Annotated in this window: 54 protein-coding genes (2 of these 54 cut by a window edge); 36 read left to right on the top strand and 18 right to left on the bottom strand. The window is 74.1% G+C overall.

All coding sequences use genetic code 11. From position 1 onward, the window contains the following. On the bottom strand, positions 1-490 hold the 5' portion of the coding sequence (locus LBW97_RS10090; protein ID WP_224499295.1) for an amidohydrolase family protein. 755 nt of this gene lie to the left of the window's left edge; 490 of the gene's 1,245 nt are visible here — the first part of the coding sequence; the start codon lies at positions 488-490; its stop codon lies off the left edge, out of view. Positions 491-598: 108 nt separating this feature from the next. Beyond that, positions 599-1,564, bottom strand: coding sequence for a PDR/VanB family oxidoreductase (locus tag LBW97_RS10085; RefSeq protein ID WP_224499294.1), 966 nt, complete (start codon positions 1,562-1,564; stop codon positions 599-601). A 111-nt stretch (positions 1,565-1,675) separates the two neighbouring features. Here LBW97_RS10085 and LBW97_RS10080 point away from each other — a divergent pair, with 111 nt between their 5' ends. Both LBW97_RS10080 and LBW97_RS10075 read left to right on the top strand, forming a co-directional pair. Next, complete coding sequence (locus tag LBW97_RS10080) at positions 1,676-3,019, top strand: FAD-binding oxidoreductase (RefSeq protein ID WP_224499293.1); 1,344 nt, start codon at positions 1,676-1,678, stop codon at positions 3,017-3,019. Beyond that, positions 3,016-3,615 carry a pyridoxamine 5'-phosphate oxidase family protein gene (locus LBW97_RS10075; RefSeq protein WP_224499292.1) on the top strand — a complete coding sequence of 200 codons (600 nt, stop codon included), beginning with the start codon at positions 3,016-3,018 and terminating at the stop codon, positions 3,613-3,615. Before LBW97_RS10080 ends, LBW97_RS10075 begins: the two co-directional genes overlap by 4 nt. 3 nt (positions 3,616-3,618) lie before the next feature. Here the strand turns inward: LBW97_RS10075 and LBW97_RS10070 are convergent, their stop codons facing one another. Continuing rightward, the gene (locus tag LBW97_RS10070; RefSeq protein WP_224499291.1) at positions 3,619-4,359 is read right to left on the bottom strand and encodes an IclR family transcriptional regulator; all 741 of its coding nucleotides are present in this window, start codon (positions 4,357-4,359) and stop codon (positions 3,619-3,621) included. Positions 4,360-4,434: 75 nt separating this feature from the next. Here LBW97_RS10070 and LBW97_RS10065 point away from each other — a divergent pair, with 75 nt between their 5' ends. From LBW97_RS10065 to LBW97_RS10045, 5 genes are all read left to right on the top strand, one after another. Continuing rightward, entirely contained in the window at positions 4,435-6,357 is a 1,923-nt protein-coding gene (locus LBW97_RS10065) for an FAD-binding monooxygenase (RefSeq protein ID WP_224499290.1), read from the top strand. Between the two features lie 323 nt (positions 6,358-6,680). After that, positions 6,681-6,941 (top strand): WhiB family transcriptional regulator, encoded by a 261-nt coding sequence (locus LBW97_RS10060; RefSeq protein ID WP_224499575.1) that lies wholly within the window; start codon positions 6,681-6,683, stop codon positions 6,939-6,941. A gap of 40 nt (positions 6,942-6,981) precedes the next feature. Next, positions 6,982-7,950 (top strand): YihY/virulence factor BrkB family protein, encoded by a 969-nt coding sequence (locus LBW97_RS10055; protein WP_224499289.1) that lies wholly within the window; start codon positions 6,982-6,984, stop codon positions 7,948-7,950. A 106-nt stretch (positions 7,951-8,056) separates the two neighbouring features. Further along, positions 8,057-9,889, top strand: coding sequence for a helicase-related protein (locus tag LBW97_RS10050; RefSeq protein WP_224499288.1), 1,833 nt, complete (start codon positions 8,057-8,059; stop codon positions 9,887-9,889). A gap of 86 nt (positions 9,890-9,975) precedes the next feature. Then, on the top strand, positions 9,976-11,013 hold the full coding sequence (locus LBW97_RS10045) for a uroporphyrinogen decarboxylase family protein (RefSeq protein ID WP_224499287.1): 1,038 nt from the start codon (positions 9,976-9,978) through the stop codon (positions 11,011-11,013). 1 nt (position 11,014) lies between these two features. Here LBW97_RS10045 and LBW97_RS10040 read toward each other — a convergent pair whose 3' ends face one another. Beyond that, positions 11,015-12,478, bottom strand: coding sequence for a YdiU family protein (locus tag LBW97_RS10040; protein WP_224499286.1), 1,464 nt, complete (start codon positions 12,476-12,478; stop codon positions 11,015-11,017). A gap of 185 nt (positions 12,479-12,663) precedes the next feature. Between LBW97_RS10040 and LBW97_RS20430 the strand changes: the two genes are divergently transcribed. Beyond that, positions 12,664-14,268 carry a methyl-accepting chemotaxis protein gene (locus LBW97_RS20430; protein WP_224499285.1) on the top strand — a complete coding sequence of 535 codons (1,605 nt, stop codon included), beginning with the start codon at positions 12,664-12,666 and terminating at the stop codon, positions 14,266-14,268. A gap of 40 nt (positions 14,269-14,308) precedes the next feature. On the opposite strand, the gene LBW97_RS10030 is transcribed toward LBW97_RS20430, so the two are convergent. Both LBW97_RS10030 and LBW97_RS10025 read right to left on the bottom strand, forming a co-directional pair. Further along, complete coding sequence (locus LBW97_RS10030) at positions 14,309-15,118, bottom strand: TSUP family transporter (protein ID WP_224499284.1); 810 nt, start codon at positions 15,116-15,118, stop codon at positions 14,309-14,311. 48 nt (positions 15,119-15,166) lie between these two features. Beyond that, on the bottom strand, positions 15,167-16,810 hold the full coding sequence (locus LBW97_RS10025; protein ID WP_224499283.1) for a bifunctional 3'-5' exonuclease/DNA polymerase: 1,644 nt from the start codon (positions 16,808-16,810) through the stop codon (positions 15,167-15,169). A gap of 69 nt (positions 16,811-16,879) precedes the next feature. Between LBW97_RS10025 and LBW97_RS10020 the strand changes: the two genes are divergently transcribed. From LBW97_RS10020 to LBW97_RS10000, 5 genes are all read left to right on the top strand, one after another. Beyond that, positions 16,880-17,167 carry a hypothetical protein gene (locus LBW97_RS10020; protein WP_224499282.1) on the top strand — a complete coding sequence of 96 codons (288 nt, stop codon included), beginning with the start codon at positions 16,880-16,882 and terminating at the stop codon, positions 17,165-17,167. A 9-nt stretch (positions 17,168-17,176) separates the two neighbouring features. Further along, complete coding sequence (locus LBW97_RS10015; RefSeq protein ID WP_224499281.1) at positions 17,177-18,109, top strand: MBL fold metallo-hydrolase; 933 nt, start codon at positions 17,177-17,179, stop codon at positions 18,107-18,109. 111 nt (positions 18,110-18,220) lie between these two features. Beyond that, on the top strand, positions 18,221-19,483 hold the full coding sequence (locus tag LBW97_RS10010) for a multidrug effflux MFS transporter (RefSeq protein ID WP_224499280.1): 1,263 nt from the start codon (positions 18,221-18,223) through the stop codon (positions 19,481-19,483). 35 nt (positions 19,484-19,518) lie between these two features. After that, positions 19,519-19,782 (top strand): hypothetical protein, encoded by a 264-nt coding sequence (locus tag LBW97_RS10005; protein ID WP_224499279.1) that lies wholly within the window; start codon positions 19,519-19,521, stop codon positions 19,780-19,782. A 130-nt stretch (positions 19,783-19,912) separates the two neighbouring features. Next, complete coding sequence (locus LBW97_RS10000; protein WP_224499278.1) at positions 19,913-20,068, top strand: hypothetical protein; 156 nt, start codon at positions 19,913-19,915, stop codon at positions 20,066-20,068. 57 nt (positions 20,069-20,125) lie between these two features. On the opposite strand, the gene LBW97_RS09995 is transcribed toward LBW97_RS10000, so the two are convergent. Beyond that, a complete protein-coding gene (locus tag LBW97_RS09995; protein WP_224499277.1) occupies positions 20,126-20,983 on the bottom strand; it encodes a hypothetical protein in 858 nt (285 codons plus the stop codon). Between the two features lie 630 nt (positions 20,984-21,613). Here LBW97_RS09995 and LBW97_RS09990 point away from each other — a divergent pair. Further along, positions 21,614-23,254 carry a GGDEF domain-containing protein gene (locus LBW97_RS09990; protein ID WP_224499276.1) on the top strand — a complete coding sequence of 547 codons (1,641 nt, stop codon included), beginning with the start codon at positions 21,614-21,616 and terminating at the stop codon, positions 23,252-23,254. Between the two features lie 12 nt (positions 23,255-23,266). Here the strand turns inward: LBW97_RS09990 and LBW97_RS09985 are convergent, their stop codons facing one another. Then, entirely contained in the window at positions 23,267-24,103 is an 837-nt protein-coding gene (locus LBW97_RS09985; protein WP_224499275.1) for a CoA ester lyase, read from the bottom strand. A gap of 283 nt (positions 24,104-24,386) precedes the next feature. On the opposite strand from LBW97_RS09985, the gene LBW97_RS09980 reads away from it, so the two are divergent. Together LBW97_RS09980 and LBW97_RS09975 are read left to right on the top strand one after the other, a co-directional pair. Next, positions 24,387-25,625 carry an HNH endonuclease signature motif containing protein gene (locus LBW97_RS09980; protein WP_224499274.1) on the top strand — a complete coding sequence of 413 codons (1,239 nt, stop codon included), beginning with the start codon at positions 24,387-24,389 and terminating at the stop codon, positions 25,623-25,625. A 47-nt stretch (positions 25,626-25,672) separates the two neighbouring features. Beyond that, complete coding sequence (locus tag LBW97_RS09975) at positions 25,673-27,217, top strand: ATP-dependent DNA ligase (RefSeq protein WP_224499273.1); 1,545 nt, start codon at positions 25,673-25,675, stop codon at positions 27,215-27,217. Here the strand turns inward: LBW97_RS09975 and LBW97_RS09970 are convergent. Next, entirely contained in the window at positions 27,214-28,248 is a 1,035-nt protein-coding gene (locus LBW97_RS09970) for an LLM class flavin-dependent oxidoreductase (RefSeq protein ID WP_224499272.1), read from the bottom strand. The two genes, LBW97_RS09975 and LBW97_RS09970, sit on opposite strands and share 4 nt — an antisense overlap. A gap of 236 nt (positions 28,249-28,484) precedes the next feature. Between LBW97_RS09970 and LBW97_RS09965 the strand changes: the two genes are divergently transcribed. The 3 genes from LBW97_RS09965 to LBW97_RS09955 are packed head-to-tail and all read left to right on the top strand — an operon-like array spanning position 28,485 to position 31,634. Further along, complete coding sequence (locus LBW97_RS09965) at positions 28,485-29,744, top strand: FAD-binding oxidoreductase (RefSeq protein ID WP_224499271.1); 1,260 nt, start codon at positions 28,485-28,487, stop codon at positions 29,742-29,744. Between the two features lie 28 nt (positions 29,745-29,772). Then, a complete protein-coding gene (locus LBW97_RS09960) occupies positions 29,773-30,912 on the top strand; it encodes a globin domain-containing protein (RefSeq protein ID WP_224499270.1) in 1,140 nt (379 codons plus the stop codon). Continuing rightward, positions 30,909-31,634: a DivIVA domain-containing protein gene (locus tag LBW97_RS09955; protein ID WP_224499269.1), complete on the top strand. Its 726-nt coding sequence runs from the start codon at positions 30,909-30,911 to the stop codon at positions 31,632-31,634. Before LBW97_RS09960 ends, LBW97_RS09955 begins: the two co-directional genes overlap by 4 nt. Here the strand turns inward: LBW97_RS09955 and LBW97_RS09950 are convergent. Next, the gene (locus LBW97_RS09950; RefSeq protein ID WP_224499268.1) at positions 31,613-32,845 is read right to left on the bottom strand and encodes a trans-acting enoyl reductase family protein; all 1,233 of its coding nucleotides are present in this window, start codon (positions 32,843-32,845) and stop codon (positions 31,613-31,615) included. The genes LBW97_RS09955 and LBW97_RS09950 overlap by 22 nt on opposite strands. A gap of 147 nt (positions 32,846-32,992) precedes the next feature. Between LBW97_RS09950 and LBW97_RS09945 the strand changes: the two genes are divergently transcribed. Continuing rightward, positions 32,993-34,627 carry a glycoside hydrolase family 13 protein gene (locus LBW97_RS09945; RefSeq protein ID WP_224499267.1) on the top strand — a complete coding sequence of 545 codons (1,635 nt, stop codon included), beginning with the start codon at positions 32,993-32,995 and terminating at the stop codon, positions 34,625-34,627. 6 nt (positions 34,628-34,633) lie between these two features. Here LBW97_RS09945 and LBW97_RS09940 read toward each other — a convergent pair whose 3' ends face one another. Together LBW97_RS09940 and LBW97_RS09935 are read right to left on the bottom strand one after the other, a co-directional pair. Continuing rightward, complete coding sequence (locus LBW97_RS09940; protein ID WP_224499266.1) at positions 34,634-34,921, bottom strand: DUF4287 domain-containing protein; 288 nt, start codon at positions 34,919-34,921, stop codon at positions 34,634-34,636. 76 nt (positions 34,922-34,997) lie between these two features. Then, positions 34,998-35,633, bottom strand: coding sequence for a hypothetical protein (locus LBW97_RS09935; protein ID WP_224499265.1), 636 nt, complete (start codon positions 35,631-35,633; stop codon positions 34,998-35,000). Positions 35,634-35,855: 222 nt separating this feature from the next. Here LBW97_RS09935 and egtA point away from each other — a divergent pair, with 222 nt between their 5' ends. From egtA to LBW97_RS09890, 9 genes are all read left to right on the top strand, one after another. Beyond that, entirely contained in the window at positions 35,856-37,112 is a 1,257-nt protein-coding gene (gene egtA, locus LBW97_RS09930) for an ergothioneine biosynthesis glutamate--cysteine ligase EgtA (protein ID WP_224499264.1), read from the top strand. Further along, positions 37,109-38,398, top strand: a complete 1,290-nt coding sequence (egtB, locus tag LBW97_RS09925) for an ergothioneine biosynthesis protein EgtB (protein WP_224499263.1) — start codon at positions 37,109-37,111, stop codon at positions 38,396-38,398. Before egtA ends, egtB begins: the two co-directional genes overlap by 4 nt. 2 nt (positions 38,399-38,400) lie before the next feature. Further along, positions 38,401-39,105 carry an ergothioneine biosynthesis protein EgtC gene (egtC, locus tag LBW97_RS09920; protein ID WP_224499262.1) on the top strand — a complete coding sequence of 235 codons (705 nt, stop codon included), beginning with the start codon at positions 38,401-38,403 and terminating at the stop codon, positions 39,103-39,105. Further along, complete coding sequence (gene egtD / locus LBW97_RS09915; protein ID WP_224499261.1) at positions 39,102-40,079, top strand: L-histidine N(alpha)-methyltransferase; 978 nt, start codon at positions 39,102-39,104, stop codon at positions 40,077-40,079. Before egtC ends, egtD begins: the two co-directional genes overlap by 4 nt. Before the next feature lie 34 nt (positions 40,080-40,113). Further along, complete coding sequence (locus LBW97_RS20425; protein ID WP_224499260.1) at positions 40,114-41,307, top strand: MFS transporter; 1,194 nt, start codon at positions 40,114-40,116, stop codon at positions 41,305-41,307. A gap of 58 nt (positions 41,308-41,365) precedes the next feature. Continuing rightward, complete coding sequence (locus LBW97_RS20420; protein WP_224499259.1) at positions 41,366-42,343, top strand: hypothetical protein; 978 nt, start codon at positions 41,366-41,368, stop codon at positions 42,341-42,343. Positions 42,344-42,444: 101 nt separating this feature from the next. Beyond that, on the top strand, positions 42,445-42,882 hold the full coding sequence (locus LBW97_RS20415; RefSeq protein ID WP_224499258.1) for a universal stress protein: 438 nt from the start codon (positions 42,445-42,447) through the stop codon (positions 42,880-42,882). Continuing rightward, complete coding sequence (locus tag LBW97_RS09895; RefSeq protein WP_224499257.1) at positions 42,882-44,393, top strand: sodium:alanine symporter family protein; 1,512 nt, start codon at positions 42,882-42,884, stop codon at positions 44,391-44,393. Before LBW97_RS20415 ends, LBW97_RS09895 begins: the two co-directional genes overlap by 1 nt. Before the next feature lie 357 nt (positions 44,394-44,750). Next, a complete protein-coding gene (locus LBW97_RS09890; protein WP_224499256.1) occupies positions 44,751-45,983 on the top strand; it encodes an MFS transporter in 1,233 nt (410 codons plus the stop codon). Between the two features lie 6 nt (positions 45,984-45,989). Here LBW97_RS09890 and LBW97_RS09885 read toward each other — a convergent pair whose 3' ends face one another. Together LBW97_RS09885 and LBW97_RS09880 are read right to left on the bottom strand one after the other, a co-directional pair. Then, a complete protein-coding gene (locus LBW97_RS09885) occupies positions 45,990-46,607 on the bottom strand; it encodes a flavodoxin family protein (RefSeq protein ID WP_224499255.1) in 618 nt (205 codons plus the stop codon). A gap of 71 nt (positions 46,608-46,678) precedes the next feature. Next, positions 46,679-47,173 carry an FBP domain-containing protein gene (locus tag LBW97_RS09880; protein WP_224499254.1) on the bottom strand — a complete coding sequence of 165 codons (495 nt, stop codon included), beginning with the start codon at positions 47,171-47,173 and terminating at the stop codon, positions 46,679-46,681. A gap of 150 nt (positions 47,174-47,323) precedes the next feature. On the opposite strand from LBW97_RS09880, the gene LBW97_RS09875 reads away from it, so the two are divergent. The 6 genes from LBW97_RS09875 to LBW97_RS09850 all read left to right on the top strand — a co-directional run bounded on the left by LBW97_RS09875 (position 47,324) and on the right by LBW97_RS09850 (position 52,610). After that, positions 47,324-47,938 (top strand): DUF4178 domain-containing protein, encoded by a 615-nt coding sequence (locus LBW97_RS09875; RefSeq protein WP_224499253.1) that lies wholly within the window; start codon positions 47,324-47,326, stop codon positions 47,936-47,938. Continuing rightward, entirely contained in the window at positions 47,935-48,444 is a 510-nt protein-coding gene (locus LBW97_RS09870) for a DUF2617 family protein (protein WP_224499252.1), read from the top strand. Before LBW97_RS09875 ends, LBW97_RS09870 begins: the two co-directional genes overlap by 4 nt. After that, positions 48,441-48,848, top strand: a complete 408-nt coding sequence (locus LBW97_RS09865; protein WP_224499251.1) for a DUF4247 domain-containing protein — start codon at positions 48,441-48,443, stop codon at positions 48,846-48,848. The genes LBW97_RS09870 and LBW97_RS09865 overlap by 4 nt, the downstream gene beginning before the upstream one ends. 31 nt (positions 48,849-48,879) lie before the next feature. Then, positions 48,880-49,344 carry a DUF350 domain-containing protein gene (locus LBW97_RS09860; RefSeq protein ID WP_224499250.1) on the top strand — a complete coding sequence of 155 codons (465 nt, stop codon included), beginning with the start codon at positions 48,880-48,882 and terminating at the stop codon, positions 49,342-49,344. A gap of 5 nt (positions 49,345-49,349) precedes the next feature. Continuing rightward, positions 49,350-50,903: a polyamine aminopropyltransferase gene (locus LBW97_RS09855; RefSeq protein ID WP_224499249.1), complete on the top strand. Its 1,554-nt coding sequence runs from the start codon at positions 49,350-49,352 to the stop codon at positions 50,901-50,903. A gap of 93 nt (positions 50,904-50,996) precedes the next feature. Beyond that, positions 50,997-52,610, top strand: a complete 1,614-nt coding sequence (locus LBW97_RS09850) for a peptide chain release factor 3 (protein WP_224499248.1) — start codon at positions 50,997-50,999, stop codon at positions 52,608-52,610. Between the two features lie 4 nt (positions 52,611-52,614). Here the strand turns inward: LBW97_RS09850 and LBW97_RS09845 are convergent, their stop codons facing one another. Further along, entirely contained in the window at positions 52,615-53,481 is an 867-nt protein-coding gene (locus LBW97_RS09845; RefSeq protein WP_224499247.1) for an alpha/beta fold hydrolase, read from the bottom strand. 31 nt (positions 53,482-53,512) lie between these two features. Between LBW97_RS09845 and LBW97_RS09840 the strand changes: the two genes are divergently transcribed. Next, positions 53,513-53,875 carry a DUF1330 domain-containing protein gene (locus LBW97_RS09840; protein WP_224499246.1) on the top strand — a complete coding sequence of 121 codons (363 nt, stop codon included), beginning with the start codon at positions 53,513-53,515 and terminating at the stop codon, positions 53,873-53,875. A gap of 25 nt (positions 53,876-53,900) precedes the next feature. Here LBW97_RS09840 and LBW97_RS09835 read toward each other — a convergent pair whose 3' ends face one another. The 3 genes from LBW97_RS09835 to LBW97_RS09825 all read right to left on the bottom strand — a co-directional run. Continuing rightward, complete coding sequence (locus LBW97_RS09835; RefSeq protein ID WP_224499245.1) at positions 53,901-55,532, bottom strand: thiamine pyrophosphate-binding protein; 1,632 nt, start codon at positions 55,530-55,532, stop codon at positions 53,901-53,903. Continuing rightward, positions 55,529-56,305 carry a cyclase family protein gene (locus tag LBW97_RS09830; RefSeq protein ID WP_224499244.1) on the bottom strand — a complete coding sequence of 259 codons (777 nt, stop codon included), beginning with the start codon at positions 56,303-56,305 and terminating at the stop codon, positions 55,529-55,531. The genes LBW97_RS09835 and LBW97_RS09830 overlap by 4 nt, the downstream gene beginning before the upstream one ends. Positions 56,306-56,438: 133 nt before the next feature. Further along, positions 56,439-57,202, bottom strand: the 3' portion of a protein-coding gene (locus LBW97_RS09825; RefSeq protein ID WP_224499243.1) for an alpha-amylase family glycosyl hydrolase. The gene runs 580 nt beyond the window's last position; the window shows 764 of its 1,344 coding nt (coding positions 581-1,344); the start codon falls outside the window, past its right edge; the stop codon is at positions 56,439-56,441.

The raw sequence follows: 57,202 nt of genomic DNA, 5'->3' as shown, positions 1-57,202 counted from the left end.
GCGGCGTCGCCCCGGCCTCCTCCGCGCTCCGGGGCGCCGACAGCAGCGCCACCACCTGCACGTCGACCAGGCCGGCGAGGGCGTCGCGCACCTCGACCAGTGCCCGCATGTGCCGGGTTCCGGCGTGCACCCCGACGTCGGCGTGCGTGCGGATCGCGGTGATCCCGTTCGCCAGGTACTCGTGCGCGGCCCGGGTCGCGCGCTCGACCAGGTCCTCGTGGGTGAACCCGGCGGCGATCTGCCGGATGGCGGTGATCGCACCGTCCAGGTCACCGGTGAGGTTCGGAGCCCGGTGGCTGGTGAGCGCCTTGTCCAGATGGGCGTGCGGCTCGGCCGGCGCGGGCAGCAGCAGGTGCCCGGCGAGGTCCAGCACCTCGTCGTCCGGCCGCACCGGCAGGTCGGGGGCCACGGCGGCCACCGTCGTCCCCTCGATCCGGACGTCGACGCGTCGTCCGTCGACGTCGGTCACCGACTGCAGCAGCAGGGTCATGCGGGGGCACTCCGATCGGCTGGGGGCACTACCCCGCAGCCTCACCGGTGCGTGTTCCTGCCTCGTTTCGCGATCGTGACGGCGAGCGCTCAGCCCTGCCGGCGCTCCTCAGAGGTCGAGCACCAGCCGCGGGCCGGCGGCTCGAGAGACGCAGACCATCATCACGGTGTCGTCGGCCTGCTCCAGCGGGGTGAGCACCGAGTCCCGGTGCTCGACCGGACCCTCGAGCACCGGCGTCTCGCAGGTGCCGCACGTGCCGACCCGGCAGGACGAGAGCACCACCGCACCGGCACCGGTCACCGCGTCGAGGACCGATTCGCCGGGCTCGACGGTCACCGTCGTCCCGGTCAGGGCGAGCTCCACCTCGAACGGCTCCGGCCACACCGGCTCGCCGAACTCCTTGGCCTCGAACCGCTCCACGTGCAGGGCCTGCGGCGGCCAGCCGGCCAGGAGGTCCTCCACCTGGTCGAGGAGCCGGGCCGGGCCGCAGGCGTAGACAGCGGTGTCGGTGCGCGGCCCGCCCAGCAGTGCGGTCAGGTCCAGCCTCGCTCCCTCGTCGGCGGCGAGGATCCGCACCCGGTCGGGGTGGGCGGCGGCGAGCTCGTCGGCGAAGGCCATCGTGGCGCGGGACCGCCCGGCGTAGTCCAGGGTCCACTCGGCGCCGGCCGCGTCCGCGGCGGCGACCATGGCGCGCAGCGGGGTGATGCCGATGCCTGCGGCGACGAACCGGTACGCGGTGCCGGGGGTGACCTCGAAGGCGAAGTGGTTGCGCGGGCCGCGGACCCGCAGCCGCTCCCCCACCGCGACGTCGTCGTGCAGGGAGGCCGAGCCGCCGCGACCGCCGGGCTCCCGGAGCACGGCGATCCGCCAGCGCGAGCGGTCCTCCACGTCGCCGCACAGCGAGTACTGCCGCTCCAGCCCCGGCCGCAGGACCACGTCGATGTGCGAGCCGGGGGTCCAGGCGGGCAGGTCGCGGCCGTTGTGCGCGACGAGGTCCAGGGCGAGGACGTCCCGGGCCAGCTGGGTGCGGGCGGCCACGACCAGGTCCCGCTCGACGTCGGAGAAGAAGCTCACCCGACGGATTCTGACCATGCCCTCGAGCAGGGGTGGACGGCGACCCCACGACGACACACGTTCGTAAATGACGGTCACAGAGGCGTAACCGGCGGCCGTTAGGAACGCACCATGACCGTCTCGCTGTCCCCTCCGTCTGCAGCCGTCGTCGCCGAGCTCGAGGCGGAGCTGATCGATCTCCTCGGCGCGCGGAACGTGACGAGCGAGCTGCGGGCGCGCGAGCGGGCCTCGGTGGACGGCGCACGGATGAGCCCGATCATCACCGAGCTGCTGCCGCTGGGGCTGGCCGACCTGGTGGCCCTTCCGACGACGGCCGAGGACATCGGCCTGGTGGTCGCCGCCGCGGTGCGCCGCGGCGTTCCGGTCACCCCGCGCGGCAAGGGCACCGGCAACTACGGGCAGGGCATCCCGATGGCCGGCGGGCTGGTGCTCGACATGTCGCGGGCGCGGGCCGTGGTCGAGGTCGGTGACGGGTGGATCACCGCCGAGGCCGGCACCCCGATGGTGGCGCTGGAGCGCGCGGCGGCCGCCACCGGCCAGGAGCTGTGGATGTACCCGTCGACCGCGCAGTCCTCGCTCGGTGGCTTCCTCGCCGGCGGCTCCGGAGGCACCGGCACGATCGCGCACGGCAGCAACCACATGGGCTTCGTGCTGGCGCTCGACGTCGTCCTCGGCACCGGCTCCCCCGACCTCGTGCACGTGGAGGGCGAGGAGGCCCATCGCTACGTCCACAACTACGGAACGGCGGGGATCATCGCCCGGGCGACCGTGCGCCTGGAACCGTTGCAGGACTGGCGGGGCGTGTTCGCGAGCTTCCCCGACTTCCGCGGCGCGCTGTCGGTGCTGCGGGAGCTGGGCCGGGTGCAGCCGCTCCCCCGTCTGGTGTCGGCCGATCCGCCGGAGATCACCGCCACCCTGCCGGCGGACCCGGCCATCGCGGCGGGCCGGGCCGGCCTCCGGATGATCGCCGACGCGCGCACCCTCGCCGAGGCCACCGCGCTGATCGAGGGGGCCGGCGGCGCCGTCGAGGACGTGCGGGAGGGCCCGCAGGTGGTGCTGGGGATCAGCATGCTCAGCTACAACCACCCCATCGAATGGCTGCAGAAGAGCGAGCCGGGCGTCTACTTCCACGTCGAGGTCTCCGGCGACGCGCTGGTCGAGCGGATCGACGAGGTGCAGGCGGTCTACGAGGGCGGGCTGCTGCACATCGAGGCCGGGCACACGGTTCCGATCGGGATGCTGGCCGGCGTCTACCGCAGCCCGGAGCAGGTGACCGAGGGCATCGCGGCGCTCGGGCGGCTGGGCGTGGGCGTGCACAACCCGCACCAGTGGAACGTCGACTTCGAGCTGGCGCGCACCATCGAGACCGCCCGGACGACCGACCCTCAGGGGCTGCTCAACCCCGGGAAGCTCAACCCCGACTACGACGGCCCCACGAAGGGCGCCATCCGGTGAGCTCCGCCGTCGAGCCGTTCGACCTGCACGCCGACGGTTCGCCGCCGGCCGACCCCTGGTCGCTGGCGCGGCAGTGGCTCCCGGAGGACGACGATCCGGACCGGCCGCGGGTCACCCTGGCGACCATCGGGGAGGACGGCTGCCCCGACGCCCGCACGGTGCTGCTGTCCGCCGTCGACGAGTCCGGGTTCGCGTTCCACACCGCGGCCTCCAGCCGCAAGGTCGGCCAGCTCGCCGCCTCCCCGCTGGCCGCGATGGTCGTGCTCCGGCCCGACTCCGGCCGCCAGCTGGTGGTGCGCGGCGACGTGGTCCCCGACAGCCCGGACTCGGAGCTCGCCGCCTGGGCGGCCCGGGTGCCCTACCTGCGCCGGCTCGCGGTGCTCAACACCGACGAGCTGGCGCGGCTGCCGCTGGCGGAGCGGCTCGAGCGCTGGGCCGCCGGATCCGACTCCGGGCCTCCCGCGGAGAGCTGGCTCGGATTCCGCCTGCAGCCACGGGAGATGACCTTCTGGGCCGCCCATCCCGACACGGCCAGCCGTCGCCTCCGGTACGTACGCACAGGAAACGGCTGGTCGGCGACCCACGCGGCGGGCTGAGTCTCAGGCCGCCAGCTCGGCGGCGATCGCCGCCGCGGTGGCGGTGATCGCCGCACCCCAGGAGGGCAGCAACGCGCGGGAGAAACGGGCGCTGGGCGCAGCCACCGAGATCGCGGCCGGCGGGATGCCGTCGACCGCCGGGACCGCCGCCCCGACGGCGGTCAGCCCCGCCTCGCTCGCCCCCTCGTTCACCGCGAATCCGCGGCGGCGCACGGTGCGCAGCTCGCGCTCCAGCCGCGCACGGTCCGGATCCTCCCGATCGCCGAGCACCGCGGTCAGCGCCTCGGGGGTCAGGGCGGCCAGCAGCGCCTTGCCTCCGGAGCTCACGGAGGCCGGCAGCGTCCGGCCGGTGCGGTCGCCGACCCGGAGCACGTGACCGCACTCGACCGTGGCGACGAACCGGACGTCGGCGCCGGCCAGGACCATGAGGTTGACGGTCTCGCACAGCCGGTCCACCAGGTCCTCCAGGTGCGGCAGCGCCACCTCGCGCAGCCGCGCCACCGTGGCGCGGGGCATGGCGCCGCCGCCCTGCAGGAGCGGCCCCGGCCCGTAACGGCGGTCGGCCAGCTGCTCGGCGAAGTCCCGGTAGACCAGCATGCCGAGGAGCCGGTGGGCCGTGGAGACCGAGACCCCCAGCCGCTCCGCCGCGTCGGTGACCCGCATCGGCCCCTCCTGCTGCAGCACGGTCGCCAGCAGCAGCGCGGAGTCGACCGAGGCGATCGCATACGCCGGCTTGTTCTTCACAACAGAAAACGCTATCCCGTGACGCGGGATCCGGGGACCGTCGGGGGAACGTCCGGCGACGAGAGAGGCCCTTCCATGCAGTTCTACCTCGACGGCTATCAGGCCGGGGACCCGTTCCTCGCGGACCCGCACCCCTCGGTCGCGACCCGCCCGGAGGGCCTGCCGGACGAGGTGGACGTGCTGATCGTCGGTTGCGGTCCGGCCGGCATGGTGCTGGCCGCCCAGCTCGCGCAGTTCCCCGAGATCCGGACGGCGATCGTCGACCGCCGGAACGGCCCGCTGGCCGTGGGGCAGGCCGACGGCGTCGCCTGCCGGACGGTGGAGATGTTCGAGGCGTTCGGCCTGGCCGACCAGCTGGTGTCGGAGGCCTACTGGGTCAACGAGGTCGGCTTCTGGCGCCCCGACGCCGAGGACCCGTCGCGGATCACGCGGACCGGCCGGATCCAGGACGTCGAGGACGGCCTGTCGGAGTTTCCGCACGTCATCGTCAACCAGGCCCGCATGCTGGCCTACCTGCGCGAATCCATGGGCCGCTCGGCGAGCCGGCTCGAGCCCTTCTACGGACTTCAGGCCGCCGACGTGCAGCTGGACCCGGCCGACGACACCACTCCGGCGACCGTCAGCCTGCGGCACGTCCGGGACGGCGAGGAGACCGGCGAGACCTCGACGATCCGGGCGCGGTACGTCGTGGGCTGCGACGGCGCCCGCAGCGCCGTCCGGACGTCCATCGGCCAGGAGCTGGCCGGCGACGCGATGAACCAGACCTGGGGCGTCATGGACGTCCTCGCCGTCACCGACTTCCCCGACATCCGGCTCAAGGCCGTCATCCACTCGGCCAACCAGGGCAACCTGCTGATCATCCCGCGGGAGGGGGGCTACCTGGTGCGGCTCTACATCGAGCTGGACCAGGTGAGCGACCGGGACATGCTCGAGGGCCGCGACGTCACGCCGGAGAAGCTCGCCGCCGTCGCCAACCGGATCCTGCACCCGTACTCGATCGACGTGAAGAGCGTCGGCTGGTGGTCGGTGTACGAGATCGGCCAGCGGCTGTGCCGGAAGTTCGACGACGTGCCGGTCGAGGAGGTGCCGTCCCGGCTCCCGCGGGTGTTCATCGCCGGCGACGCCTGCCACACGCACAGCGCCAAGGCCGGCCAGGGCATGAACGTCTCGATGGCCGACGCGTGGAACCTGGGCTGGAAGCTGGCCTCGGTGCTCCGCGGCACCGCGCGTCCCGAGTTGCTGCACACCTACTCCGGGGAGCGGCAGGCCGTGGCCCAGGAGCTCATCGACTTCGACCGCGAGTTCGCCCGCATGATGAGTGCGAAGCCGAAGTCCTCACCCGACGACGCCGAGGGCGTGGACCCGGAGGCGTTCCAGGCGCACTTCGCCCAGCAGGGCCGCTTCACCGCCGGCGTCGCGACGCACTACGAGCCCTCGATGATCACCGGCCCGGACACGCACCAGCAGCTGGCCACGGGCTTTCCGCTCGGCATGCGCTTCCACTCCGCGCCGGTGATCCGGCTGGCCGACGCCAAGCCGGTGCAGCTCGGCCACGCCGCCCGGGCCGACGGCGCGTGGCGGCTCTACGTCTTCGCCGACGGCGCGTACCCCACCGGCGCGGAGTCCCGGGCCCGGGGGCTCTACGACTTCCTGGCCTCCGCGAAGTCGCCGGTCGTCCGCTTCACCCCGGCCGGCGCCGACCCCGACTCGGTGCTGGACGTCCGCGGCGTCTTCCAGCAGGGCCACCGCGAGCTGCGGGTCGAGGACCTGCCGGCGGCGCTGCTCCCCCGCAAGGGCGTGTTCGGGCTGGTCGACTCCGAGAAGGCCTTCTGCCCGGACCCGAGGGCCGAGGACCTCTTCGACCTGCGCGGCATCGACCGGGAGCAGGGGTGCATGGTGCTGGTGCGCCCCGACCAGTTCGTCGCCGCCGTGCTGCCCCTGGACGCGCACGACGAGCTCGGGAACTTCCTCGGCGGCGTCCTGCTCGACGTCCGGTGAGGGCTTCGGCGGCCTGACCTGCACGGGAACAGATGTCTCCAACAGCACCAGACGGTTTCGTCCTCTTATTGCCAGTGCGCGGCCGGGAAGCGCCTCCGTAACGTTACTGACAGCACACGGGCCGTACCGGTCCGTCACTCAGAACGCCGACCGAGGAGCTTCCCATGCCTTCCTTCTCCCGCCCCGCCCTCACCCTCGTGCACGACACGACCACCCCCCGCCTGGCCTACGCCGAGCCCGCCTGGGATCCCGCCGCCGGCTGGGACGACCTGACCGAGTGGGACGCCGAGACCCAGTGGGACGAGCCGGCCACCCAGACCTCCGTGTGGCCCGAGGCCGCCCCGGTCACCGACGAGGAGTGGCGCCTGGACGCGCTCTGCGCCGAGACCGACCCGGAGGCGTTCTTCCCCGAGAAGGGCGGCTCGACCCGCGACGCCAAGCGCGTCTGCTCCGGCTGCCCCGTCCGCGCCCAGTGCCTGGAGTTCGCGCTCTCCAACGACGAGCGGTTCGGCATCTGGGGCGGGCTCTCCGAGCGCGAGCGCCGCCGCGTCCGCGTGCAGCGCAACGGCTCGCTCAGCGCCTGACCGCTTCCCCGGGTTCGTGCTCGGGGCCCACACTGCGGGGATGCCGGAGGCATCGCACCCGCCCGATGACGCGGGCATCGACGCCACGTCCCCGCACCGCATCCCGCTCCGCGGCTGGGCGCAGATCACCCGGCGCGCCACCCGGCAGGTGTTCGGTGACCGGCTGCAGGTGCTCAGCGCCGGGATCGCCTTCTTCGCCCTGCTCTCCCTCGCCCCGATGCTCATCGCTGCGCTGTCGGTCTACGGAGCGCTGAACAGCCCGGACGCCGCCCTCCGGCAGCTGTCCGAGCTGACGGGGATGCTCCCCGACGACCTGGACCCGATCGTGGGCGAGCAGCTCAGCACGATCACCCGGGCGTCGCAGGACGTGATCAGCTGGCGCGGCCTGACCGGTCTGCTGGTCGCCCTCTGGACCGCGACCACCGCGGCCACCTACCTCGTCGACGCCCTGACACTCGCCTACCACGAGGACGAGACGCGGAGCTATCTGCGGCGCAGCGCGATCGGCCTGGCCGTCGTGGTCGGCGGCGCCCTCCTGGTCGGCGGCACGATCACCGTGGCCGGCTACCTCGGCGACGCGCTGGATGCGGCGCCCACTGTCGTCCGTGCGATCGGCCGGCTGCTCGCCTGGCCGCTGCTCGCCGGCCTCATGGCCATCGTGCTCGCCACGCTGTACCGCTTCGTGCCGGACCGGACGGACGCGCGCTGGAGCTGGATCAGCGGCGGCGCCACCCTCGCCACCCTGCTCTGGCTCCTGGTGACGGCGGTCCTGTTCGTCTACGTGCAGCAGCTGGGCGGCTACCGGTCCACCTACGGCTCGCTCGCCGGCGTCGCGATCAGCATGTTCTGGCTCTGGCTCACCGTGTTCCTCGTGATCGTCGGCGCAGCCGTCAACGCCGAGGCCGAGCGGCAGACCCGGCACGACTCCACCGTCGGCCCGGAGCAGCCGCTGGGTGAGCGCGGTGCCGCCGTCGCCGACAGCGCGCCGCCGTATCCCGACGACCTCTGAGGTCCCGCCGCGCCGTCTCCGGGCACCCGCGGGCATGGATCGGGCACCGTCCGTGTTGGCATGAACCGACGAACGGTCCGCCCGCCTCCGGGCGTCGACCCCCCGCATGCCCGCGATCAGCGAAGGATCCACCCTGCCCGAGACGCCGCCCCAGCCCACCACCGCCCGACGCCGGGAGCGCTCCGCCTCCCGCCGGACGCAGGTCCGGCAGTCCGACAGCATCGCCGCCCGCGCGGAGAAGCTCGCCCAGCAGAGCTGGGTGGAGGGCGCCGAGCCCGAGCTCCCCGTCCGGGAGACCCCGCCCGACAACGTGGTCTTCCACCTCGGGCCCACCAACTCCGGCAAGACCTACGAGTCGCTGCAGGCGCTGGCGAGGACGGGGTCCGGCGTCTACGCCGCGCCGCTGCGCCAGCTGGCCCACGAGGCCTACGCCAAGCTCTCCGCCCAGCTCCCCGAGGGCACCGTCGGCCTGTCGACCGGCGAGGAGGAGATCGACCCGAACGCGCCGATCGTCTGCTGCACCGTGGAGAAGGCCCCCGACCGCGGCGAGATGCTCGTGCTCGACGAGGCGCACTGGGTCACCGACCCCGACCGCGGCCACCACTGGGCCCGGCTCCTGCTCACCGGTGAGTACCGGGAGATGCACCTCATCTCGGCAGCCGAGGCCTACCTGGTGCTCAAGCCGCTGGTCTCCGACGCGAAGAGCGTCGAGGTCGTCAACCACAAGCGGCTCTCCCGGCTCGACGTGCTGCACGCCCCCGTGCGCGCCGACGCCGTCCGCCCCCAGACGCTGGTCGTCGCCTTCTCCCGCAAGGCCGTCTACGCCGCCGCCTCCGAGCTCGACCAGCACCGGCCGGGCAAGGTCGGCGTCCTCTACGGCGCGCTGCCGCCGGCCACCCGCCGCGAGGTGATCGAGCGGTTCACCACCGGTGAGCTCGACGTGCTGGTCACCACCGACGTCATCGGCCACGGCATCAACGTGCCCGCCACCACCGTGCTCTTCGCCGAGACGACGAAGTTCGACGGGCAGGAGATGCGGCCGCTGCGCACCTGGGAGGCCGCCCAGATCGCCGGCCGCGCGGGCCGCTACGGCCTCACCGGGCACGGCGCCGTCGGCATCCTGATCGGCGTCGCCGGGCTGAAGCCGCTCGCCGCGCTCGTCGGCGCGGGCGCCGCAGTGGCCCGTGGCGACGAGATGAGCGACCTGCCCAAGCGGGCTCCCCGGCTGCGGCCGGAGCTGGAGGACCTGGGCGCCTTCGAGCCGGTGGACCTGCCCGAGGCCCTGACCCGCTGGATGGCGTGGGCGCGGGCCGCCACCCGGGACCAGGCCATGACCGCCGACGACGTCACCACCCTGGTGATGCGGGTGCACGCCCTGCTGCCGCTGCTGCGCGGACCGCTCGGCGCAGCCGGCGACCTGAACACCGTCTGGCGCCTGGTGAACCTGGCGATCGACTACAACCCGCCGCGGCGCACCCGCTGGCTGACGCTGGCCAAGGCGGCGCTCCAGCACGCCGTCGGCATCCCGGTGCCGCCGGAGACCCTGCTGCCCGACGTGCCGCGCGGCGGCAGCGTCGAGGAGTACGAGCAGGCCGCCGCGGCCGCCCGTGACGCGCAGACCCTGCTCCGCCAGTTCCCCGGCGTCGGCGGGCTCTCCAGCGACGACGCCGCCTGGGTCGAGGAGGAGTGCGCGGAGATGATCACCGAGCTGCTCCCCGACGCCATCGCCCTCGGCCGCTCCGGGAAGTGCACCACCTGCGGCCGGGCCATCGCACCCTGGTTCACCACCTGCCGGCCCTGCAGCGCGCCCGCGGGCCGCGGCGGCGCCGGTGAGCGGGACCGCCGTCCGGCGGGTGGCAGCCGTACCGCCGGTCGCGCGGCGGGTCGCGCACTCGGCGGCCGCCAGGGTGGACCCCGGGGACGCTCCCGCCGCGGCTGAGCCGCCCGGGCCGATCCACTGAGGCGGGGCTCCTCCCGATCGGGAAGGATCGGGCGCGACCCGCGCCCGATCCCTCCGGAGGACCGATGACCGTCCAGCTCCCCCCGCTGCCCACGATGGTCGTCGGCAGCCTGCCGCAGCCGGACTGGCTGATCGACCGTGACCGCCTGAGCCACCAGTTCCCGCCCCGCGTCCGCGCGGCGGAGCTGTGGCGGGTGCCGGCGGAACTGCTCCCCGAGGCCCAGGACGACGCCACGCTGGCGACGATCCGCGCCCAGGAGGAGGCCGGTCTCGACGTCCTCACCGACGGCGAGATCCGGCGGGAGTCCTACTCCAACCACTTCGCCACCGCGCTCGACGGGCTGGACCTCGACAACCCCGGCACCGTCCGCAACCGGTCGGGCCTCGACATCCCGGTGCCCCGGGTGACCGGGGAGATCCGGCGGCCACGGCCCGTGCAGGTCGACGACGTCCGGTTCCTGCGGGCGCACACCGACCGCGCCGTGAAGATCACCGTGCCCGGCCCGTTCACGATGGCGCAGCAGGCGCAGAACGACCACTACCCCGACGACCGCGCCCTGGCGCTGGCCTACGCCGACGTCGTGCGCGAGGAGATCGCCGACCTGTTCGCCGCCGGCGCCGACATCGTCCAGGTCGACGAGCCGTGGCTGCAGGCCCGCCCCGACGTCGCCCGGAGGTACGGCGCCGAGGCCCTCACCCGGGCGCTCGAGGGAGCCGCCGGCCCGGTGCACGTGCACCTCTGCTTCGGCTACGCAGCCATGGTCGCCGAGCGCCCCGACGGTTACTCGTTCCTGCCCGAGCTGGCCGACACCCCGGCGCACACGATCTCCGTGGAGACCGCCCAGTCGCACCTGGACCCGACCTCGCTGCGCCCGCTGCGCGGCAAGGGGATCGCGCTCGGCGTCCTGGACCTCTCGACCCCCGAGGTGGAGACGCCGGAGGTCATCGCCGACCGGGTGCGGCGCGCGCTGGACGACGTGGACGTCGACAAGCTGATGCTCTCCAGCGACTGCGGCCTGAAGTACCTCCCGCGCGCCTCGGCCGCGGGCAAGATGCGCTCGCTGGCCCAGGCCGCCGCGGTGCTGCGCGCCGAGCTCGGCTGAGTCAGGTTCCGCAGAAGGTCACGTACGCGCCGAACGCCTCCGGGGCGGGCTCGGCGTACCGCTCCAGGCCCGGCCGCTCCTCGAAGGGCCGGGCCAGCACCTCGAGCAGCCGCTGGAGGGGGCCCAGGTCGTCGGCGGTCGCCGCGGTCAGGGCCTCCTCCACCAGGTGGTTGCGCGGGATGTAGACCGGGTTGGTCAGGTCCATGACGCCGGCGTCGGGACCGACCGCCCGCCAGCGCTCCAGCCAGGCGTCGAACCCGGCGAGGTCGAGCACCAGCAACCGCGCGGGCTCCACGTCGCCACGGGCCGCGTCGCCGAGCCGCCGGTAGAAGGTGGTGTGGTCGACCCGGTTCTCCCGCATCAGGGTCTGCAGGTCGTCGATCAGCCCGGTGGCGACGGCGTCGTCCAGACCCTCGGGCAGGCCGAGCTTGGCGCGCATGCCCGCGGTCCACGCCGCGTTGTAGCGGGCGCGGAAGGTGCCCAGCGCCTCGGTGGCGATGCCCACCGCCGTCTCGGAGTCCTCGGCCAGCAGCGGGAGCATCGCCTCGGCCAGACGGGCCAGGTTCCACTCCGCGACGATCGGCTGGTTGCCGTAGGCGTACCGCCCACCGGTGTCGATGGAGCTGTAGACGCTCGCCGGGTCGAACACGTCGAGGAAGGCGCACGGCCCGTAGTCGATGGTCTCGCCGGAGATCGTCACGTTGTCGGTGTTCATCACGCCGTGCACGAAGCCGACCAGCATCCAGCGCGCCACGAGCTCGGCCTGCACCTGGAGCACCGACTCGTACAGCGCCAGGTAGGGCTGGGCGGCGTCCGCCGCCGCCGGGCAGTGCCGGGCGATCGCGTGGTCGGCCAGCCGGCGCAGCACGTCGGCGTCGCCGGTGGAGGCGGCGTACTGGAAGCTGCCGACCCGCAGGTGGCTGCTGGCCACTCGGGAGAGCACCGCGCCCGGCAGCACCGTCTCCCGCCGCACGCCACGGCCGGTGGCGACGACGGCCAGGGCCCGGGTCGTCGGGATGCCGAGGGCCTGCATCGCCTCGCTGATCACGTACTCGCGGAGCATCGGCCCCACGGCAGCAAGCCCGTCGCCGCCGCGGGCCACCGGCGTCCGGCCGGAGCCCTTGAGGTGCAGGTCGCGCAGCCGGCCGTCGGGGCCGGTCAGCTCGCCGAGCAGCAGCGCCCGCCCGTCGCCCAGCCGCGGGCTGTACCCGCCGAACTGGTGCCCGGAGTACACCTGGGCCACCGGCGTCGCACCCTCGGGGACGGCGTTGCCGGTCAGCAGCCGCAACCCCTCCTCGGTGCGCAGCGCAGCCGGGTCCAGCCCGAGCTCGGCGGCGAGCGCGTCGTTGAGCACCAGCAGCCGGGGCTGCGGAGCCTCCTCCGCCTGCCAGCGCACCGCCAGCTCGGGCAGCTGGGAGGCGAACCTGTAGCCGAGGGTGAGGGTGGGGCCCGGTGCGACTGTCACGGAAACGAGCGTACGGAGAACGAGGGGCCCGTGCCCGTCCCCGCGGGGATTCGGAGGCGGCTCGACCGCCCCCTCCCTTCGAGGGAGTTCCCAATCGTATTGGGCATAACTGGTTGTAGCGGGTCAATTACATCGGGTGCGGGTCGATCCCGACCCCACTCGATCGCAAGCCCCGGAGACCCATCGTGCCCACCTCGTCCGCCCGTTCCGTGTTCCGCGACGCCAGCATCAGGACCAAGATCCTCGCGGCGGTCGGCCTGGCCGTGGCGGTCGCCGTCGCCGTGGGCGTGCTGGGCCTGGGCAGCCTCGCCCAGACGGCCGCTGCGACGCAGACCATGTACGACAAGCAGCTCATCGGGACCGCCGAGGTGGAGGCGGTGCGCACCGAGTTCTACGCCGTGCGCCAGGCCGGCACCAACTACGCCGTCGCGACCGAAGCCGCGGACCGGGCGACCTACCTCGCCGCGCGCAACACCGCGTACGCGGAGCTGGACGAGGCGGCCGATCGGTACCTCGCCACCGGCCCCTCGTCCGCCGGTCGCGCGCTCATCGCGTCCGTGCGCGAGGGCATCGCCGAGTACCGGCAGGGCATGGTCGCGCTCGACGCGCTGGCGGAGGCGCGCGATCTGGACGGCTGGTCCGCCGCGCGCGAGGCCACCATCACGCCGATCGCCCTCCGGGTGATGGGCGACATCGACCAGCTGGCGACCCAGCGGTTGGCCAATGCCGCCGCCAGCGCCGAGGAGGCCACGGCCGAGTACGAGCAGACCCGCACGGTCCTCGTCGTCGTCATCGCCCTCGGCGCGACCGCTGCCCTGTCACTCGGCGTGCTCGTCGCCCGCGGCATCACCGGCGGGCTCCGCCGCGTGCAGGCCACGGCGGAGGCCCTCGCCGACGGCGACCTCACCCGGACCGCCGGGCTGGAGAGCCGGGACGAACTGGGCCGCACCGCCGCGGCGCTCGACGGCGCGCTGGCCGAACTGCGCTCGGTCATGGGTGCGGTGGTCGGCTCCGCCGATGCCGTGGCCGCCTCCTCCGAGGAGCTCAGCGCGTCCTCGGCCCAGATCGCCGCCGCGGCCGAGGAGACCGCGGCGCAGAGCGGGGTCGTCTCGAGCGCCGCCGAGGAGGTCAGCCGGAACGTGGCCACCGTGGCGGCCGGCACGGAGCAGATGGGCGCCTCGATCCAGGAGATCAGCACCAGCGCGGCCCGCGCCGCCGCGGTGGCGTCGTCCGCGGTGGACGAGGCCCGGACGACGACGGCGACGATCCAGAAGCTCGGCGCCTCGAGCCAGGAGATCGGCGCGATCGTCCAGGTCATCACCTCGATCGCCAAGCAGACGAACCTGCTGGCGCTCAACGCGACCATCGAGGCGGCTCGGGCCGGCGAGGCGGGCACGGGCTTCGCGGTCGTGGCCGACGAGGTCAAGGAGCTGGCCCAGGAGACGGCCCGGGCCACCGAGGAGATCGCCCGGCAGGTCGCGACCATCCAGGACGACACGACGAGCGCCGTGGCGGCGATCGGCCGGATCAGCGGGGTCATCGGCTCCATCAACGACTCGCAGCTGACCATCGCCAGCGCCGTCGAGGAGCAGACCGCGACCACGGGCGAGATGTCCCGGTCCGTCCTGCAGGCTGCGGGCGGCTCCAGCGAGATCGCCGGGAACATCACCGGCGTCTCCACCGCCGCCCAGTCCACGACCGAGGCGCTGGGGCAGACCCGCGTCGCCGTCGAGGAGCTGGCCCGGATGGCCGCGGACCTGCGCTCGGGCGTCAGCCGCTTCACCTTCTGAGCGCCGGGCGGGGCGCCGCTCGTGTGCGGCCCCGCCCGGCTCAGCCGAGGCGGGGCCCGATGTTCTCCGTCCAGACGTCGACGCCCAGCCGCAGGATCAGCGCGGTGACCACGACGAGGAACACGATCCGGATGAAGCGGCTGCCACGGGCGGTCGCGGTCCGGGCGCCCAGGTAGCCGCCGACCATGTTGGCCGCGCCCAGCAGCAGGCCCAGACCCCACAGCACCGAGCCGTGCGGGATGAAGAAGAGCAGCGCGCCGAGGTTGGTGGCGCAGTTGACGATCTTCGCCTTGGCGCTGGCGTTGAGGAAGTCGTAGCCCAGCAGCGAGACCATCGCGAAGACGAGGAAGGAGCCGGTGCCGGGGCCGAGGATCCCGTCGTAGAAGCCGATGACGAGGCCCAGCGCGGCGGCGACCCCGTGGTGCCGGCGGCCGGTGTGCCGCAGCGCGGTGACCTCACCCAGCGCCGGGCGGAACAGCGTGAACGCCCCGATGCCGATCAGCGCGACCACGATCACCGGCTTGAAGATGCTCGCCGGCAGCAGGGCCGCGACCGAGGCGCCGACGAAGCTGGAGGCCAGCGCCAGCCCCGCCATGGGCAGGGCGGTGCGCAGGTCGGGACGGACCCGCCGGTAGTAGGTGAGCGCGCTGGTGGAGGTGCCGAACACCGAGCCCAGCTTGTTGGTGGCCAGCGCCTGCACCGGGCTCATCCCCGGCACCAGCAACAGCGCCGGCAGCTGGATCAGCCCACCTCCGCCGACGACGGCGTCGACGAAGCCGGCCGTGAGACCGGCGAGCAGCACCAGCAGGAGCGTCGCGGTGGTCAGCCCCTCGGGGAACAGCTCCATCATCGACGGGTCGGGAGGACGGCGCGCACCGCTCGATCCTGCCCCACCCGCTCAGCCCGCCTCGGCCCAGGACCGGACGACGGCGACGTCGAGGGGGAAGTCGACCGGGAACCCGCCGAAGAGCAGCCGGCCCGCGGTTACTGCCGCGAGCCGCACCTCCTCGGCCACCTGCCCGGCCAGGTGCTCCGGGGTGTGCACCAGCACCTCGTCGTGCAGGAAGAAGACCAGGTGCGGCCGGTCCTCGATCCGGCCCTCCCCCGGTTGCTCCTCCCCCAGCCGCCAGAGCCGGTTGCGCAGGTCGGCCAGCCAACACAGCGCCCACTCCGCCGCCGTGCCCTGGACGACGAAGTTGCGGGTGAACCGGCCCCAGGCACGCCGCCGGCGGTCCTCCTCCTGCCGCGAGCCGGACGGCTCCGGCGGCTCCCCCAGGTCGGCCATCCGCTCGCCGCCGGGCACCGGCGATCCGCGGCCGAGCAGCGTGCGCACCACCTCGCCCCGCTCCCCCGCCCGCGCCGCCTCCTCGACCAGCGCGATCGCCGCCGGGTAGCGCCGGGTCAGCCGCGGCATCATCCGCCCGCTCTCCCCGCGGGTGCCGCCGTACATCGCGCCGAGGATGCCGAGCTTGGCCTCCGCCCGGGTGGCGACCGTGCCGGCGTCGACCATGCCCTGGTAGAGGTCGGTGGCCCGCGCGGCCTCGGCCATCGCCAGGTCCCCGCTCATCGCGGCCAGCACCCGCGGCTCCAGCTGCGCGACGTCGGCGACGACGAACCGCCAGCCCTCGTCGGCCACCGCAGCGGGGCGGATCTGGACCGGCACCGACAGGGCGCCGCCGCCGTTGGACGCCCACCGCCCGGTCACCACCCCACCGGGCAGGAACCAGGACCGGAACCGGCCGTCCCGCACCCACGTGTCGAGCCAGGACCAGCCGTTGGCGGTGAGCAGGCGGGCCAGCTTCTTGTACGCGAGCAGCGGAGCGACCACGGGGTGCTCGATCTGGACCAACGTCCAGGAGCGGGTGTCCTCGACCGGGAGCCCGGCGGTCTGCAGCGCGCGCAGCACCTCGACCGGGGAGTCGGGGTTGAGCGCCGGGGCGCCGAGCGCCGTCCGGATCTCGGCCGCCAGCCGTTCGAGCGCCGCGGGCCGGTGCCCGGCCACCGGCCGGGGACCGAGCTGCTCGGTGAGCAGCCGCTCGTGCAGGTCGGCCCGCCAGGGCAGCCCGGCGTGCGTCATCTCCGCAGCGACCAGCGCCCCGGAGGACTCCGCCGCCAGGAGCAGTTCCAGTCGGCGGCGCTCCGGGGAGGCGGCGAGGGTGGCCAGCTGCCGGTCGTGCTCGGCGACCGGGTCGAGCCGGTCGGCGGGATCGGCGAGCGGGAACAGCGCGGTATCGGTCTCGGTCACCGGCTGGAGCGCGTCCCACTCCGCGGTGGACGCGTCGGCGAGCAGCCGCTGGTCGGTGAACGGCGTCCGCCGCAGGATCGCGTGCTGCAGCCGCAGGTCGGCGCAGCGCGCCACGCGGACCCCCTGCGCCAGCAGCGCCGGGTACCAGCGGGTGGTGTCGTCCCAGACCCACCGCACCGGCGTCGCCTCGTGCTCCCGCACGAACGCGGGCAGGTCCGCGAGCGGCACGGAGGTCACCGACGCCTGCTCGTGGGCGTCCACGTCGTCCCCGCGGCGCACGAGGACGATCCGGTTCACCGCCGCAGTCTCGCCGACGCCTCCGACAGCCGCGCTGCCCGCCGGGCGCCCCGCGCGCAGACTGGCGGCGTGACCCCGGCACCGCGCGGCATCGTCCGCCTGCTCAACACCTCTGCGGGCCGGGTGCTGTGCCTCGCCGGTGAGATCGACGCGGCCACGGTCGACACGCACCTGCGGCGCTACGGCCGCGAGCCGATGCCGGTGGAGGTCGTCGACGCCGGTTCGGTGACCGGCATGTCGATGCCGGCGCTCGACCTCGTGCTGGACCACCTGGACGCCGCGGAGCGCGCCGGGCGTTCGATCCGGGTCCGCCGCTCCCCCGCCGCCGAGCGACTCCTGGCCGGCGCCGACCGCTAGCGTGCGCCCGTGCGCATGAAGCCGGGCCGCCCCGATCTCGGCCCTCTGGCCTCCCTCTTCGACGTCCCGTCCGCCGCGGACGGTCCCGCCGTCACCTTCCTCGGCGTCTCCACCCTGCTGTTCGACGACGGCGAGCACGCGGTGCTCACCGACGGGTTCTTCAGCCGGCCGTCCCTGCTGAAGGTCGGCCTGGGCCGGATCGCGCCCGACGCCGGCCGGATCGGCTCGGCGTTGGCCCGGCTGGGCCTGGACGACGAGCGGTCCCGGCTCCGCGCCGTCGTCCCCGTGCACACGCACTTCGACCACGCCCTGGACTCCGGGGTCGTCGCGCAGCGGACCGGCGCCGACCTGGTCGGCAGCGAGTCCGCGGCGTACGTGGGCCGCGGCGCGGGCCTGCCGGACGACCGGATCCACGTCGTCACCCCGGGCGCGCCGGTGGAGCTCGGCTCGTTCACCCTGACCTTCGTCGAGTCCGACCACTGCCCACCCGACCGCTACCCCGGCCGGATCTCCTCGCCGGTCGTCCCCCCGGTGCGCGCCGCCGCCTACCGCTGCGGCGAGGCGTGGTCCATCCACGTCGGGCACACCTCGGGCCGCACCGCGCTCGTCCAGGGCAGCGCCGGCTTCGTGCCGGGCGCGCTGGCCGGGATGAGCGCCGACGTCGCCTACCTCGGCGTCGGGCAGCTGGGCGTGCAGGACGAGGACCATCTCCGCGCCTACTGGGCCGAGACCGTGACGGCCGTGGGCGCCCGGACCGTGGTGCTGACCCACTGGGACGACTTCTTCCGCCCGCTCGACCGGCCGCTGCGCGCTCTCCCCTACGCCGGCGACGACCTCGACGTCACCCTCCGGGTGCTCGGCGAACTCGCCGCCGAGCAGCGGGTGGGCCTGCATCTGCCGACGGTCTGGCGTGGCGAGGACCCCTGGAGTGCGCGGGCCTGACCGGGCGGCTCGCCCGGTTCCGGAATGAACCGGGCCCTCGGTGGTATTTGCAACGAGTGAGAGGGCCAACGGCGGTCGCTCGAACCGCTGTCTTCCCCGAAAGGCCCCTCCGTGACGGTCACCGCGTCCGCTCCTTCGCACGTCGACGCCGCACCGCGTCCACCACGCACCGCCCGGCTCGCGCTCATGCTCGGCGCCTTCGTCGCCCTGGGCCCGCTCACCATCGACATGTACCTGCCGGCACTGCCGGAGATCCGGCGCCAGCTGGAGACGACGTCGGCCACCGTGCAGCTCACGCTGACCGGCACGCTCGTCGGCCTGGCCCTGGGTCAGCTGGTGATCGGCCCGCTGTCGGACGCGTTCGGCCGGAAGCGGCCGCTGCTCGCGGGCGCGGCCCTGCACGTGGTGGCCTCGCTGCTCGTGCTCGTGGCCCCCGGCATCGGCACCCTCGGGGTGCTGCGGGTGCTGCAGGGAGTCGGCACGGCGGCGGCGAGCGTCGTGGCCCTGGCCATCGTGCGCGACCTCTTCGAGGGCCGGGCCGCGGCCACCCTGCTGTCCCGGCTGTTCCTGGTGATGGGCGTCGCGCCGGTGCTGGCGCCGACCCTGGGCGGCGAGATCCTGCGCATCACCTCCTGGCGCGGGGTCTTCGCCGTGCTCGCCCTGTACGGCGTCATCGTGCTCGTCGTCGGCTCCCTCGCGCTGCGCGAGACCCTGCCGGCCGAGCGCCGTCGCGCCTTCGGCGTCGTCAGCACCCTGCGCACCTACCGGATGCTGCTCCGCGACCGCACCTACGTCGGCCTGATCCTCTCCGCCGGGCTCACCATGGCGGCGCTGTTCGCCTACGTCTCCGGGTCGTCGTTCGTCTACCAGCGGGAATTCGGCCTCGACGAGCAGCAGTTCGGCCTCCTGTTCGGTGCCGGCGCGGTGTGGCTGATCGCGGCCACGCAGCTCAACCCGGTGCTGCTCCGTCGCTGGTCTCCGGCGAAGATCCTGGTCACCGCCACCGTGGGCGGCACCGTCGCGGGCGCCGTGCTGCTCGCGATCGCCGCGACCGGCACCGGCGGCCTGTTCGGCGTGGCGATCCCCCTGTGGGCGGTGCTCTTCGCCACCGGGCTCGCCCTGCCCAACGGCCCGGCGCTCGCACTGTCGGGCTACGGGGAGTCGGCCGGCTCAGCCGCGGCGCTGCTCGGAGCGGTCCAGTTCGGCGTCGGCGCCGCCATCTCGCCACTGGTGGGCGTCCTGGGCAACGACGCCGTGGCGATGGGGATCGCGATCCTGGGCTCGCTGGCCCTTGCGGTGCTCGTGCTCCTCGCCATCCGGCCGTGGCGGCTGCCCGACCCGCAGGACGACGAGCTGGTCGTCGCCGGCCACTGAGCCGTCCTGGGCCGGGCCGTTCCTGGGCTCAGCCCGTGGAGATCTGGTTCGACCCGTCGTGCTCGACGTGCCGCACCGCCCGCGACGCGCTCGCCGGCGCCGGCGTGGACGTCACGCTGCGCCGGTATCTCGAGGCCCCGCCGACCGAGGCGGAGCTGCGGGCCGCCCTCACCGCGCTGGGACTGGAGCCCTGGGACATCACCGGGATGTCGGAGCCGCTGGCCCGGGAACTGGGGCTGCGGGCGCTGGCCCGGGACGCGACGCGTGGATCGCCGTCCTGGCCGCGCACCCGCGACTGATCCAGCGGCCGATCGTGCTCGCCGACGACGGCCGGGCGTGGGTGGCTCGGGACGGCGAGGCGCTGGCGGAGATCATCGCCACCGCCGGAGAGCTGATTACCCGCGAGCCGTCCGGGGGTAGGACGGACCGGTGACCCGCGAGCTGGACCCCGCCGACCCCGACACCCTCTACGCCGAGGGCCCGGTGGCGCCGGAGCCCCCGGACGACGACGTGCCCGAGACCTCGCCGCTGCCTGACTCCGGTGGGACCGGCCCGGGGCCGGACGACCTCGACCGGCTGCTCTGACGCCTGCGGGGAGGGGCGGGCGGGACCGGCCGCTGCAGTGGCCGGCCCCGCGGGCCGTCAGTTGTAGTTCACGTGCGGGTGGTCCATGTGGTTGGCCGTGCCGCTGCCCCGGTTCTCCATCATCTTCCAGGAGCCGTTGGGCGAGGAGAGCATGCGCTGCTCCCAGATGATGTAGTCGACGCCGAGCTCGCCCCAGTGCGCCACGTGGTAGGCCACGATCGCGTCGCCGAGGGCCGAGTCGGACATGACCATGTAGTCCACGGCGTTGCCCGACGGGTGGCCGCTGGGGTCGGCCGCGCTGGCCCGGGTGCCGCCCAGGGTGATCCGGTTGGCGCCCGGCACGTTGCTGACGACGGCGTTCGCGGCGGCCTGCGCCCGTGCGGAGATCGGGCCGGCGCTGTTGTTGATCTTGGCGACGACGCTGACGGCGGTCGACGCCGCGGCGACGGCGGCGCCCTGCGCCGACTGCTGCTTCGCGGCGGCCGCCTGGGCCTCGGCGGCGGCCTTGGCCTTCGCCTCGGCCTCGGCCTCGGCCGCGGCGCGGGCCTTCGCCTCCTCCTCGGCCTTCCGGCGGTCCAGCTCGGCCTGGTCGGCGGCGACCTGGGCCTGCAGGGCCTGGGTCTCGGCGGCCTCGCGGCTGCTCCGGCTGGAGGCGAGCTGCTCGAGGACCTGCACGTCCTCGGTCACGTCGGCCGGCCTGGACTGGGCGCTGAGGCCCAGCTCCGCGGCGACGCTGACCGATTGAGCGGAGCCGGCCTCGGCCTGCGCGGCCGGCTCGACGCCGATGAGCACGTTGACCAGGACGGCGCCGGCGGCGGCGACCCCGAGGTAGACGCCGGGCCGGCGGAGGGCGGTCGGCGGGGTGATGCGCGACCGCGCGGCGCGGCGGCCAGTGGTGGTGGTGCGGGGGTTCATGGGTTTCGAGTGCTCCGTGTCGTGCGTGCAGGCCGGCCCCCGGAGGGCGCGGGCGTGCGGCGGTCGTTCGGGCATCGGCGGCTGTCGTGGGCCGGAGCAGGGAGCACCTGGGAAGCGGCGAGAAGCCGGTCGAGCAGAAGGGCTCGGGGCGGTGCGCCCGTGGTCTCAGGGCGTTCGGAACGGCCGTGCGAGATCAGATCAGCGCGCACACCTGGATGCGGCGGGAGGCGGAGCGGGGTCGGACATCGGTGCAAGGGCACGCCATCCGGCGGCTCTCCGTTCTTTTCGGACCGCCACCCCGGATCAGCTGATCCGGCGTGAGCGGCGCCCGCTCGAACTCCCCGGACGGGGATGAAGCGACCGATCGGGCTCGGCCACGGTAACCGTCGTTATGCAGTCGTGACAATGCGAGGCGTTGATTTCGTCGACGTGACACGCGTCGCGGAGACCTCCAGCGGCCGGAGACGTGTACCGGACCGGCCGTCGGCACGGCTCGTCAGGCCCGGGGCCGAGGTCCCTCGGGAGGCGAGGATCCGCAGGTCGGGCGCCTGCACCCCCCGGGCGGGTGTGCGGCGCAGGTCACCTCGCGCAGGGGCTCAAGCACCGGGGGCATCCGTTCGATGGAGAACCGTGACCACCGTTGTCGAGCGATCGGACCAGGAGCGCGGACCATCCGCGGTCCTGCCCTCCGGCGACGGCGGCACCGGAGACCTGTGGGCCGCCGTGGCGGACCTGTCGGCGGCCGTGGCCGAGCTCGAGGTCGACTCGCGGTTCGACGGTGCGGACGTCGAGTCGCGCGCCGACCTCGCCGTGGCCGCCGCCCGCGAGCTCGGGCTGGTCGAGCTGGAGCTGCGCGCGACGCTCGTGCTCGCCGACCTCGAGCGCAAGCGCGGGAACGTCGCGGTCGCCGGACGCCGGGCCCGGGACGTGCTGCGCTGGGCGGGCGAGAACGACGCCCGCCACCTGCAGGCCCGGAGCCACTTCCTGCTGGCCGGGGCCTTCCAGGAGCTCGGCGACCTCTCCAGCGCGCTCGAGCACGCCGTCCGCTCGGCCGAGCTGCTCGGCCAGGACGCCCGCCCGGAACTGCGGGTCGACCACGACGCCCGACTCGCCGACTGCCTGGGACTCAACGGCGACCTTGCGGCCCGCGAGCGCTACGACCACGTCCTCGGCCTCGCCGAGGACCTCGGCGACATCCGCCGCCAGGTGGTGGTGCTCAACAACCGCGCCTACTGCGAGACGATCTTCGGTCACTACGAGGAGGCGCTGGTCTGGATCACCCGCCTGCAGACCGTCGCCGGGAACCACGACGTCGGTCTGCGCGGCGCCGAGCTCGACACCCTCGGGCGCGTGCTCATGGAGCTCGGCCGGTACGAGGAGGCCGAGGCGGCGATGCTGCCGGGCCTGCACCCGGAGGTGCTCGACGCCTCGCTCGCCGGGGACGCCGGTGCAGACTTCCTGCTCACCCTGGCCGAGCTGCGCCGGCGCCGTGGCCGCCTCGACCGGGCCCAGGAGAGCCTGGACGAGTGCGTCCGCCGGTGCGAGCTGCACGGGCTGACCGGGATCCGGGTCCGGGCGCGGAGGGAGCAGGCCGAGCTGCACGCGGCCGGCGGCCGGTACCGCGAGGCGTTCGAGGCGCACAAGCTCTACGCCGACGAGTGGATGGAGCTGCAGTCCACCGAGCGCGACGCCCGCGCACGGGCGCTGCAGGCGATGTACGAGACGACCGAGGCGCGCCAGCAGACACTGCGCTACCGGGAGCTGTCGCTCCGCGACCCGCTCACCGGGCTCTACAACCGCCGCTACGTCGACGACGAGCTGCCGCGCCTCCTGGCCGCCCCGGCGGCGGCCGACGGCGCCGTGACGGTGGCGCTGCTGGATCTCGACCACTTCAAGCGGATCAACGACACCTGCTCGCACGAGACCGGGGACCAGGTGCTGCGCACCGTCGCCGACCTCCTCCAGGAGATCGGCACCCCGGCCGACGACGGATCCTTCGTCGCCCGGCTGGGTGGCGAGGAGTTCCTCCTGGTCCTCGTCGGCCTCTCCCCGACGGCGGCCGCCCGGCACCTGGACGACGTCCGCCTCGGGCTGAGCAACCACCCCTGGGCTCCGATGACCGGCGACCTGCCGGTGACCGTGAGCATCGGCGCGGCCAGCACGGACACCCTGGTCTCCCCGACCCCGTCGGACATGCTCGCCCGCGCCGACGCGCGGCTCTACACCGCCAAGCGGCAGGGCCGGGACCGGGTCGTCAGCGAAGCCGGCTGATTCCCGGGGGCGTCAGCTCGGCTGGACGCCGAAGACGTTCGCCAGGCGCTCGATCTTGCGGGCCCGACCCAGCCGGGGCAGGTCGCTGCCGTCCCGGATGACCTGGCCGCGGGCGTCGAAGTCGGCGAGGAAGTCCCGCGCCCAGGCGACGTCGGACGGCGTCGGGCTGATGACCTCGTTGATGACCGGCAGCTGGTCCATGTCCAGGCACAGCTTCCCGGTGAGCCCGAGGGAGACGGTGACGGCGGTCTGCTCGCGCAGCACCGGGTGGCTGCTGCTCACCGTCGGCCCGTCGATCGGGCCGGGCAGCCCGCCGATCCGGCTGGCCACGACCAGGCGGGAGCGCGGATAGGCCATCGCGAGGTCGTCCGCGCTGGTGCCGGTGTCCCGCCGGTAGTCACCGCTGCCGAACGCGAGCCGGAAGGCGCCGCGGGCGCGGGCGATGTTCACCGACTCCTCGATGCCCAGCGCCGACTCCACCAGCGCCAGCACCGGGGTGGCGCCACCGAGGCGGTCGAAGGTCTCGGTCACGTGCTCCGCGGCCTCGGTCTTGGCCAGCATCACGCCGAGCAGCCCCGGAGCTCCGGCCAGGCCGGCGACGTCGTCGGCCCAGAACGGGCTGGCGTGGTCGTTGATCCGGACCCACGCCTTCTTCTCACCGTCGGCCAGCCAGCTCAGGACGCCGTCGCGGGCCTCGTCCTTGTGCGCCGGGTCGACGGCGTCCTCGATGTCCAGCACGATCTGATCGGCCCGCGACTCGTGCGCGACGTCGAAGAGCTCCGTGCGCGCGCCGTTGACCAGCAACCAGGACCGGGCGTCGTCGGGCCCGATCGTCCTCTGTCTTCCCACGTGCCCATCCTCGCCCCGAACCGGACTCCATGCGCGAAGCTCCCGCGTGGACGAGACGAACCTTCCGGTCAGCGGGAAGCCCGGGCGGCCCTCCGCACCCGGGCGGCGCGAACGCGCCTGCGGGCGGCTGCCGACCAGCGCAGTCGCGCGGGCGGTCGTCGGGGGGCGTTGTCAAGCTTCATCACAAACCTGTGCACAAGCCCCTGACCTGGGGATTCCTGCTGCACGCTCGGGCCATCTCGGCTAGGATTCGTACATACGTTCGAGTCGTCCGGGAGGTGTCGTGCAGCAGCTGCAGGTGTTGGGGTCGCTGCTCGACGAGATCTCGGGTGAGCGGCTGGAGGGGATGTTCGGCCCGCAGCTGCTGGAGCGGCTGAGCCCGCTGCTGACGTTGCAGAACCGGATCGCCGCGGAGGTGGCGCGGACCGTGCGGCAGTGCGAACTGGCCGATGCGGCGGAGTTCGACGGCAAGGCGTCGATGGCGTCCTGGCTGCGCGGGCACGCCCGGATGTCGCAGTCCGCAGCCGGTCATCTGGTGCGCAACGGCCGGGCGCTGGAGCACCTGCCCACGGTGGCTACCGCGTTCGCCGCCGGCACGATCTCGGCGGAAGCGGTGTCGGTGATCGCGCCGGCCGCCGCACCGAAGAACCTGACGGCCGCCGCCGAGCAGGGCGTCGATGTGGTCGCGGTCGAGGAGCTGCTCGCCGACGTTGCCCGCACCCAGTTCCACCCGCAGCTGCGCACCGCGGTCTCCCACTACCTCGACCGGCTGGATCCCGACGGCCCCGAACCCGACCCCACCGAGCAGCGGTCGCTGACCTGGGCCAAGCACTCCGACGGCTCCGTGACCGGCCGCTTGGAACTGGACGCGGTCGGCGGGGAGAAGGCGATGGCCGCGGTCGAGTCGATCGTGCAGGCCAACCGGCCCGCCGGAGATCTGAGAACCCGCGCCCAGCAGCAGGCCGACGCCTTCGTCCAGCTGTGTGACAACCAGCTCGCCGCCGGCACCCTGCCGACGCTGCGCACCTTCAAGCCGCACGTCGTGGTCACGATCCCGATCGAGGACCTGGTCGGCTCCGACACCGCCCACGCGACCGCCGACCTCGGGTTCGGCGCGACGATCTCCGCCGCACGCGCCCGGTGGCTGGCCTGCGACGGCAACGTCACCCGCATCGTCATCGGCCCCGAAAGCCAACCCCTCGAACAGGGCCGCAGCCACCGGATCGTCCCACCCCACCTGTGGCGAGCACTCACCGCCCGCGACCAGCACTGCGTCTTCGCCGGCTGCGACGCCCCGGCCCACTGGTGCGAGGCCCACCACCTCGTCCATTGGGCCCACGGCGGAGACACCGACCTGCACAACCTCGCCCTGCTGTGCGAACGCCACCATACGAAGGTCCACCACGGATTCCGGATCGAACGCGACGAATCCGGCCGATGGCACACCTACCGACCCGACGGCACCGAGATCCTGATCCTCCCGCGGATTACCGACGAGCAGGTCACCACCCGCGCCGGCTGACCGGTCGCGACGCCGTCGCCGTCGGCATCGGCTGACACCATGACGGGATGCTGCTCGCCGAGGTCGTGACCGCGTCCGATGCGGTGGCGGCCACCCGCGCTCGCAGGGCGAAGGCGACGGTGATCGCGGACATGCTCCGCCGAGCCGAGGCCGCCGAGGTGCCGGCTGTGACCGCCTGGCTCTCCGGCGAGCCGCTGCAGCGCCGGCTCGGTGTCGGCTGGCGCTCCCTCGCCGCGCTGACCGGTGGCGCCGCAGCGCAGTCATCGCTGTCGGTCGCCGCCGTCGACACCGCCTTCGCCGACCTGGCCGCCACGGCCGGTCCCGGGTCGGCCGCGCGGCGGGAGGAGCTGCTGCGCGGCCTGCTCTCGGGCGCCACCGGAGAGGAGCAGCGGTTCCTCGTCCGGCTCATCACCGGCGAGCTCCGGCAGGGCGCGCTCGAGGGGGTGGTGCTGGAGGCAGTGGCCGCGGCGTCCGGTGTCCCCGCTGCTGACGTCCGTCGGGCCTTCATGCTGTCGGGGAGCCTGCCGATCACATCCGCCACGGCGCTCTCCGGCGGCGCAGCAGCGCTGGCCGCCGTCGGCCTGGAGGTGGGGCGGCCCGTGCGCCCGATGCTGGCCAGCCCGGGCTCCTCACTCGACGCCGCGCTGGCCGACCTCGGACCCGACGTGACCGTGGAGTTCAAGCTCGATGGCGCCCGCATCCAGGTGCACCGGGCCGGCGATGAGGTCCGCGTCTGGACCCGATCGCTGCGGGAGGTGACCGGCGGCGTACCCGAGCTGGTGGAGCGGGTGCGGGCACTCCCCTGCCGCACCGTCGTCCTGGACGGCGAGACCCTCGCCCTGGACGACGACGGCCGGCCGCGGGCGTTCCAGGACACGATGAGCCGCTTCGGCAGCAGCGGGACGGACGCCGACGACGCCGGCGTGCTGCTCAGCCCCTTCTTCTTCGACCTGCTGCACCTCGATGGCCGCGACCTGCTCGACGAGCCGCTGCACGTCCGCCTCGACGCCCTCGCCGGGCTGCTCGCCGACGACGCCCACGCCCCGCTGCGCATGCCCGGTGCCCGCCGACCGGACGCCGAGCAGGCCGCCCGGGTGCTCGAGGACGCGCTCGACGACGGGCACGAGGGGGTCGTCGTCAAGGACCTCGCCGCGCCCTACGCAGCCGGCCGGCGCGGCAAGGCCTGGCAGAAGGTCAAGCCGGTGCACACCCTCGACCTCGTCGTCCTCGGCGCGGAGTGGGGCTACGGCCGACGCACCGGGAAGCTCTCCAACATCCACCTCGGCGCCCGCGACCCCGACGGCGGCGAGCCGGTGATGGTCGGCAAGACGTTCAAGGGCATGACCGACGAGCTGCTCGACTGGCAGACCGCCACGTTCCCCGGGCACGCGCGGGAGGAGACGCCCTGGGGTGTGCTCCTCGAGCCGGGGCTGGTGGTCGAGATCGCCGTGGACGGCGCCCAGCGCAGCTCCCGTTACCCCGGCGGCGTCGCCCTCCGCTTCGCGCGGGTGCTGCGCTACCGGCCGGACAAGACGCCGGCCGAGGCCGACACCCTCGAGGCGGTGCGGGCGCTGTTGGCCGGCGCGCCCTAGGCCGTCGCGGCCGCCACGCGCGGGGCGACCTCAGTGCCCAGCAGCTCGATGCCGCGGAGCAGGTCGGCGTGCGCCAGCCGCGGGTTGGTCATCTGGATGGCCACCCGGTCCACTCCCCCGAGCTGCCCGGCGATCCGCACCAGCTTCTCGGCCACCGCCTCCGGGTCGCCCATGAAGAAGGCGCCGTCGGGGCCGCTGGTCGCGTCGAACTGCGCCCGCGAGGGTGCGGCGAACCCGCGCTCGCGGGAGACCTTGGTGAACAGCTCGTTCCAGCCCGGGAAGATCGTGTCCGCGGCCGCCTTGGTGCTCTCGGCGACGAAGCCGAACACGTGCAGGCCGACCTGCAGCTGCTCCGGCGGGTGTCCGGCGTGCGCGCCCGCCCGGCGGTAGAGGTCGATCAGCGGCGCGAACTGCCGGGGCTCGCCGCCGATGATCGCGACCATCAGCGGCAGGCCGAGCAGCCCGGCCCGCGCGAAGGACTCCGGCGTCCCGCCGACGCCGACCCAGATCGGCAGCGGGTCCTGCAGCGGTCGCGGATAGATGCCCTGGCCGGTGAGCGGCGGCCGGTGGTTGCCCGACCAGGTGACGTGCTCGGAGTCCCGGATCGTGAGCAGAAGGTCCAGCTTCTCGGCGAACAGCTCGTCGTAGTCGGAGAGGCTCAGCCCAAAGAGCGGGAACGCCTCGGTGAACGAGCCGCGGCCGACCACCAGGTCGATGCGGCCCTTCGAGATGAGGTCGAGGGTCGCGAACTGCTGGAAGACCCGGACCGGGTCGGCGGCGCTGAGCACGGCGACGGCGCTGCCCAGCCGGATCCGCGAGGTGCGCGCCGCCGCCGCGGCGAGGATCACCGGCGGAGCGGAGTCGTAGTACTCGCTGCGGTGGTGCTCGCCGATGCCGAAGGAGTAGAGCCCCACCCGGTCGGCGAGCTCGATCTCCTCGAGCAGGTGCCCCATCCGCTCCTCGGGGCCGATCAGCCGGCCCGAGGCGGGGTCGGTCACGGCCGAGACGAAGCTGTCGACGCCGAGGTGCATGGAGTTCCTCCCAGGTCCTGCGGCGGGACGTCGACCGGCCGGCCGCCGACCCCCGCGGGTCGTCCAGCATTCAACCCCGCCGCCCACCGGACGGGCCTGCCGGTGGGGTGCCCTGACGCCGGTCGCGACACGCCCGACGGGATTTCGGACGAATCGATCACTGATCTCCGGGTAGCGGATGCCTAGCGGAACGTGACCGCGCCAGCGGGGGGCAAGTCGACTGGCAAGGAGGACACGTGCTCTCTGACCGATCCCGTCCCGTGATCGAGGCGACGCTGCCGGCAGTGGCCGACAACATCGAGGAGATCGCCACCCGCTTCTACGCCCACCTCTTCGGCGAGCACCCGGAGCTCTTCGACGGCGTCTTCAACCGCGGCAACCAGGCCGAGCGGACCCAGCAGCTGGCCCTCGCCGGCTCGGTGGCGGTCTTCGCGTCGTCGCTGCTCAAGGTGCCCGAGCAGCTGCCCGAGCACCTGCTCTCGCGCATCGCGCACAAGCACGCCTCGCTCGGCATCACGCCGGACCAGTACGACGTCGTCCACGAGCACCTGTTCTGGGCCATCGTCGACGTGCTCGGCACCGCGGTCACCCCCGAGGTCGCCGCCGCCTGGGACGAGGTCTACTGGCTGATGGCCTACGCCCTGATCAACCAGGAGCGCGGCCTGTACAGCGCCCGGGGGGTGCGCCCGGAGACGGTGTGGCGGGAGTGGGAGGTGGCCGAGAAGGTCTCCGAGACCGCCGACGTCGTCACCTTCCGGATGCGCAAGGTCTCCGACCGCCTGGTCAAGAGCTCGCTGCCCGGTCAGTACGTGACCGTCCAGGTGCCGATGCCCGACGGCGTCCGCCAGCCCCGGCAGTACAGCCTGACCCGTGCCGACGACGACGAGCACCGCCAGTTCTCCGTCAAGCGGGTGCACGGCGGCGACAAGCCGGACGGCGAGGTGTCGAACCACCTCTGCGACCGGGTGCAGGTCGGCGACCGGCTGACGCTGTCGGTGCCCTTCGGCGACGTCGTCCTGGACGACTCCGGCCGCCCGGTGGTCTTCGCGAGCGCGGGGATCGGCATCACCCCGATGGCCGGGATGCTGTCCCACCTCGCCGCGGCGGGCTCGCGGCTGCCGGTGACGCTGCTGCACGCCGACGTCGACGAGGAGTCGTTCGCGCTGCGGACCCAGGTGCTCGACGACCTGCGCGCGCTGTCCGGCGGGACCGCGCACGTCTGGTTCGAGCGGGGCGCCGCGAGCAGCCTGCCGGCCGAGGTGCACGCCGGGGCGATGGACCTCGACGCCGTCGACCTGCCCGAGGGGGCGCTCTACTACCTCTGCGGCCCGCTGCCGTTCATGCAGGCCGTGCGCAGCGCGCTGCTCGACCGGGGCGTCGCCGCCCGCGACATCCAGTACGAGGTGTTCGGCCCCGACCTCTGGCAGGCCGACCTCGCCACCGAGGAGAGCCCCGGGGCCGAGGCTCCCGGCCGGCACGCCGCCGCGGTCGGCTGACCGGCCGCATCCACCCGAGGAGATCCGCGTGGACATCCCCGCGATGCGCACCAACTTCGCCAAGGCAGCGGCGACCGGCGACGAGGCGCCGCTGTACTTCTACTCGCACCTGTTCCTCAGCCATCCCGAGACCCGGCAGATGTTCCCCGTCTCGATGGCGCATCAGCGGGACCGGTTCTTCGCCGCACTGGGCGACGTCGTCACCCGCGTCGACGACCTGGACGCGCTCGTGCCGATCCTCCAGCAGCTGGGCCGGGACCACCGCAAGTTCGGGGTGCTGCCGGCGCACTACCCGGCCGCCGGGGCCAGCCTGCTGGCGACGCTCGAGCACTTCGACGACGAGTGGAACCCGGAGCTGGCCAAGAGCTGGGCCGAGGCCTACGACGTCGTCGCCACCGTGATGATCCAGGCGGCCGAGGAGGCGGCGGGCTCGCCCCCGTGGTGGGACGCCGACGTCGTCGGGCACGAGCGCCGCACCGTGGACGTCGCCGTCCTGCGGATCCGGCCGCACACCCGCTACGACTACCTCGCCGGGCAGTCGCTCTCCCTGGAGAGCGACCTGCGGCCCCGGCTGTGGAGGTACTACTCCCCCGCCAACGCCCCGCGGCCCGACGGGCTGATCGAGCTGCACGTCAAGGCCCGCGACGGCGGCCCGGTCAGCTCCGCGCTGGTGCGCAGCGTCGGAGTGGGCGACGTGCTCCGGCTGGGACCGCCGGTCGGCCACCTCGGCCTGGACCCGGAGTCCGACCGGGACCTGCTGCTGGTCGCCGGTGGGATGGGCGTGGCACCGCTGAAGGCGATGGTCGATCAGGTCGCCCGGCAGGGTCCGCCCCGGCGGGTGGACCTGTTCGCCGGGTTCCGCACCGAGGACCAGGTGCACGACCGGGCCGACCTGGAACGCCTGGCGCAGGAGAACCCGTGGCTGACCGTCACCCTCGCCGTCTCCGACGACCCGACGTCGGAGCTGGCGCAGGGACCGGTCGCCGACGTCGTCCTCCGTGCCGGCCCCTGGACGAGCCGGGAGGTCTGCATCGCCGGCCCCGAACCGATGGTCGCGGAGACGGTGTCCCGGCTCCGCGAGCACGGCGTTCCACCGAACCGCATGTCCAGCGAGGTATTCGCCCCCAGCCGACCGGGGCCCAGTGTTGACGGAGAGGTGACCGAATGAGCAGCGCAGCGAGCAGCACCGGGAACGCCGACCGGGGGCTCACGCCCGCCGACCTGCAGCAGGTGCGCTTCTCGCGCGCCTCGATGCTGCACCCGGGCTACGTCGAGAGCGAGGTCGACCGGGTGATGCACCGGGCCGCCGAGGGGCTGTCCCGGCACATCGCCGAGAAGGCCCAGCTCCGCGAACAGGTGCGCACCCTGCAGGCGCAGCTGGACGGCGCCCCAGCGTCCGAGCCGCCCAGCGACCAGGCGGTGCGCATCCTCGCCAGCGCCCAGCAGACGGCCGACAACTACGTGGCCGAGGCGGAGGCGTTCAGCCGGGCGGTGACCGGCGAGGCGCGCGCGCAGTACGAGGAGGCGGTCCGGCTGGCCCGGGAGAACGCGGGGGCGATCCTCCAGGCCGCCCAGGAGGCCGCGGCCCGGCTGACCGGCCCCGCCCCCGCCGGTTCCGACGCGGGCGGGCGCACCGTGGCCGAGCTCGAGGAGCGGGTGGCCTACCTCAAGGCGTTCGGCCAGGCGTGCCGGACGCAGCTGCGCTCCTACCTGGAGGCGCTGCTGAGCGACGTCGAGCACGAGTGGGGTTCCGCCGATCCGGGCGCCCTGCCGGCCCCGCCCCGTCCGCCGGCCCAGCGCTCAGCGCCCGAGGGCGAGCAGGACCGTCCGACGACGTTCGTCGCCAACACCGCGGCGGAGGACCCGGCTCAGACCTCCGCGACCTCGTAGGTGTGCCCGGCGGCGCGCAGCCGCTCCACGAGCACCTCGCCCAGGGCCGTCGCCGGCGTCAGCGAGCCGGCGACGGCGGGCAGGCGGTCGCCGTCCACGGCGAGGGCCAGGGCGCTCTCGCCGAGCATGACGGCGGTGGCCGCGTAGCCGGGGTCACCCGGGCCGGCGGCGGTCGCCCGGTAGCGGCGACCGTCCTCGGCGGTGGCGTCGACGACCATCCGGAACCAGCCCTTCTCCCGGGCCGCCTCGCCGGGCCCGGTGCCGGGCGCCGGGAGCACGCGGTCCAGCAGCGCGCGGGTCGGCGCCAGGCTCATGGCGCCCAGCACGGCGCCGAGCCCGGCGGTGATCCCGGTGGCGGCGACCGCACCCAGCGGCCCGCGGCCGGTGCCCATGACCTCGCCGTAGGCCATCCCCCGCCCGTAGGCCCAGGCCTGCAGCGCGTTGCTCCGTCGCACGATGCGGCTGTTGAACGGCGCCATGACGAAGGGCGCCGTCCACCGCCCGTCCGGCGCCCGCGCGGGCAGGCCGGCGTCCCGTGGCTGCCGCGTGTCCGGCTCCGCCGACCGCTCCGGGCTCAGCGCGAACGGGTCGCCCACCACGCGGCGCAGCGCCGGGTCCGCCTGCAGCGCCTCCACCTGCGCGCGCATCGAGTCGATCGTCCCGCCACTGAACCCGCCGCGCGCCGTCGCGACCAGCTGCACGTCGCGCAGGCCTCCCGCGCCGTCGGCCCGCGCCCGTTCGGCCAGCAGGAAGGTGCTCAGGTCCGACGGGATGGAGTCGTAGCCGCAGGCGTGCACGATGCGCGCGCCGGTCTCCGCCGCGACGGCGCCGTAGCGGTCGATCGCGTCGCGCACGAAGAGCACCTCACCGGTGAGGTCGGCGTAGTGCGTGCCGGCCGTGGCGCAGGCCTCCACCACGGGCAGGCCGTACCGGGCGTAGGGGCCGACGGTCGTGACCAGGACCCGGGTGCTCTCCGCGAGTGCGCGCAGCGACTCGGCGTCGGTGGAGTCCGCCACGACGAGCGCCCAGTCGCGGCCGCCCGCGGGCAACCCCGCCCGCACCTCCTCCAGCCGGCTTCGCGACCGTCCGGCCAGCGCGATCCGGAGCCCGTCCGGGGCGGATCCGGCCAGGTAGCCGGCGAGGAGTCGCCCGACGAAGCCGCTGGCTCCGTAGAGGACGAGGTCGAAGGTCCGTGCACCGTCCGCTGCCATGGGCCCCATCCTGTCCTGTGCCGCGCGTCCCGGCAGACGGCGGACCTCGATCCCGGCCAGGTCACGGGCAGGTCACGGTCCATCACAGAGGTCACTCGGCACCCAGGGGTGCACAAGTCGGCGGCCGATCCTGCCGATTGAGGGCGCATGGCAGCTCGGCTCGCAACGGTGCGGTCCTCGACTCGGCGGCAGTTCGCTCCCGAGCAGGCGGCGTCCCCCTGGTGGCGCGACGCGGTCGTCTACCAGGTCTACCTCCGCTCGTTCGCCGACGGGAACGGCGACGGCATCGGTGACCTGGCCGGCCTGCGCGCCCGCCTCCCGTACCTGAACTGGCTGGGCGTCGACGCGCTCTGGATCAACCCGCACTACCCCTCGGGCGGCGCCGACGGCGGCTACGACATCAGCGACTACCGCGCCGTCGACCCCGAGTACGGCGACGTCGCCGACCTCGAGGCCCTCGTCGAGGACGCCCGCGCCCTCGGCCTCAAGGTGCTGCTCGACGTCGTTCCCAACCACACCTCCGACCAGCACCCCTGGTTCCAGGCCGCGCTGGCCGACCCCGACTCCCCCGAGGCCTCGCGCTACCACTTCGCGCCCGCGTCGGAGGAGCCGCCGAACAACTGGCGCTCGCTGTTCGGCGGGCCGGCCTGGTCCCGCACCCCGGACGGCCGCTGGTACCTGCACCTGTTCGCCCCGGAGCAGCCCGACCTCAACTGGCGCGACCCCGCCGTCGCCGAGGACTTCGAGCGCACGCTGCGCTTCTGGCTCGACCGCGGGGTGGACGGGTTCCGCGTCGACGTCGCCTACGGGCTGTTCAAGGACGCCGACCTGCGGAACAACCCGGGCGAGTACTCCCCCACCCTGTTCGGGCACGGCCCGGAGCAGGCCATGACCTGGAACCAGCCCGAGGTGCACGACGTCTGGCGCCGCTGGCGCGCCGTGTGCGACGAGTACCCCGGCACCATGCTCGTCGGCGAGGTCTGCCTGGCCGACCCGGCGGAGATCGCCCTCTACTCCCGGCCCGACGAGATGCACCAGGCGTTCTCCTTCCGGCTGCTGAAGTCCGGCTGGTCGGCCGAGTCGTTCGCCGACGGCGTGCGCAGCGCGCTGGACGCGTTCGGCAAGGTCGGCGCGCCGGTCTCCTGGGTGCTCGGCAACCACGACAAGGACCGCCAGGTGACGCGCTTCGGCGGCGGTGAGGTGGGCGACGCCCGCGCCCGGGCGGCGGCCCTGCTCAAGCTCGCCCTGCCCGGCTCGGCCTACATCTACGCCGGCGACGAGCTGGGCCTCCCCCAGGCCGACGTGCCGGACGCGGCCAAGAAGGACCCGATCTTCCACCGCAGCGGCGGCGAGCGCAGCGGCCGCGACGGCTGCCGCGTGCCGATGCCGTGGAACGCCACTCCGGGCGTGGGCTTCTCCCCCCGCGGCTCGGCCCAGCCGTGGCTGCCGATCCCGGCCGACTGGCGGCGCTACGCGGTCTCCCGTCAGGCCCGCGACGACAGGTCGATGCTGAACCTCTACCGCCAGGCGCTCGCCGTCCGCGCGGAGCACCCCGCGCTGGGCTCGGGCGAGGCGACGGTGAGCCGCCGGGGTGAGGTCCTCACCGTGCGCAGCACCGCGGAGGGCCGCTCGGTGCGGTGCGTGATCAACATGGGCGACCACCCGGTGCTGGTCCGGACGGCGGGCACGCTGCTGCTCTCCTCGGCGCCGCAGGTCACGCACACGTCCCGCCGTTCGCTGGCGCTGCCGGCCGACACCGCCGTCTGGATCGCGGAGGACTGACCGGCCTCAACCCGGCCGGTTCGCCTTCCCGTCCAGGTGCAGCACCGTCGACTCGTCGCGGTGCGAGCCGGTGCTGCCCACGTGCTTGTCGCTGATCGCGGGGCCGTTCTTCAGCACGGAGAAGAAGGCCATGGCGTGCCCGCGACCGATGCCGTGCTCGTCGGCGAGCCATGCGACGACGTCCCCGGCCTTGCTGGTGGGCCCGAAGCCGCGGTCGGCGGCGAGGTCGAGCAGCTCGCGCGGGGTCCTGCCCGTCTTCGTCTCGATGGCGTCGAGGTAGGCCTGGAAGGACATCGGTGCTCCTGAGGTCAGCGGGGCGTCGCAGCGGGTCGTCGGAGTGCCGACGCTCCCGGCCGGCAGAACTCATCGCTCAGGCGCTGACCTCCTCGTGGGTGTTCACCCCGGGGATGCGGCGCACCGACCCCCAGCCGAACCGGGCCCACACCACGAGCAGCGCCGCTCCGGCGACGGCGCCCAGGCTGTCCCGGACCAGGTCGCCGTTGGTGTCGTCGTTGCCCTCGGACAGGTTCGTGCCCAGCCAGGCGTCGGACCGCCACTCGTAGATCTCCCAGAGGGCGCCGATCGTGATGCCCAGTGCCGCGGTGACGACGGCGATGCCCACGTAGTGCCGCAGGTGCGTCTCCTGCCGGGGATCGGGGACGACGTCGAGCCGCGCGAGCGCGATGTAGACGACCGGCGCGGTGAGCATCGGCAGCGTGACGTGCACGAGGTCGTCGAAGCGCACGAACCGGTCGTAGAGGCCCCACACCTCGCCGAAGCCCTGCAGCGTCATGCCCACCGTGACCGACAGGTCGTAGACCCGCGGCAGGTTCACCGCACGGGCGGCGAGCGTCACCGCCGCCATGACGGCCAGGACCGCGGCCGATCCGCTGTCGCCGGCGAGCGCGTACCAGACCGCGCCGCCCACCAGCAGCAATCGCAGGACGTCGATCCCGTCCCTGACCAGCGGAGTCCAGTCCCCCAGCACCACCCGACGCGTGTCCACGGCCGACGGCTACCCCTCGAGACGCCCGGCGCAATCCGTCGGCATCGACACATCCGGATCGGGCTCCGGATCCGAAGACCTGCACGACGACGGCGCCAGGGCTTGCCCCGGACCCGTCAGCAGGGGGTCAATGGACCCGCACGTGGACGGCGGCCACCGAGTCGCCCCCGCACCGACCCGCGGTCGATCCCGACCGGTCCGGACCTGGAGGGGGTGGTCTCCATGACCACGTCGCACGCTCAGGGCATCGGCCTCGACGCCGCTGCTGCCCACATCGCCGGCTCCGCCCTGCGGGACGGTCCGCTCGGCTGCGTCGGCCTGGAGCTGGAGAGCCACCTCCTCGATCCGCTCTCCCCCGGGGAGCCGGTGGCCTGGGACCGGTTGACCCGTTCCGTCGACGCCTGCGGACCCCTGCCCGGTGGCAGCCGGATCACCGTCGAACCCGGCGGCCAGGTCGAGCTGTCCGCGCCTCCGGCCCCCGATGTCGCTGCCGCGGTGCTCGGGCTGCGCGCCGACCACGCCACCCTGACCGCGGCGCTGGCGGCCGACGGCCTGGCCCTGGCACTGATCGGCACCGATCCGCTGCGCCCGCCCCGCCGGGTCAACCGCGCCGCCCGCTACGCCGCCATGGAGGACCACTTCGCCGCGGTGGGCTGCGCCGACGCCGGCGCCCGCATGATGACCTCGACGGCCGCGCTTCAGGTGAACCTGGACGCCGGTCCGGCCGCGGGGTGGTCCGACCGGCTGGCACTCGCCCACCGGCTGGGGCCGGTGCTGGTCGCGGTGTCGGCGTGCTCGCCGCTGGCGGCCGGCCGCCCCGGCGGATGGCGCTCGACCCGCCAGCAGATCTGGGGCGAGCTGGACTCGGCCCGCTGCGGTCCGGTCCTGACCGGCGACGACCCGGCCGCGGAGTGGGCCGCCTACGCCCTCGCCGCGCCGGTGATGCTGGTCCGCGATCCGGTCACCGGCACCGCCGAGCCGGTGCGTGCCCGGGTGCCGCTGGCGGACTGGGTGACCGGCGAGAGCCGCCTGGGCGGCAGGGCGGCGACCGAGGCGGACGTCGACTACCACCTGACCACGCTCTTCCCGCCCGTCCGCCTCCGCGGCTACCTGGAGATCCGGTACCTGGACACGGCTCCCGAGCCGTGGTGGCCGGCGCTCGCCGCCGTCACCACGACGCTGATGGACGACCCGGTCGCCGCCGGCCGCGCCGCCGACGCCTGCGCTCCCGTGGCCGGCCGCTGGAGCGACGCCGCCCGGCTGGGGCTGGCCGACGCCGCCCTGCGGACGGCCGCGGTCGCGTGCTTGACCGCCGCCCTCGACGCGACCCCGCCCGCCCTGTCCGCGGAGGTCGGTTCCCTGCTGGAGCTGGTGATCCGGGGGCAGAGCCCCGGGGACGCCCTGCTCGAGCGTGCCGGCGGTTCCGATCCGCTGGCCGTGCTCCGCGCCGCCACCGACCTCCCGGAAGGACGCCCATGACCTCCCCGTCGCCCGAGGTCCGCGAACGCCTCGCGCGGGACCTCGAGTCCGCCCGGAACCGCACGCTGCTGCTCACCGACCACGACGAGCCGGTGCTGCTGCAGCAGCACACGCCCCTGCTCAGCCCGCTGGTCTGGGACCTGGCGCACATCGGCCAGCAGGAGGACCTGTGGCTGCTGCGCGCCGGCGACGGCCGCCGGGAGGGGCTGCTCCCGGCGGACGTCGAGGCGCTGTACGACGCCTTCACCCATCCCCGCGCCGTCCGGGCACGGCTGCCCCTGCTGCCGCCGGTGGAGGCCCGGGCGTTCTGCCGCGAGGTGCGCGGACGGGTGCTCGACCGGCTGGAGCGCCTCGGTGCGGACGACGACCCGTTCGACTTCGCGATGGTCGTCAGCCATGAGCAGCAGCACGACGAGACGATGCTCCAGGCGCTGGCCCTGCGCCCCGGCGCCGCGCTGCTCGGGCCGGGAAGCCCGCTGCCCGCCGGACGCCCCGGCGTCGCGGGCACCTCCGTCCCGGTGCCGGGCGGCTCTTTCCTGCTCGGCGTCGGCGCGGCCACGGAGCCGTTCTCGCTGGACAACGAACGCCCGGCGCACCAGGTGGACGTCCCGGCGTTCCGCATCGGCCGGGTGCCGGTCACCAACGCCGAGTACGCGGCGTTCGTGACCGACGGCGGCTACCGGACGCCGCGCTGGTGGTCGGCGCGCGGCTGGGAGCACCGCACCGCGGCCGGGCTGGAGCGCCCGGAGTTCTGGGGGCCGGACGGCACCCGCGTGCGCTTCGGCGTGACGGAGGAGCTGCCGCCCGACGAGCCGGTGCAGCACGTGACGTTCTTCGAGGCCGAGGCGTACGCCGCGTGGGCGGGCGCGCGGCTGCCCACCGAGGTGGAGTGGGAGAAGGCCGCCGCCTGGGATCCGGCGACCGGGCGCCGCCGGCGGTACCCCTGGGGATCGACGGAGCCGACGCCGGAGCTGGCCAACCTGGGCGGAACAGCACTGCGCCCGGCTCCGGTGGGCGCCTATCCGCGGGGAGCCTCGGCGTACGGGGCCGAGCAGCTGCTCGGCGACGTGTGGGAGTGGACCTCCTCACCGTTCCGCCCGTGGCCGGGTTTTCAGCCCATGCTCTACGCCGGGTACTCGGCGCCGTTCTTCGACGGCGACTACCGGGTGCTGCGCGGCGGCGCCTGGTCGGTGGAGGCCTCGACCCTCCGGCCGAGCTTCCGCAACTGGGACCACCCGATCCGCCGGCAGATCTTCAGCGGATTCCGGCTGGCCTGGGACGCCTGACCGTGTGCCGACACCTCGCCTGGCTCGGCCGGCCCCGCACGCTGGCCGAGCTGGTGCTGGAACCGCCGTCCTCGCTGCTCGTGCAGTCCTATGCGCCGCGGCGGCAGCGGCACGGAACGATGAACGCCGACGGCTGGGGCGTGGGCTTCTGGACGCCGGGTCGCGCCGCGCCGGCCCGCTGGCGATCGGCCCGGCCGCTGTGGGCCGAGCCGTCCTTCGCCTCGGTGGCGCCGTCGCTGTCGTCCGGCTGCGTGGTCGCCGCCGTGCGGTCGGCCACGGCCGGCATGCCGCTGGAGGAGAGCGCCGCCGCGCCCTTCACCGACGGGCGGGTCCTGCTCTCGCACAACGGGCGGGTCGACCGGAACGTGCTGCCCGCGGTGCGCGACGCCGAGTCCACCGTCGACAGCGCGCTGCTGGCGGCGCTGGTGTTCGACCGCGGGCTGGACGCGCTGGGCGACGTCGTCCGGGAGGTCGGGCAGGCGGACCCCGGAGCGCGGCTGAACCTGCTCGCCGCCGACGGCGCCCGGCTGCTGGCCACGAGCTGGGGCGACACCCTTTCGATGCTGGTGACCCCCGACGGCACCGCGCTGGCCAGCGAACCGTGGGACGACGACCCGGCCTGGACCGACGTCCCGGACCGCTCCCTCGTCGTCGTGACCGCCGACGGCATCGCCGTCACCCCCCTCGACCGGCAGGACGCCGCGTGACCTTCTCCCTCACCAGCCACCTCTCCCCCGGCGACGCCGACGCGGCTCTCCGCGCCGACGTCCTGGCGGGGCTCACCGCGCAGCCCAGGTCGCTGCCGCCCCGGTGGTTCTACGACGAGCACGGCAGCCTGCTGTTCGACGAGATCACCCGGCTGCCCGAGTACTACCCGACGCGCGCCGAGCGGGCCGTGCTCGAGGCGCAGGCCGCGGGCATCGCGGCCGCCTCCGGCGCCGACGTCCTGGTGGAGCTGGGCAGCGGGACGTCGGAGAAGACGCGGCTGCTGCTCAGCGCCCTGCGCGACGCCGGCACGCTGCGCCGGTTCGTGCCGTTCGACGTCGACCGCTCGGTGCTGGAGGCCGCGGGAGCGGCGCTGACCGCCGAGTACCCCGGGCTGGAGGTGGCGGCGGTCATGGGCGATTTCACCCGCCACCTCGGCACCCTCCCCACCGACGGCCGCCGGATGGTCGCCTTCCTCGGCTCGACGATCGGCAACCTGGAGCCCGTGCCGCGGGCGGCGTTCCTGGCGGAGCTCGCCTCGACCCTCGGACCCGACGACTCGCTGCTGCTGGGCACGGACCTGGTGAAGGATCCGGCCCGGCTGCTGCGCGCCTACGACGACTCGGCCGGGGTCACCGCCGCGTTCAACCGCAACGTCCTGGCCGTGCTGAACCGGGAGCTCGACGCGGACTTCGACCCGGCCGCCTTCGAGCACGTGGCGCACTGGGACGAGACCTGCGAGCGGATCGAGATGCGGCTCCGGTCCTCGCGCGACCAGCGGGTCAGGATCGCGGCGCTGGACCTCGAGGTGCGGTTCGCCGCCGGGGAGGAGATGCGCACCGAGGTGTCGTCGAAGTTCCGCCGCGGAACCGTCGAGGCGGAGCTGGCCGCGGCGGGGCTGCGGCTCACGGACTGGTGGACCGATCCGGCCGGCGACTTCGGCGTCTCGCTCTCCCGGCCGGTCGCCGCCGGCTGAGAGGGGTGTCGGCGGCACCTGGGAGGATCGGCCGGTGCCGTCCGCCCCTCCGGTCTCCGCCCCGCCGCGGGCCGCCCGCGCCGCCGTCGGCACCTGGTTCTTCGTCAACGCGGTGCTCTACGCGCAAGTGCTGCCCCGGCTGCCGGAGATCAAGGCCGACCTCGACCTGAGCAACGCGGCGCTCGGCACCGCGCTCGCCGCCGCCCCCGCCGGAGCGCTGCTGGCGGCGCTGTGGTCCGCGCCGCTGATCCGGCGGCTGGGGTCCGGGTGGGTGGCCGTCTACGGGCTCGTGCTGCTCGCCGCGTTGATGAGCGCGGTGGCGGTCGCGCCGTCGTGGGCCGTGCTGGCCGGCGTCCTCCTGGTGGTCGGCGCGGTGGATGCGCTGGTCGACGTCGCGCAGAACGCGCACGGCCTGCGGGTCGAGCGGCGCTACGACAGGTCGATCTTCAACGCCTTCCACGGGCTCTGGAGCGTGGGCGCCGTCGCGGGCGCGCTCATCGGGTCGGCCGCCGCCGGGCTCGACGTGCCGCTGGGCTGGCACCTGGGCGGGGTCGGCGTCTTCTTCGCGGCCGTCGCGCTCGTCTCGTCCCGGGCCATGCTCCCGGGGGCCGACGAGGACGACCGGGCGCCCGAGGTGAGAGCGCCTGCCGCCGGCGGGGCGCTGAGCACGCGGTCGCGCTCGCTCCTGCTGCTCGGCGCGTTCGGCCTGCTGGCCGCGGCGGGGGTCTTCGTCGAGGACGCGGGCGCCTCGTGGAGCGCCATCTACCTGCGCGAGGACCTCGGGGCGGGCGCCGCGACGGCGGGGCTCGGGCTCGTGGCCCTGCAGACGACGATGACGGTGGGCCGGCTGACCGGCGACCGCGTCGTCGACCGGTTCGGCCAGCGGGCGGTGACCCGGGTCGGCGGAGTGCTGGTCGCGCTCGGCATGGGCGCCGCGCTGGCGTTCCCCTCGATCCCCGGAACGCTCGCCGGGTTCGCGGTCGCCGGGCTCGGCGTCGCCACCCTGGTGCCGGCGGCCTACGCCGCGGCCGACCGCCTCCCGGGACTGCCGCCCGGCGCCGGGCTGTCGATGATCAACTGGCTGCTGAGGGCGGGGCTGCTGATCTCTCCCCCGCTGGTGGGCGTGATCGCGGATGCGGCGAGCCTGCGCGTTGGGCTGCTGACCGTGGTCGCCGCCGGCGTGGTGACCGTGGCGGTGGCCGGCGTCCTGGCCGGTCGGCGCGGCTGAGGGGAACGACCCGATCGGGCGTACTGCTCACACCGCCGTTCCCGGCAGAATTCGCGCCGTGGCCACCTCCTCCTCGAACGGTCCCCTCTCGGCGCGGTCGCTCGACGACCTGCTCGACCGTTACGAGGAGTTCGACTTCTCCGCCGGGGACGACGACGAGGCCGACCGGGCGCGCGCCGCCGAGGCGGACGCCGTCGCCGCCGAGGTGCTGCGCCGCCGTCCGGAGGATGCCGGGTTCTGGTTCGACCGCGGACTGCTCGCCAAGTGGCGGCGCGACTGGCCGGCGGCCCAGGAGTTCAACTCGCGGGCTCTGGCGCTGGTCCCCGAGGACGAACGCGAGGAGGAGCCGGCCGCCTGGAACCTCGGCACCGCCGCCACCGCCCGTCGCGACTGGGCCACGGCCCGTCGGGCCTGGGCCGCCTACGGGATCGACGTGGGCGGTACGGGCGACGAACCGGTCGACGCGGACCTGGGCCCGGCGGTCGTGCGGCTCAACCCGCCGGTGCGCTACATGGGCCAGCGGGATCTGGAGATCGACGGTCGCGCCGGCGACGCCGAGGTGGTGTGGGGGTGGCGGCTGGACCCCGCCCGCATCCGGATCACCAGTGTCCCGACGCCCGACTCCGGTCACCGGTACGGCGACGTCGTGCTGATCGACGGGCAGCCGCACGGCACCCGCAACGTGGACGGCGACGACTTCCCGGTCTTCGAGGAGATCGAGCTCTGGGAGCGCTCCCCGGTACCCACGCTCAGCCTCCAGGTGCGCGGCACGCCGGACGACGTCGCCGAGCTCCGCGAGGCGCTCGACCGCGCGGGGCTGACCGTCGAGGACTGGACGACCGAGGTCGGGTACGTGTGCCGCGCCTGTTCGGACGGCCTCGTCCACGACCACGAGCACCAGCCGGAGATCCCGGCCGACGGGACCCGACGGCTCGGCATGTCCGGCGACGGCGACGAGGCGCTGCGCGTCGTGCACGAGTGGCTGGACCGGGCCCCGGGGCGCGAGAGCGAGGACCTGCTCATCGTGCTCGACTAGCCGGACGGGCCGGCGCCGACAGGTGCCGCGCGCTCCGAGGTGCACAGGGACCCCGATCCTCACTACCGTTCCCCGCACGCCGACAGGCCGGGGGTGGATCAGTGTCCACATCGATCGTCGTAGGGCTCGATGGCAGCGACTCCAGCAACCGTGCGGCCGACGCCGGCGCGGACGCGGCCAGGCGGCACGAGCTCCGGCTCGTGCTCGCCTGCGTCGTCCCCTGGTCGCCGTACTCCTTCACGACGGCGGAGGAGAACGAACGGAGGTCCATCGAGAAGGAACGCGAGGTGCGGGCGGCGCACGAACGCGTGCTGGACCCGGTGGTCGAGCGGCTGTCCGTGCCCGGGGGGCTCCAGGTGGAGGGCCTCGTCCGCCACGGTCACCCGGCCGAGACCCTGGTGGCGATCGCCCGGGAGCGGGACGCCGCCTGGATCACCGTGGGCCGGGTGGGCCAGAGCCGGGTGCGCACCCTGCTCTTCGGCTCCACGCCGAGCAGCCTGATCCAGCTCTCCTCCGTCCCCGTCCTGGTGGTGCCGTGATGCCCCCGCAGCCAGATGCGGACGTCCTCGCCGCCGGCTTCGACGAGAGCGTCAACGGCTTCTTCGAGCCGATCTCCACGGCCATCACCAGCGTGGTCTTCTACGCGGTTCCGCTGGACTTCGTGGGCGACGGCGTGGAGCTGCCGCTGATCGTCGTCTGGCTGGTGATCGCCGGGCTCTTCTTCACCGTCTACCTGCGCGGATTCCAGTTCCGCGCCTTCGCCCAGGGGATCCGGCTGATCCGCGGGAAGTACGACGACCCGCGCGACGCCGGCGAGGTCACCCACTTCCAGGCGCTGGCGACCGCCGTCTCGGGCACCGTCGGGCTGGGCAACATCGCCGGGGTCGCCGTCGCCATCTCGCTCGGCGGGCCGGGCGCCACCTTCTGGATGATCATCGCCGGGCTCCTGGGCATGTGCACCAAGGGCGTGGAGTGCACGCTCGGGGTCAAGTACCGCAACGAGTACCCGGACGGCCGGGTCTCCGGCGGACCGATGTACTACCTGACCAAGGGGCTGCGGGAGAAGAGCCCGCGGCTGGGGACCCTGGGCAAGGTCCTCGCCGTCATGTTCTGCATCTTCACGCTGGGCGGGGCCGTCGGTGGCGGCAACATGTTCCAGGCCAACCAGGCGTTCTCGCAGGCGCAGTCGGTGACCGGCGGCGAGGACGGCCCGCTCGGCTTCGGCGCGGCGGGCGCCGTCTTCGGGCTGGTCCTCGCCCTGCTGGTCGGGGCCGTGATCATCGGCGGGATCCGCAGCATCGCCCGGGTCACCGACAAGCTGGTGCCGTTCATGGCGGTCTTCTACGTCGTCGCCTGCTTGGCGGTGCTCTTCTCCAACCTCGGTCAGGTGCCCGGTGCGCTCGCCGACATCGTGACCCAGGCGTTCAGCCCCGAGGCGGGCTTCGGTGGCGTCGTCGGCGTCCTCATCCAGGGGTTCCGCCGGGCGGCGTTCAGCAACGAGGCGGGTCTGGGCTCGGCGGCCATCGCGCACTCGGCGGTCAAGACGAAGGAGCCGGCCACCGAGGGGCACGTGGCGGTGCTCGAGCCGTTCATCGACACCGTCGTCATCTGCACGATGACCGCGCTGGCGATCGTGATCACCGGCACCTGGGCCGACGATTCGAGCGCTCCCGGGGTGGAGACGACGTCGGCGGCGTTCGAGACGGTGGCCGGCTGGTTCCCGCTCGTGCTGGCGATCGCGGTGATCCTCTTCGCCTACTCGACGATGCTGGCCTGGAGCTACTACGGCCTCAAGGCGGCGACGTACCTCTTCGGCGAGTCGATGATCGTCGACCGGACGTGGAAGCTGATCTTCTGCCTGTTCGTCGTCATCGGTGCCTCGTCGACGCTGGACGCCGTCATCGGCTTCTCCGACAGCATGATCTTCCTGATGTCGGTCCCGAACGTGATCGGGCTCTACATCCTGGCGCGGGTGGTGAAGGGCGAGATCAATGGCTACCGCGAGCGCCTCGAGACCGGCGAGATCGTGCCGGCCGCGGAGCGGACCTGAGTCGGCGCACCGGCGACGCCGCCGCTGGCGACACCGGCTGCCCACCCGTTGTCAACGCCGGCCGCTGATCTGTGGACTGGGCTCCGACCTGGGGGTTCGTGCTGCGACACCGCGTCGTGCAGCAGCTGCAAGCGCTGGGATCGCTCCCGACGAGCTCTCGGGCGAGCGGCTGGAGGGCATGTTCGGCCCGCAGCTGCTGGAGCGGCTGACTCCGCTGCTGACGCTGCAGAACTGGGGCCCGACGGCACCGAGATCCTGATCTTCCAGAGGTCGCCGAACAACCGGTGACCACCCGAGCCGGCTGACGGACACGCCGGGTGGGGAATGCCCGCGCGTGCCCGACCCTTGCCACCACTTGTGCCGACCCCGACGCTCACCAGAGCCCCTGCCTTCTGGACGGCGTCCGGCATCCTGCTGCTCGTGCTCGCCGCCTCCGGCGTCCCGACGCCGCTGTACCGCGTCTACCAGGAGGAGTTCGGCTTCGGGCCAGGGATGCTGACCACGGTCTTCGGCATCTACGCGATGGCCCTGCTCGCGGCGCTGCTGGTGGTCGGCGGGCTCTCCGACCACGTGGGCCGCCGGCCGGTGCTCGTCGGCGGCCTCCTCCTGCAGGCCGTCGCGATGGTCGTCTTCCTCAGCGCCGACAGCGTCGGATGGCTGCTGGCCGCCCGCGTGCTGCAGGGCATCTCCATGGGTGCCCTGACCGGCACGCTCGGCGCGGCCCTGCTGGACACCCAGCGCCCCGACAAGCCCCTGGGCGCCCTGGTCAACAGTGCGGCGCCGGGATTCGGCCTGTCGATCGGCGTGGTGGGCGCCGGCGTGGTGGTCGAGTTCGTGGCCGAGCCGACCCGATGGGTGTTCATCGCCCTCACCGGAGCCCTGGTCCTGGCGGCCGCCACGGTGTCGCTCCTCCCCGAGACCTCGCCCCGTGCCCCGGGTGCACTCGCCTCGCTGCGTCCCACGGTGCGGGTCCCCCGCTCCCAGCGGCCGGCGTTCGTCGCGGTGCTGCCGGTACTCCTCGCCGCATGGGCGCTCGGCGGGCTCTACCTGTCCCTGGGCCCGTCCGTCGCGGCCTCGGTCTTCGGGATCGAGGACCACCTGGTCGGCAGCCTCCTCGTCCTGGCGATGCAGGGATCGGCCGCGATCGGCGCGGTCATGGGCCGCACGCTCGCCCACGAGCGAGCCATGGTGGCCGGCGCCTCGATCTTCGCCGTCGGTGTCACCGGCACGATCGGCGCACTGCTGACCGTGCAGACCGTGGCGCTCTTCATCTCCGCCGTGGTCTCCGGCGTCGGCTTCGGCCTGGCCTTCCTCGGCGCGGTCGCCACCGCCAGCGCCGGAGTGGCGCCGGCGGACCGCGCAGGCCTGATGTCGAGCATCTTCGTGGTCGGCTACCTCAGCTTCAGCGTGCCCGCGATCATCGCCGGCGCCGTCGCCGGCTCCGTTCCCCTGGAGACCGTCACCGAGGTCTACGCGACAGTGCTCGTCGTCCTCGCCCTCGCGGCGATCGCGGGCGTGCGCCTGCGGCGTCGCCGCGCCGGTCGCCCCGAGCCGGTGCTCGACCCGAGCCGGGAGTCGCTTCCGGCCTGAGCCGGTTCAGGCGCCCGGGTACGGCGTCGAGCGCAGCGCCCGGGCCAGGTGCGCGGCGTTCTCCGCCAGCGTCGCGGTGGTGGAGGCGACCGCCTCGGGCGTCTCGTCGAGGTCCAGATAGTCGGTCCCGCCCATCGCCTGGTCGTTCCAGTACGTGGCCCCCTGGGCCGGGATCGTGAAGCCGATGTCGTTCAGCCCCTGGAACAGGTCCGCGATGATCTTGTGCGCGCCGTCCTCGTTCCCGACGACCGACACCACCGCCACCTTGCCGGTCACCTTCGGTCGCCCTGAGTCGTCGGTCTCCGACAGCTCGCCGTCCAGCCGCTCCAGCACCCGCTGGGCGATGCTGCTCATGTGCCCGACCCAGGTCGGCGTCGAGACGATGAGGATGTCGGCGGCCATCATCTGCTCGCGGATCGCCGGCCACTGGTCACCCTCGCCCATGTCCACCTCGACGCCGGGCTTCACGTCGTGGTCCGCCACCCGCACGACGTCCCCGGCGACGCCGTGCTTCGCCAGCTCGGCCAGCACCTGACGGGCGATCAGGTCGCTGCTGGACGGCGCGGGCGAGGCCTTGAGGCTGCAGACCAGGGCGAGGGCACGGAGGGGCGAGGTCTCGGTCATGCTCCGGGAACTCCCCGCCCACCTGGGGTTCCACACATGACGATCACGCGGCGAGGGGCCGACGCCGACCGTCAGTCGCGCTCCACGGCAGCGAGGAAGCCGTCCACCCGCTCCCGCAGCTCCGCCGTCCGCTCACGCACGACCTCCTCGGGATCCAGCGTCCGCAACCACGCCGGGATCTCGGTGCGCACCCGTGCGGCGCAGGCCAGGTCTGCGCAGATGTAGGTGCCGACGGTGTTCCCGTTCCGGCCGGCCGCGCCCGTGCGACGAGCGGTGAACAGCGAGATCGCGTCGCCGGACTGCTCGGTCTGGCAGAGCAGGCACATCGCCGCGGTGCGGCTGGACATGCGGCTCTCGGCGGCCCGAAGCGCGACCCCCACGTACCCGTCGTCGCGCGGCACGACCAGGTATCCGCGCAGCGGCGCCTTCGGATCCCGCCAGCCCAGGAACTCCAGGTCCGGCCAGGGCAGATCGGCGAAGTTCCGGGGCAGGCTGAGGCCGGCGGCCTCTCCCCGCGAGCAGTTCACGAACGATCGGCGCAGCTGCTTGTCGGTCAGGCTCTCCACGTGCAGGTGCTCCTCGGGTGGTGCGGCTGTTCCCCGGCGATGCTGCACGACGGCCCCGCCCCGTCGCGATCGGTTTTCCCGGGTGACGCCGGGTGGGAGTGCGGGCGATAGGTTCGGCACGGCCCGTTCCCCACTCCCGGAGGCCGCCCGATGTCCGACGTGCTCCTCGTCCTGCTGATCGTGGTGCTGGTCGCCCTCGTGGTCCTCGCCGCGGTCATCCTGGTGCTCCGCCGGCGGAACCTCGCAGCCGCCCGGCCGGGACCCCGCGTCGACCCGCTCGCCGACGAGCCCGACGTCTACGACCCGCACCGGATCGGCGTCGGCGACGTCATCACCTACGCCGGCATCGACCACGTCGTCCGCGGCACGATCTCCCTCGAGGAGGGCGGCATGACGTGGAAGGAGCACCTGCTCGACGGCTCCACCGGACGCCGCTGGCTCACCGTCGAGGACGACGAGGGCGACCTGGAGATGACCCTCTGGATGCGCCGTGAGGGCACGAACCTCGAGCCCGGTGGCGACGTCGTCCTCGACGACCGGGTGCACCGGCAGGTCGAGCGCGGGCGGGCGAACTACACCGCCGAGGGCACCACCGGCACCCCGCCGACCGGCACCGTGGACTACGCCGACTACGCGACGGCGGACAAGACCGGGCTGCTCGCCTTCGAGCGCTGGGCGCCGACCCAGTCCTGGGAGGTCTCCACCGGCCGCGCGGTTCTCCGCGGCGAGCTCACCGTCTACCACCGCACCGGCGAGACGCCGTGAGCCTGCACCTGCTCGACATCGAGCCCCGGGACGTCGCCGCCGCCTCCCTGGGGCTGGTCCTGGACCGCCCGGCGCCGACCCCGCTCGCCGAGCTGAGGCTCTCCGACGGCGCCGGCGGCGGAATCGTGCTGGGAGTGCTCGGCGCGTCCCACGTCGTCACGGCGCACGCGCGCGGCTCCCGGCTCACCGAGGAGATCTCCTGCGACGCCGTCCTCGCCGGCGGGGAACCACTCCCCCGGCACCGCCGGGCCGACGGCTACGAGCTCACCTCCACCGTCGAGCGCACGTCCCGCGCCGCGCTGGACGCCACCGCCGACCGGCTGCGCGCCCGCGCGGCCGGCGAACCGGGCTGGCTGCTCGGCGCCTTCCCCGGCTCGACGGGCGCGCTGACCGCCCTCACCGCGCAGCCCCTCGCCGGAGGCGGCTGGACGTGGGACACCTGGCACCTCTACCCCGACGGCGAGACCGGCGAGATCGTCACGACCCGGAGCAGGTGGACCCCGTGAGCGCACCCCGCCGGCTGGCCGCCCTCGCGCTGGCCGCCATCGTCCTGCTGACCGGTTGCGGCAGCGGTGGGAACGTCCGCGGCTTCCTCGAGGACACCTACCGGCTGACCGACTCCGACGGCGACACCGCCACCTACGCCTCGCCCGACCCGGTGGGCACGACCACCGCGGCGATCGCCGACGCCGTGCCGCCCGCCGAGCGCCAGGCCGACGGCGGCAACGAGTACCTCCGCTACGACGACGACATCGTGATCGTCACCGCGGCGACCGGCGGCAGCACCGTCCGCGTCGAAGACCTCGACGGCCGGTACCGGGGCGGCTTCTTCGCCTTCCTCGGGCCCGGTTTCCGGCCCGGCTCCCCCGCCGGCGCCGGTGGCGGCGGCGGCCCGGGCGACGGCAAATGACCCAGCACCCGATCCCAGGAGGAACCCCGACGTGAGCACGACATGGCAGGCGCTGGAGTTCGGCAGCGTGGACGGCGCAGCGCTCGGGGACGGGGTGCTCGCGACGCTGCTCTACTTCGCCATCGGCTTCGCGGTGCTGGCGCTGGGCTTCCTCGCGCTGGACCTGCTCACGCCGGGCAACCTGCGCACCCAGGTCTACACCGACCACAACCCGAACGCCGCGATCCTGCTCGGTGCCAACCACCTGGCGCTGGCGATCATCGTGGTCACCTCGATCATGACCAGCGACGACAGCCTCGGCCAGGGCCTGGTCGACTCCGCGGTCTACGGCGTGCTCGGCGTGGTCCTGCAGGCGGTGGCGCTGCGGCTGCTCGACGCGTTCGTGCCCGGCAACCTGCGCGACGTCGTGAACACCCCGCGGATGACGGGCACCGCCTGGGCGATCGGCGCCAGCCTCGTCGCGATCGCTGCGGTGAACGCCGCCGCCCTGTCCTGACCGGCGTGACCACCGCCGAGCGGACGACGGCGGTCGGGCCCCGCGCCCGGCCGCTGCTGCTCGCCGCGGTCGCGGTGTGCGCCGCCTGCGGGCTGATCTACGAGCTGGTCCTGCTCACCCTGTCGGCGAGCCTGGTCGGCGGCGGCATCACGCAGACCTCGCTGATCGTGGCCGGCTTCGTCGCCGCCCTCGGGGCCGGCGCGCTGCTGGTGAAGCCGTTCCTGCACCGGCCGGCCGCCACCTTCGTCGCGGTGGAGATCCTGCTCGGGGTCGTCGGCGGGCTCAGCGCGGTCACGCTCTACGTGTCGTTCTCGTTCTACGGCACCAGCTCGGCGGTGCTGCTCGGCGCGACCGCGGTCATCGGCGTGCTCGTCGGCGCCGAGGTGCCGCTGCTGATGACGCTGCTGCAGACCGGCCGCACCGGCATCGACGCCGAGGGCTCGGGCAAACTGCTCGCCGACCTGAACGCCGCCGACTACGCCGGTGCGCTGATCGGCGGTCTGACCTGGCCGTTCCTGCTCCTGCCGCTGGCCGGGCAGATCCGCGGCGCCGCACTGACCGGCGTCATCAACCTGCTCGCCGCCGCGGTCGTGGCGACCGTCCTGCTGCGACCCCAGCTGAGCACCCGGGCCCGGCGCGCCGCGACCGCCGCTCTGCTCGTCGCCGCGGCGGTGCTCGGCGTGCTGCTGCTGCGCGCCCAGGACATCGAGACCACCGCCCGCCAGCGCCTCTACGACGACCCGGTGGTCGCCGTCGAGCGGTCCCGCTACCAGGAGATCGTGCTGACCGACCGGGCCGGGGACGTGCGGCTCTACCTCGACGGCGACCTGCAGTTCTCCAGCCGCGACGAGCACCGCTACACGGAGTCGCTGGTCCACCCCGTGCTGGCCCGGGATCCCGCCCGCGTGCTGATCCTCGGCGGCGGCGACGGCCTGGCCGCCCGCGAGGCGCTGCGGCACCCGTCCGTGCGCGAGGTCGTGCAGGTGGAGCTGGACCCCGAGGTGATCGAGCTCGCCCGCACCCGCCTCGCCGGCCTCAACGACCGCGCCCTGGACGACCCCCGGGTCGAGGTCGTGACCGAGGACGCCTTCGCCTGGCTGCGCACCCCGGCGGCGACCAGCTTCGACGCGGTGGTCGTCGACATGCCCGATCCCGACACCCCGGTGCTCGGCCGGCTCTACTCCGAGGAGTTCTACGGGCTCGTCGCCGCCACGCTGGCACCCGACGGCCTGGTCACCGTGCAGGCCGGCAGCGCCTACTCCACGCCGACCGCCTTCTGGCGCACGATCTCCACGCTCGACGCAGCGGGGCTGGCGGCCACGCCGTACCACGTGCACGTGCCCAGCTTCGGTGACTGGGGCTTCGCGCTCGCCCAGGCCGGCGATGAGCCGCCGGCGCCCGTGCTGTCGCCGGACGCGCCGGCCCTGCGGTTCCTCGACGACGCCGTCCTGGCGGCCTCCGCCGTCTTCCCCGCCGACCGCCCGCGGCAGCGGCTGACGCCCTCGACGCTCGACCGGCCGCTCATCGTCGAGGACATGCGCGGGGGGTACGTCGACTGACGGTGCCGTGAGCATCGCAGCGAGGAACGAGCGAGGAGCGGGGCCGGAAGCCGACCGGTGGTATGGCCGACTGACGCCTGTAGCGTTTCCCGCGTGACTGCCGCTGCCTCCACCCCCTCCGCACCGGCCGGCACTGCGGTCGAGGAAGCCGCCCGGCGGCGCACGTTCGCCGTCATCAGCCACCCCGACGCCGGCAAGTCCACGCTCACCGAGGCCCTCGCGCTGCACGCCCGCGTGATCGGCTCGGCCGGCGCGGTGCACGGCAAGGCCGGCCGTCGCGGCACGGTGTCGGACTGGATGGACATGGAGAAGGACCGCGGCATCTCCATCACCTCGGCCGCCCTGCAGTTCGGCTACCGCGACGCCGTCGTCAACCTGCTCGACACCCCCGGTCACGCCGACTTCTCCGAGGACACCTACCGGGTGCTGACGGCGGTCGACGCCGCGGTGATGCTCGTCGACGCCGCCAAGGGCCTCGAGGCGCAGACGATGAAGCTCTTCGCCGTCTGCAAGCACCGCGGCATCCCGATCCTCACGGTCATCAACAAGTGGGACCGCCCGGGCAAGGACGCCCTCGAGCTGATGGACGAGATCGCCGAGAGCACCGGCCTGACGCCGACCCCGCTGACCTGGCCGGTGGGCATCGCCGGCGACTTCCGCGGCGTGCTCGACCGGCGCAGCGGCGACTTCCGCCGCTTCACCCGCACCGCCGGCGGCGCCACGATCGCCCCCGAGGAGCTGCTCTCCGCCGACGCGGCCGCTGCCCAGGAGGGCGACGTCTGGATCCAGGCGCAGGAGGAGGCCGAGCTGCTCACCGAGTCCGGCCAGAACCACGACCAGGAGTCCTTCCTCGGCGGGATCAGCACCCCGGTGCTGTTCGCCTCGGCGGTGTCGAACTTCGGCGTCGGAGCCCTGCTGGACACCCTGGTCGACCTGGCGCCCCCGCCGGCCGGGCGTCCGGACGCCGAGGGCGTGGTGCGCGACCTGGCCGCCCCGTTCAGCGCGTTCGTCTTCAAGGTCCAGTCCGGCATGGACGCCGCCCACCGCGACCGGCTGGCCTACATCCGCATCTGCTCCGGCGTCTTCGAGCGCGGCATGGTCGTCACCCACGGCCGCACCAAGCGCCCGTTCGCCACCAAGTACGCCCAGCAGGTGTTCGGCCGTGACCGCGAGGTCGTCGACCTCGCCTACCCCGGCGACGTCGTGGGTCTGGTCAACGCGAACGCCCTGGGCGTCGGCGACAGCCTGTACAGCGAGAAGCCGGTGAACTTCCCCCCGCTGACCACCTTCGCGCCCGAGCACTTCGGAGTCGTCCGGAGCAAGGACACCGCCAAGCACAAGCAGTTCCGCAAGGGCATCGAGCAGCTGGACTCCGAGGGCGTGGTGCAGGTGCTGCGCTCCGACCGCCGGGGCGACGGCTCCCCCGTGCTCGCCGTCGTCGGGCCGATGCAGTTCGAGGTGGCCACGCACCGGATGGAGCACGAGTTCAACGCCGCCGTCCACCTCGACCGGCTGCCGTACAGCATCGCGATGCGCACCGACGAGGCGTCGGTGCCGCTGGTGACCGCCTCGGGCGGCACCGAGGTCGTGCAGCGCTCGAACGGTGAGCTGCTGGCGCTGTTCACCGACAAGTGGGCGCTGCGGATGCTGCAGCAGCGGCACCCGACCATCACCCTCGAGCCGCTGGTGGCCGCGCAGCTCGCCTGAGGCGTCAGTCCAGCAGCGTCCGGTAGATCTCCCGGGCGTGGTCGAAGACGAGGAAGTGCCCCTCGCCGGGCGGCCAGTGCGCCGAGCACTTCGGCAGCATCGTGCTGAGCACCTGACCGAGGACGACGGGCACCTGCCAGTCCTGCGTCCCGTGCCAGATGTGCACCCGCTGCCGCACCTCGGACAGCGGGAAGCCCCACGGCCGGAACAGCAGCGCACGGTCCTCGGCGAGCGCCGCCGGGCCCTGACGCATCCCCTCGGCGAAGGTCGTGGCGAGGATCCGCCGGACCGCCGGGCGGCCGATCACCCGCCGGTCGGCCGGGTTGAGCCGGAGCTGCAGGTAGCGCGGGATCAGCTCGGGACGCAGCGCCAGCGGCGCGAAGGCCGGCCGCAGCACCGACGCCAGCTGCGCCGGACGGTGCAGACCGGCCCGGACCCGCGACGGGATCCAGCGCGGCCACGGCCACGGGACGTCGGGCGGCGGCGCTCCGCCGAGGATCCCGACGACCTCCACCCGGTCCCCGAGCGCGTGCGCGCAGGCCAGCGCGTAGGCGGCGCCACCGGAGAGGCTGAGCGTCCGGAAGCGGTCGACGCCGAGGGAGTCCAGCAGCTGCTCGACGTCCCCGGGCCAGTCCGCCACCCGGCGACCCGGGTGCGGATCGGAGCGCCCGAACCCCGGACGGTCGGGGACGACGAGGCGCACACCCCACCGCCGGTAGTCCTCGACGTCCTCGACGTGCCGCTCCAGCCGCGAGCTGGGCGACCCGTGGCATCCGAGCACCACGACCCCGTCGGGGTCCCCGTACTCCGCGTACGCCATGGTCCGGCCATCGCGCAGCCGGATGGTGCTCTCCCGGGGTCCTGGATGCATTCGGCACCCCTACCCCGCTAGCGTGCCGCCCATGGCTGTCGACCCCCGCGGAGCTGACCTCAAGCGGTACCTGCAGGAAGACCCCGGCGGGCCGGTGGTGATGCTCAACCTGCTGCGGTTCGCCGAGGGCGGCCGCGAGCTCTACGCCCAGTACGCGGCGGCGCTGAGCGACACGTTCCTGGCGCGGTACGGCGGCGAGGTCCTGTACTCCGGCGACGGCTCGACGTCGCTGGTCGCCGAGGACGGCCAGTCGTGGGACGCGGTCCTGCTGGTCCGCTACCCCTCGCGCGAGGCGTTCAGCAGGATGGTCGCCGACCCCGAGTACCAGCAGGTCACCGAGCTGCGCACCCGCGCGCTCAGCGAGGCCGTGCTGCAGGCGACCGTCCCCTGGTGAGGCCCGGGGGCCCTCGACCGCTGGGTCAGTGACCCCGGAAGGCCTCCTCCAGCCACCAGGACGGCTCACCGCGGGTGACCTTGGCGTCCACCAGCAGCGGCGAGGCCCGGGGGCCGGCCAGCCAGGTCGCGACGCCGGCCAGGTCGGCGGACTCCCGGACGGTCAGGGCGTCGAAGCCGAACCCACGGCCGATCGCGGCGAAGTCCGTCTCCGGGAAGCGAACCGTCTGCAGCGGATGGCCGTCCGGGCCGAAGTGGTGCACCTCGGCGCCGTACGCGGCGTCGTCGTAGACCACGACGACCATCGGCAGCCCGAGCCGCACCACGGTCTCCAGCTCGGACGCGCCCATCAGCGCGCCGCCGTCGCCGAGCGCGGCTACCGGGAGCCGGTCGGGCCGGGCGAGCGCGGCGCCGATGGCGGTGGCCAGGCCCAGGCCGACGGACTGGAACGCCTGGGTGAAGCAGAACCCGTGCTGATCCGGGACGTCGAGGAACATGCTCGGATAGCCCATGAAGTTGCCGGAGTCGACGGCCACGATCCGCTCGGCCGGCAGCAGGTCGTCCAGGCCGATCGTCAGCGTTCGCGGATCGATCAGCCCCGCTCCCCCGGCGTCGTCGTAGGGCTCGTCGCGCCAGCGCCGACGCGCGGCGATCGCGTTCCGGATCTCCGCCGTGCGGTAGCCCGTCGCGGTCGCCTCCTGCAGCTCCGCCGCCGCCGCGGCCACGGCCCGGACGTCGCCGACCACCCCGAACGCGACGTCGCGCTGCGCGCCGATCGCGTCGGCCTCGTCGTCCACCTGGACCACGACGGCGTCGTCGGCGATCAGCCGGCCGTGCCGCATGGTCCACATGTTGAGCTGGCAGCCCCAGCCGACGATCAGGTCGGCGCCGGGGATCAGCTCGGCCGCGAGCGGGGTGGCGAACCCGCCGGAGACGTCGAGGTCCCACGGGCTGCCGCGGAACAGGCCCCTCGCCACCGCCGAGGTGGCGAGCAGCGCCCCGCACCGGTCGGCGAGCGATTCCAGCTCGGTGCGGGCCGCGCGGGCGCCGCGGCCGGCGACGAAGACCGGCCGACGCGCCCGGCGCAGCGCCTCGGCGAGCCGGCCGGCGTCCACCTGCGCGGCGTCGGGAGCCGGCGGGGGCTGGGCGGCGGAGGGTTCCGCGGCGGGCTGCGCCTGCACCTCCAGCGGCAGGTTGAGGACGACGACGCGGCGCTGCTCCCGCGCGGTCTCCACCGCCACCTGCGCGTAGCGCTCCGCGGTGGCTGCCGACGTCACCCGCACCGACACCGCGCCCACGGCCTCGGCGAGCGCGGGCTGGTCGACGAAGAAGTTGGAGCGCCGGTTCGTCGTCTCCGCGGTGAGCACCACCAGTGGCGTGCGGCTCTTGGCCGCCTCGGTGATCCCGGTGAGCGCGTTGGTGAACCCGCACCCCTGGTGCAGGCTCACCGCCGCCGGCCGGCCGCTCATCCGGGCGAAGGCGTCGGCCATCGTGGCCGCCCCGCCCTCGTGCCGGGCCGCGACGTAGCGCGCCCCGGCGGCGACCATCGCGTTCGTGGCCACGAAGTTGCCGGAGCCCACGACCCCGAACACCGTGTCGACGCCGCAGCGGACGAGCGTCTCGCCGACCGCCTGGGCGACCGTCCGCGGCGCCGTCATCCCCGCTCGACCAGCGCCAGCACCCGGGACGGCGAGCCGGAGCCGCCCACGATGGGCAGCGGGGCGGCCACGACCAGGGCACCGGTCGGCGGCAGCTGCGCCAGGTTCTGCAGCTGGGTGAGCCCGTACTTGCCGCTGCCCATCAGCGCGCTGTGGCACGGGAAGGGCGGGTCGAAGGAGTGCGCGGCGCCGGCGTCGGTGCCGACCGTCTCCACGCCCAGGCCGATCACCGGGGACTCCTCGGCCACCCACCGGGCGCACTCGACCGAGAGGCCGGGCGTGTGCGGCCCGCTCTCGTCACCGTTGAGGAAGTCGGCCTGCGACTCCGACCGGGCGTCCCAGCCGGTGCGGAAGAGCAGCCAGCCACCCTCGGGCAGCGGCCCGTGCTCGGCCTCCCACTCGCGGATGTGCTCGACCTCGAGGAGGAAGTCGGGGTCCTGCGCCGCGCGTTCCGAGAAGTCGAGCACCGCGGCCGGGGCGATCAGCTTCCGCGCGGCCACCGAGGCCACGTCCTCGCCGTCGCGGCCGGTGACCCAGTGGTTGGGGGCATCGAAGTGGGTGCCGGTGTGCTCGCCGGTCCGGATGTTGTTCCAGTACCAGGCCGGGCCGCGATCGTCGTAGCGGCTGAGCTCCTCGAGCTGGAACGTCGCCGTCTGGGCGAACGGCTCGGGCAGCTGGATGACCGGCGTGCCCGAGTGCAGCGGTGCGGTGAGGTCCACGACCTCGATCCGCGCGGTGGCCAGGGCCTCGGCGAAGCTGGACAGGATCGACATGCGCGGCGGCCCCTTCTCAGGCGGTCGGAACGGGCGTCAGCCAATCACAGGCCGGGCAGGCGCCGCCTGTCCCGCGGTCGTGTACGTGGCCAAGGCGGTGAAGGACCTGGCGACCCACGGCTGAGCCAAGGAGTCAGCCGGCCAGCACGACCCAGCCGTGCGGGGGCACCCGGACCCGGTTCCCGGCCCGTTCGGCGGCTCCGGCGAGCACCTCGCCGGCGCCGGGCACGGGGAGCTCGGCGGCGGCGTCGGCGACGTTGAGCGCCACCACGAGCCGCTCGCCGTCGGCGGTCACCTCGTAGGCCAGCTGCTCGTTGGCCAGGTGCAGCGCCCGGGTCCGCGCCGTGTGCAGCCACCGGTGCCGCCGTCGCAGGCCGATCAGCTCCTGGTGCAGCCGGTAGGTGGGCAGCCCGAGCGGGGAGAGCTCGGCCGGCGACGCCGGGAAGGGCGGGCGGACGGCGTCGTCGCCACCGGCCCGGTCCTCCTTGACGCCGCGGAAGGCGTGCTCGTCGCCGGCGTAGACGGCCGGGGTGCCCCCGACGGTGAACAGCACGACGAGGGCGTGCGCGAGGTGCCGCTCGTCGGTCAGCCGGCTGGCGATCCGGGTGACGTCGTGGTTGCCGACGAAGGTGTACGGGGTGAACCGCTCCAGCAGCGCCGAGTGTCGGCCGAGCGCTGCGTCCAGCTCGTAGAAGTTGGCGTCGTTGAGCGAGCTCCAGACCGCCTTCCACAGCTCGTACTGGGTGACGGCGTCCAGATGGGAATCGGTCACGAAGCGGGGATAGTCGCCGTGGATCACCTCGCCCATCAGGTAGGCGTCGGGGTGCCGCTCGCGCACCCGGTCGGCCACCCTCGCCCAGAAGTCGGTGGGGACGGCGTAGGCGGCGTCCAGACGCC

This window comes from Blastococcus sp. LR1, from assembly GCF_020166105.1.
In the GTDB taxonomy this organism is placed as follows: Bacteria; Actinomycetota; Actinomycetes; order Mycobacteriales; family Geodermatophilaceae; genus Blastococcus.
This window is presented reverse-complemented; position numbering and strand designations above follow the sequence as displayed.

What these genes read in the sequence shown, in the direction of transcription:
- LBW97_RS10050 (WP_224499288.1), top strand. Translation starts at nt 8,057, where the DNA reads ATGCCCGCGATCAGCGAAGGATCCACCCTGCCCGAGACGCCGCCCCAG.
- LBW97_RS09940 (WP_224499266.1), bottom strand. Translation starts at nt 34,921, where the DNA reads ATGTCCTTCCAGGCCTACCTCGACGCCATCGAGACGAAGACGGGCAGG.
- egtB (WP_224499263.1), top strand. Translation starts at nt 37,109, where the DNA reads ATGACCTCCCCGTCGCCCGAGGTCCGCGAACGCCTCGCGCGGGACCTC.
- LBW97_RS09830 (WP_224499244.1), bottom strand. Translation starts at nt 56,305, where the DNA reads ATGTCGATCCTGTCCAGCTTCGCCGAGGCCCTGGCCACCGCGCGGATC.
- LBW97_RS09945 (WP_224499267.1), top strand. Translation starts at nt 32,993, where the DNA reads ATGGCAGCTCGGCTCGCAACGGTGCGGTCCTCGACTCGGCGGCAGTTC.
- egtA (WP_224499264.1), top strand. Translation starts at nt 35,856, where the DNA reads ATGACCACGTCGCACGCTCAGGGCATCGGCCTCGACGCCGCTGCTGCC.
- LBW97_RS09975 (WP_224499273.1), top strand. Translation starts at nt 25,673, where the DNA reads ATGCTGCTCGCCGAGGTCGTGACCGCGTCCGATGCGGTGGCGGCCACC.
- LBW97_RS09875 (WP_224499253.1), top strand. Translation starts at nt 47,324, where the DNA reads ATGTCCGACGTGCTCCTCGTCCTGCTGATCGTGGTGCTGGTCGCCCTC.
- LBW97_RS09885 (WP_224499255.1), bottom strand. Translation starts at nt 46,607, where the DNA reads ATGACCGAGACCTCGCCCCTCCGTGCCCTCGCCCTGGTCTGCAGCCTC.
- LBW97_RS10030 (WP_224499284.1), bottom strand. Translation starts at nt 15,118, where the DNA reads ATGATGGAGCTGTTCCCCGAGGGGCTGACCACCGCGACGCTCCTGCTG.
- LBW97_RS09845 (WP_224499247.1), bottom strand. Translation starts at nt 53,481, where the DNA reads ATGCATCCAGGACCCCGGGAGAGCACCATCCGGCTGCGCGATGGCCGG.
- LBW97_RS10080 (WP_224499293.1), top strand. Translation starts at nt 1,676, where the DNA reads ATGACCGTCTCGCTGTCCCCTCCGTCTGCAGCCGTCGTCGCCGAGCTC.
- LBW97_RS09950 (WP_224499268.1), bottom strand. Translation starts at nt 32,845, where the DNA reads ATGGCAGCGGACGGTGCACGGACCTTCGACCTCGTCCTCTACGGAGCC.
- LBW97_RS09995 (WP_224499277.1), bottom strand. Translation starts at nt 20,983, where the DNA reads ATGAACCCCCGCACCACCACCACTGGCCGCCGCGCCGCGCGGTCGCGC.
- LBW97_RS10045 (WP_224499287.1), top strand. Translation starts at nt 9,976, where the DNA reads ATGACCGTCCAGCTCCCCCCGCTGCCCACGATGGTCGTCGGCAGCCTG.
- LBW97_RS09840 (WP_224499246.1), top strand. Translation starts at nt 53,513, where the DNA reads ATGGCTGTCGACCCCCGCGGAGCTGACCTCAAGCGGTACCTGCAGGAA.
- LBW97_RS09895 (WP_224499257.1), top strand. Translation starts at nt 42,882, where the DNA reads ATGCCCCCGCAGCCAGATGCGGACGTCCTCGCCGCCGGCTTCGACGAG.
- LBW97_RS10065 (WP_224499290.1), top strand. Translation starts at nt 4,435, where the DNA reads ATGCAGTTCTACCTCGACGGCTATCAGGCCGGGGACCCGTTCCTCGCG.
- LBW97_RS09970 (WP_224499272.1), bottom strand. Translation starts at nt 28,248, where the DNA reads ATGCACCTCGGCGTCGACAGCTTCGTCTCGGCCGTGACCGACCCCGCC.
- LBW97_RS09955 (WP_224499269.1), top strand. Translation starts at nt 30,909, where the DNA reads ATGAGCAGCGCAGCGAGCAGCACCGGGAACGCCGACCGGGGGCTCACG.
- LBW97_RS09835 (WP_224499245.1), bottom strand. Translation starts at nt 55,532, where the DNA reads ATGACGGCGCCGCGGACGGTCGCCCAGGCGGTCGGCGAGACGCTCGTC.
- LBW97_RS10055 (WP_224499289.1), top strand. Translation starts at nt 6,982, where the DNA reads ATGCCGGAGGCATCGCACCCGCCCGATGACGCGGGCATCGACGCCACG.